Annotated in this window: 64 protein-coding genes (2 of these 64 running past the window's edge); 13 read left to right on the plus strand and 51 right to left on the minus strand. The window is 59.8% G+C overall.

Going from position 1 to position 54,215, the window contains the following annotated elements:
• The 3 genes in view from putA to Q1B27_RS14665 are tightly spaced (at most 44 nt apart) and all read left to right on the plus strand, a layout consistent with a single transcriptional unit that may run on beyond the window.
• Positions 1-503, plus strand: the end of a protein-coding gene (gene putA, locus Q1B27_RS14655) for a bifunctional proline dehydrogenase/L-glutamate gamma-semialdehyde dehydrogenase PutA (RefSeq protein ID WP_299848544.1). It extends 2,929 nt beyond the left edge of the window; 503 of the gene's 3,432 nt are visible here — the last part of the coding sequence; its start codon lies off the left edge, out of view; the stop codon is at positions 501-503.
• 44 nt (positions 504-547) lie between these two features.
• Positions 548-1,291 (plus strand): rhomboid family intramembrane serine protease, encoded by a 744-nt coding sequence (locus Q1B27_RS14660; RefSeq protein ID WP_299848545.1) that lies wholly within the window; start codon positions 548-550, stop codon positions 1,289-1,291.
• Complete coding sequence (locus Q1B27_RS14665) at positions 1,288-1,656, plus strand: GFA family protein (RefSeq protein WP_299848547.1); 369 nt, start codon at positions 1,288-1,290, stop codon at positions 1,654-1,656. Before Q1B27_RS14660 ends, Q1B27_RS14665 begins: the two co-directional genes overlap by 4 nt.
• Before the next feature lie 12 nt (positions 1,657-1,668).
• Here Q1B27_RS14665 and Q1B27_RS14670 read toward each other — a convergent pair whose 3' ends face one another.
• From Q1B27_RS14670 to Q1B27_RS14680, 3 genes are read right to left on the minus strand one after another with little or no spacing between them, the layout of a single operon-like run.
• Complete coding sequence (locus Q1B27_RS14670; RefSeq protein ID WP_299848548.1) at positions 1,669-2,457, minus strand: inositol monophosphatase family protein; 789 nt, start codon at positions 2,455-2,457, stop codon at positions 1,669-1,671.
• Between the two features lie 12 nt (positions 2,458-2,469).
• A complete protein-coding gene (locus Q1B27_RS14675) occupies positions 2,470-2,649 on the minus strand; it encodes a hypothetical protein (RefSeq protein ID WP_299848549.1) in 180 nt (59 codons plus the stop codon).
• A complete protein-coding gene (locus tag Q1B27_RS14680; RefSeq protein ID WP_299848550.1) occupies positions 2,646-3,575 on the minus strand; it encodes a LysR family transcriptional regulator in 930 nt (309 codons plus the stop codon). Before Q1B27_RS14680 ends, Q1B27_RS14675 begins: the two co-directional genes overlap by 4 nt.
• Positions 3,576-3,674: 99 nt before the next feature.
• Here Q1B27_RS14680 and metF point away from each other — a divergent pair, with 99 nt between their 5' ends.
• Both metF and Q1B27_RS14690 read left to right on the plus strand, forming a co-directional pair.
• Positions 3,675-4,541 carry a methylenetetrahydrofolate reductase [NAD(P)H] gene (gene metF, locus Q1B27_RS14685; protein ID WP_299848551.1) on the plus strand — a complete coding sequence of 289 codons (867 nt, stop codon included), beginning with the start codon at positions 3,675-3,677 and terminating at the stop codon, positions 4,539-4,541.
• Between the two features lie 66 nt (positions 4,542-4,607).
• Positions 4,608-5,102: a PaaI family thioesterase gene (locus Q1B27_RS14690; protein ID WP_299848552.1), complete on the plus strand. Its 495-nt coding sequence runs from the start codon at positions 4,608-4,610 to the stop codon at positions 5,100-5,102.
• Positions 5,103-5,175: 73 nt separating this feature from the next.
• Here Q1B27_RS14690 and Q1B27_RS14695 read toward each other — a convergent pair whose 3' ends face one another.
• Both Q1B27_RS14695 and Q1B27_RS14700 read right to left on the minus strand, forming a co-directional pair.
• On the minus strand, positions 5,176-6,237 hold the full coding sequence (locus Q1B27_RS14695; protein WP_299848554.1) for a DUF2235 domain-containing protein: 1,062 nt from the start codon (positions 6,235-6,237) through the stop codon (positions 5,176-5,178).
• Positions 6,238-6,615: 378 nt separating this feature from the next.
• A complete protein-coding gene (locus Q1B27_RS14700; RefSeq protein ID WP_299848555.1) occupies positions 6,616-7,743 on the minus strand; it encodes a type III PLP-dependent enzyme in 1,128 nt (375 codons plus the stop codon).
• A gap of 108 nt (positions 7,744-7,851) precedes the next feature.
• Here Q1B27_RS14700 and Q1B27_RS14705 point away from each other — a divergent pair, with 108 nt between their 5' ends.
• Positions 7,852-8,289 carry an Lrp/AsnC family transcriptional regulator gene (locus tag Q1B27_RS14705; protein WP_299848556.1) on the plus strand — a complete coding sequence of 146 codons (438 nt, stop codon included), beginning with the start codon at positions 7,852-7,854 and terminating at the stop codon, positions 8,287-8,289.
• A 116-nt stretch (positions 8,290-8,405) separates the two neighbouring features.
• Here the strand turns inward: Q1B27_RS14705 and Q1B27_RS14710 are convergent, their stop codons facing one another.
• Complete coding sequence (locus Q1B27_RS14710; protein WP_299848557.1) at positions 8,406-9,299, minus strand: LysR family transcriptional regulator; 894 nt, start codon at positions 9,297-9,299, stop codon at positions 8,406-8,408.
• 110 nt (positions 9,300-9,409) lie between these two features.
• Here Q1B27_RS14710 and Q1B27_RS14715 point away from each other — a divergent pair, with 110 nt between their 5' ends.
• The gene (locus Q1B27_RS14715) at positions 9,410-10,306 is read left to right on the plus strand and encodes a phytanoyl-CoA dioxygenase family protein (protein WP_299848558.1); all 897 of its coding nucleotides are present in this window, start codon (positions 9,410-9,412) and stop codon (positions 10,304-10,306) included.
• A 15-nt stretch (positions 10,307-10,321) separates the two neighbouring features.
• Positions 10,322-10,942, plus strand: coding sequence for an HD domain-containing protein (locus tag Q1B27_RS14720; protein ID WP_299848559.1), 621 nt, complete (start codon positions 10,322-10,324; stop codon positions 10,940-10,942).
• An 86-nt stretch (positions 10,943-11,028) separates the two neighbouring features.
• Here the strand turns inward: Q1B27_RS14720 and Q1B27_RS14725 are convergent, their stop codons facing one another.
• The 33 genes from Q1B27_RS14725 to Q1B27_RS14885 all read right to left on the minus strand — a co-directional run bounded on the left by Q1B27_RS14725 (position 11,029) and on the right by Q1B27_RS14885 (position 38,100).
• Positions 11,029-11,805, minus strand: a complete 777-nt coding sequence (locus Q1B27_RS14725; protein WP_299848561.1) for a methyltransferase domain-containing protein — start codon at positions 11,803-11,805, stop codon at positions 11,029-11,031.
• 144 nt (positions 11,806-11,949) lie between these two features.
• A complete protein-coding gene (locus Q1B27_RS14730; protein ID WP_299848563.1) occupies positions 11,950-12,405 on the minus strand; it encodes a hypothetical protein in 456 nt (151 codons plus the stop codon).
• A 702-nt stretch (positions 12,406-13,107) separates the two neighbouring features.
• The gene (locus Q1B27_RS14735; RefSeq protein WP_299848564.1) at positions 13,108-13,248 is read right to left on the minus strand and encodes a hypothetical protein; all 141 of its coding nucleotides are present in this window, start codon (positions 13,246-13,248) and stop codon (positions 13,108-13,110) included.
• Positions 13,232-14,074 (minus strand): phytanoyl-CoA dioxygenase family protein, encoded by an 843-nt coding sequence (locus tag Q1B27_RS14740; RefSeq protein ID WP_299848565.1) that lies wholly within the window; start codon positions 14,072-14,074, stop codon positions 13,232-13,234. Before Q1B27_RS14740 ends, Q1B27_RS14735 begins: the two co-directional genes overlap by 17 nt.
• A 178-nt stretch (positions 14,075-14,252) precedes the next feature.
• The gene (locus Q1B27_RS14745; protein WP_299848566.1) at positions 14,253-15,923 is read right to left on the minus strand and encodes a ribonuclease J; all 1,671 of its coding nucleotides are present in this window, start codon (positions 15,921-15,923) and stop codon (positions 14,253-14,255) included.
• A gap of 6 nt (positions 15,924-15,929) precedes the next feature.
• The gene (locus Q1B27_RS14750) at positions 15,930-16,700 is read right to left on the minus strand and encodes a type III pantothenate kinase (RefSeq protein ID WP_299848567.1); all 771 of its coding nucleotides are present in this window, start codon (positions 16,698-16,700) and stop codon (positions 15,930-15,932) included.
• 15 nt (positions 16,701-16,715) lie between these two features.
• A complete protein-coding gene (locus tag Q1B27_RS14755; protein ID WP_299848568.1) occupies positions 16,716-17,465 on the minus strand; it encodes a biotin--[acetyl-CoA-carboxylase] ligase in 750 nt (249 codons plus the stop codon).
• Positions 17,466-17,483: 18 nt separating this feature from the next.
• Positions 17,484-18,920, minus strand: coding sequence for an NADH-quinone oxidoreductase subunit NuoN (gene nuoN, locus Q1B27_RS14760; RefSeq protein WP_299848569.1), 1,437 nt, complete (start codon positions 18,918-18,920; stop codon positions 17,484-17,486).
• Between the two features lie 15 nt (positions 18,921-18,935).
• Positions 18,936-20,483: an NADH-quinone oxidoreductase subunit M gene (locus Q1B27_RS14765; protein WP_299848570.1), complete on the minus strand. Its 1,548-nt coding sequence runs from the start codon at positions 20,481-20,483 to the stop codon at positions 18,936-18,938.
• Positions 20,483-22,654 (minus strand): NADH-quinone oxidoreductase subunit L, encoded by a 2,172-nt coding sequence (gene nuoL, locus Q1B27_RS14770; RefSeq protein ID WP_299848571.1) that lies wholly within the window; start codon positions 22,652-22,654, stop codon positions 20,483-20,485. The genes Q1B27_RS14765 and nuoL overlap by 1 nt, the downstream gene beginning before the upstream one ends.
• A 4-nt stretch (positions 22,655-22,658) precedes the next feature.
• The gene (nuoK, locus tag Q1B27_RS14775) at positions 22,659-22,964 is read right to left on the minus strand and encodes an NADH-quinone oxidoreductase subunit NuoK (RefSeq protein WP_299848573.1); all 306 of its coding nucleotides are present in this window, start codon (positions 22,962-22,964) and stop codon (positions 22,659-22,661) included.
• Positions 22,965-23,007: 43 nt separating this feature from the next.
• The gene (locus Q1B27_RS14780) at positions 23,008-23,616 is read right to left on the minus strand and encodes an NADH-quinone oxidoreductase subunit J (protein WP_299848574.1); all 609 of its coding nucleotides are present in this window, start codon (positions 23,614-23,616) and stop codon (positions 23,008-23,010) included.
• Entirely contained in the window at positions 23,613-24,026 is a 414-nt protein-coding gene (locus Q1B27_RS14785; protein WP_299848575.1) for a carboxymuconolactone decarboxylase family protein, read from the minus strand. Before Q1B27_RS14785 ends, Q1B27_RS14780 begins: the two co-directional genes overlap by 4 nt.
• Entirely contained in the window at positions 24,023-24,517 is a 495-nt protein-coding gene (gene nuoI / locus Q1B27_RS14790; protein ID WP_299848645.1) for an NADH-quinone oxidoreductase subunit NuoI, read from the minus strand. Before nuoI ends, Q1B27_RS14785 begins: the two co-directional genes overlap by 4 nt.
• A 4-nt stretch (positions 24,518-24,521) precedes the next feature.
• Positions 24,522-25,289, minus strand: coding sequence for a bifunctional 2-polyprenyl-6-hydroxyphenol methylase/3-demethylubiquinol 3-O-methyltransferase UbiG (locus Q1B27_RS14795; protein ID WP_299848576.1), 768 nt, complete (start codon positions 25,287-25,289; stop codon positions 24,522-24,524).
• A gap of 4 nt (positions 25,290-25,293) precedes the next feature.
• Positions 25,294-26,331 carry an NADH-quinone oxidoreductase subunit NuoH gene (gene nuoH / locus Q1B27_RS14800; protein ID WP_299848577.1) on the minus strand — a complete coding sequence of 346 codons (1,038 nt, stop codon included), beginning with the start codon at positions 26,329-26,331 and terminating at the stop codon, positions 25,294-25,296.
• Positions 26,332-26,338: 7 nt separating this feature from the next.
• Positions 26,339-26,743 (minus strand): hypothetical protein, encoded by a 405-nt coding sequence (locus tag Q1B27_RS14805; RefSeq protein WP_299848578.1) that lies wholly within the window; start codon positions 26,741-26,743, stop codon positions 26,339-26,341.
• Positions 26,743-28,761: an NADH-quinone oxidoreductase subunit NuoG gene (gene nuoG, locus Q1B27_RS14810; RefSeq protein ID WP_299848579.1), complete on the minus strand. Its 2,019-nt coding sequence runs from the start codon at positions 28,759-28,761 to the stop codon at positions 26,743-26,745. The genes Q1B27_RS14805 and nuoG overlap by 1 nt, the downstream gene beginning before the upstream one ends.
• 6 nt (positions 28,762-28,767) lie before the next feature.
• Positions 28,768-29,175 carry a DUF5333 domain-containing protein gene (locus tag Q1B27_RS14815; protein WP_299848580.1) on the minus strand — a complete coding sequence of 136 codons (408 nt, stop codon included), beginning with the start codon at positions 29,173-29,175 and terminating at the stop codon, positions 28,768-28,770.
• 124 nt (positions 29,176-29,299) lie between these two features.
• On the minus strand, positions 29,300-29,632 hold the full coding sequence (locus Q1B27_RS14820; protein WP_299848581.1) for a hypothetical protein: 333 nt from the start codon (positions 29,630-29,632) through the stop codon (positions 29,300-29,302).
• Between the two features lie 48 nt (positions 29,633-29,680).
• Entirely contained in the window at positions 29,681-30,097 is a 417-nt protein-coding gene (locus Q1B27_RS14825; protein WP_299848582.1) for an MAPEG family protein, read from the minus strand.
• A 195-nt stretch (positions 30,098-30,292) separates the two neighbouring features.
• The gene (gene nuoF / locus Q1B27_RS14830) at positions 30,293-31,588 is read right to left on the minus strand and encodes an NADH-quinone oxidoreductase subunit NuoF (protein WP_299848583.1); all 1,296 of its coding nucleotides are present in this window, start codon (positions 31,586-31,588) and stop codon (positions 30,293-30,295) included.
• Between the two features lie 6 nt (positions 31,589-31,594).
• Positions 31,595-31,813, minus strand: a complete 219-nt coding sequence (locus tag Q1B27_RS14835; RefSeq protein ID WP_299848584.1) for a DUF5337 domain-containing protein — start codon at positions 31,811-31,813, stop codon at positions 31,595-31,597.
• Between the two features lie 13 nt (positions 31,814-31,826).
• Positions 31,827-33,005: an NADH-quinone oxidoreductase subunit E gene (locus Q1B27_RS14840; protein ID WP_299848585.1), complete on the minus strand. Its 1,179-nt coding sequence runs from the start codon at positions 33,003-33,005 to the stop codon at positions 31,827-31,829.
• Between the two features lie 2 nt (positions 33,006-33,007).
• On the minus strand, positions 33,008-33,292 hold the full coding sequence (locus Q1B27_RS14845; RefSeq protein ID WP_299848586.1) for a hypothetical protein: 285 nt from the start codon (positions 33,290-33,292) through the stop codon (positions 33,008-33,010).
• Positions 33,293-33,313: 21 nt separating this feature from the next.
• The gene (locus tag Q1B27_RS14850) at positions 33,314-33,679 is read right to left on the minus strand and encodes a hypothetical protein (RefSeq protein WP_299848587.1); all 366 of its coding nucleotides are present in this window, start codon (positions 33,677-33,679) and stop codon (positions 33,314-33,316) included.
• Positions 33,679-34,908: an NADH-quinone oxidoreductase subunit D gene (locus tag Q1B27_RS14855; RefSeq protein ID WP_299848646.1), complete on the minus strand. Its 1,230-nt coding sequence runs from the start codon at positions 34,906-34,908 to the stop codon at positions 33,679-33,681. The genes Q1B27_RS14850 and Q1B27_RS14855 overlap by 1 nt, the downstream gene beginning before the upstream one ends.
• Positions 34,908-35,090 (minus strand): hypothetical protein, encoded by a 183-nt coding sequence (locus Q1B27_RS14860; RefSeq protein WP_299848588.1) that lies wholly within the window; start codon positions 35,088-35,090, stop codon positions 34,908-34,910. The genes Q1B27_RS14855 and Q1B27_RS14860 overlap by 1 nt, the downstream gene beginning before the upstream one ends.
• Positions 35,087-35,695: an NADH-quinone oxidoreductase subunit C gene (locus Q1B27_RS14865; RefSeq protein WP_299848589.1), complete on the minus strand. Its 609-nt coding sequence runs from the start codon at positions 35,693-35,695 to the stop codon at positions 35,087-35,089. Before Q1B27_RS14865 ends, Q1B27_RS14860 begins: the two co-directional genes overlap by 4 nt.
• Positions 35,688-36,014, minus strand: a complete 327-nt coding sequence (locus Q1B27_RS14870) for an antibiotic biosynthesis monooxygenase (protein WP_299848590.1) — start codon at positions 36,012-36,014, stop codon at positions 35,688-35,690. Before Q1B27_RS14870 ends, Q1B27_RS14865 begins: the two co-directional genes overlap by 8 nt.
• Positions 36,011-36,544 carry an NADH-quinone oxidoreductase subunit B family protein gene (locus Q1B27_RS14875; RefSeq protein ID WP_299848591.1) on the minus strand — a complete coding sequence of 178 codons (534 nt, stop codon included), beginning with the start codon at positions 36,542-36,544 and terminating at the stop codon, positions 36,011-36,013. Before Q1B27_RS14875 ends, Q1B27_RS14870 begins: the two co-directional genes overlap by 4 nt.
• A complete protein-coding gene (locus tag Q1B27_RS14880; RefSeq protein WP_299848592.1) occupies positions 36,535-36,900 on the minus strand; it encodes an NADH-quinone oxidoreductase subunit A in 366 nt (121 codons plus the stop codon). The genes Q1B27_RS14875 and Q1B27_RS14880 overlap by 10 nt, the downstream gene beginning before the upstream one ends.
• Before the next feature lie 150 nt (positions 36,901-37,050).
• Positions 37,051-38,100: a cobalamin-independent methionine synthase II family protein gene (locus Q1B27_RS14885; RefSeq protein WP_299848593.1), complete on the minus strand. Its 1,050-nt coding sequence runs from the start codon at positions 38,098-38,100 to the stop codon at positions 37,051-37,053.
• Between the two features lie 70 nt (positions 38,101-38,170).
• Here Q1B27_RS14885 and Q1B27_RS14890 point away from each other — a divergent pair, with 70 nt between their 5' ends.
• Positions 38,171-38,359: a hypothetical protein gene (locus tag Q1B27_RS14890; protein ID WP_299848594.1), complete on the plus strand. Its 189-nt coding sequence runs from the start codon at positions 38,171-38,173 to the stop codon at positions 38,357-38,359.
• 14 nt (positions 38,360-38,373) lie between these two features.
• On the opposite strand, the gene Q1B27_RS14895 is transcribed toward Q1B27_RS14890, so the two are convergent.
• A complete protein-coding gene (locus Q1B27_RS14895; protein ID WP_367181354.1) occupies positions 38,374-39,360 on the minus strand; it encodes an AraC family transcriptional regulator in 987 nt (328 codons plus the stop codon).
• Between the two features lie 103 nt (positions 39,361-39,463).
• On the opposite strand from Q1B27_RS14895, the gene Q1B27_RS14900 reads away from it, so the two are divergent.
• A complete protein-coding gene (locus Q1B27_RS14900; RefSeq protein ID WP_299848596.1) occupies positions 39,464-39,982 on the plus strand; it encodes a DUF4142 domain-containing protein in 519 nt (172 codons plus the stop codon).
• Positions 39,979-40,308, plus strand: coding sequence for a copper-binding protein (locus tag Q1B27_RS14905; protein WP_299848597.1), 330 nt, complete (start codon positions 39,979-39,981; stop codon positions 40,306-40,308). Before Q1B27_RS14900 ends, Q1B27_RS14905 begins: the two co-directional genes overlap by 4 nt.
• 6 nt (positions 40,309-40,314) lie before the next feature.
• Here the strand turns inward: Q1B27_RS14905 and Q1B27_RS14910 are convergent, their stop codons facing one another.
• The 7 genes from Q1B27_RS14910 to Q1B27_RS14940 form a co-directional block, all read right to left on the minus strand.
• Positions 40,315-41,574 carry a hypothetical protein gene (locus Q1B27_RS14910; protein WP_299848598.1) on the minus strand — a complete coding sequence of 420 codons (1,260 nt, stop codon included), beginning with the start codon at positions 41,572-41,574 and terminating at the stop codon, positions 40,315-40,317.
• Positions 41,575-41,663: 89 nt separating this feature from the next.
• On the minus strand, positions 41,664-42,455 hold the full coding sequence (locus Q1B27_RS14915; protein ID WP_299848599.1) for a crotonase/enoyl-CoA hydratase family protein: 792 nt from the start codon (positions 42,453-42,455) through the stop codon (positions 41,664-41,666).
• Between the two features lie 12 nt (positions 42,456-42,467).
• On the minus strand, positions 42,468-43,322 hold the full coding sequence (locus Q1B27_RS14920; protein ID WP_299848600.1) for a hydroxymethylglutaryl-CoA lyase: 855 nt from the start codon (positions 43,320-43,322) through the stop codon (positions 42,468-42,470).
• A gap of 1 nt (position 43,323) precedes the next feature.
• Entirely contained in the window at positions 43,324-43,980 is a 657-nt protein-coding gene (locus tag Q1B27_RS14925) for a glutathione S-transferase family protein (protein WP_299848601.1), read from the minus strand.
• Positions 43,977-44,645 (minus strand): glutathione S-transferase family protein, encoded by a 669-nt coding sequence (locus tag Q1B27_RS14930; protein ID WP_299848602.1) that lies wholly within the window; start codon positions 44,643-44,645, stop codon positions 43,977-43,979. Before Q1B27_RS14930 ends, Q1B27_RS14925 begins: the two co-directional genes overlap by 4 nt.
• Positions 44,645-46,591 (minus strand): acetyl/propionyl/methylcrotonyl-CoA carboxylase subunit alpha, encoded by a 1,947-nt coding sequence (locus Q1B27_RS14935; protein WP_299848603.1) that lies wholly within the window; start codon positions 46,589-46,591, stop codon positions 44,645-44,647. Before Q1B27_RS14935 ends, Q1B27_RS14930 begins: the two co-directional genes overlap by 1 nt.
• 212 nt (positions 46,592-46,803) lie before the next feature.
• Positions 46,804-48,414, minus strand: coding sequence for a carboxyl transferase domain-containing protein (locus Q1B27_RS14940; protein ID WP_299848605.1), 1,611 nt, complete (start codon positions 48,412-48,414; stop codon positions 46,804-46,806).
• Between the two features lie 142 nt (positions 48,415-48,556).
• On the opposite strand from Q1B27_RS14940, the gene Q1B27_RS14945 reads away from it, so the two are divergent.
• Entirely contained in the window at positions 48,557-49,174 is a 618-nt protein-coding gene (locus tag Q1B27_RS14945; protein WP_299848606.1) for an OmpW family outer membrane protein, read from the plus strand.
• Between the two features lie 65 nt (positions 49,175-49,239).
• On the opposite strand, the gene Q1B27_RS14950 is transcribed toward Q1B27_RS14945, so the two are convergent.
• From Q1B27_RS14950 to Q1B27_RS14960, 3 genes are all read right to left on the minus strand, one after another.
• Positions 49,240-50,796 carry an AMP-binding protein gene (locus tag Q1B27_RS14950; protein ID WP_299848607.1) on the minus strand — a complete coding sequence of 519 codons (1,557 nt, stop codon included), beginning with the start codon at positions 50,794-50,796 and terminating at the stop codon, positions 49,240-49,242.
• Positions 50,797-51,141, minus strand: coding sequence for a lysozyme inhibitor LprI family protein (locus Q1B27_RS14955; RefSeq protein WP_299848608.1), 345 nt, complete (start codon positions 51,139-51,141; stop codon positions 50,797-50,799).
• Between the two features lie 149 nt (positions 51,142-51,290).
• Entirely contained in the window at positions 51,291-52,454 is a 1,164-nt protein-coding gene (locus Q1B27_RS14960) for an isovaleryl-CoA dehydrogenase (protein ID WP_299848609.1), read from the minus strand.
• A 240-nt stretch (positions 52,455-52,694) separates the two neighbouring features.
• Here Q1B27_RS14960 and Q1B27_RS14965 point away from each other — a divergent pair, with 240 nt between their 5' ends.
• Positions 52,695-53,165, plus strand: a complete 471-nt coding sequence (locus Q1B27_RS14965) for a CreA family protein (protein WP_299848610.1) — start codon at positions 52,695-52,697, stop codon at positions 53,163-53,165.
• 1 nt (position 53,166) lies between these two features.
• Here the strand turns inward: Q1B27_RS14965 and Q1B27_RS14970 are convergent, their stop codons facing one another.
• Positions 53,167-54,215: the 3' portion of an aminotransferase class I/II-fold pyridoxal phosphate-dependent enzyme gene (locus Q1B27_RS14970; protein WP_299848611.1), read on the minus strand. The gene runs 148 nt beyond the window's last position; the window shows 1,049 of its 1,197 coding nt (coding positions 149-1,197); its start codon lies beyond the right edge, outside the window; it ends in the stop codon at positions 53,167-53,169.

Consider the following 54,215-nt stretch of genomic DNA (forward strand, 5'->3'; position numbering starts at 1 on the left):
GACGTTTCTCGGCATCTGCCGCGCCGCAGGATGGGATCGCCTGGACCACCAAGATGGGATCAGGCGATGCGCAATCCGCCCTTGATGCGGCAAACAAGGCCGACCGCAGCACCCGGCACGCGCTGGTCCTGCCCGGCCCGACCGGCGAATCGAACCGCCTGACGGCCCATCCGCGCGATGCGTTTCTCTGCATGGGTCCGGGGGCCGAGGCCGCGAAAGCACAGGCCAAGGCTGTCACCGATCTGGGCGGCATTGCCGTCAAGGCAACCGGCACGGTGCCTCCGGGCGCGCTCAGCACGCTTGCCGGGCTCTCTGGCGCGCTCTGGTGGGGCGATGACGCGACCGCACGCGCCTATGCCAAATCGCTCTCCGAGCGTAACGGCCCGATCGTGCCGCTGATCACCGGCATGCCGGATACCGGCCATGTGCTGCATGAACGCCATGTCTGCGTCGATACCACCGCATCGGGCGGCAACGCGGCCTTGCTGGGCGGTCAGGGTTAAACCTCCCCTTGACGCCATCTGTCGGGGCCGCCACGGTGGCCCCGATGTTACCCATTCGCGACCATAACCCCTCGGGGCGCACGCCCTACGTGACCTATGCGCTGATCGCGATCAACGTGGCCATTTTCCTCAGCTATTGGCCGCTTTTCGATGACGCCCGCGCCCTCAACCAGTTTTTCTACGACTGGGCCATGATCCCCAAAATGGTCAGCGAACAGGGCGATTATGCCAGTCTCCTCACCTCGATGTTCCTGCATGGCGGCTGGATGCACCTTGGTGGAAACATGCTGTTCTTATGGATCTTCGGCGACAATATCGAGGATGAGATGGGCCATATCCCCTATCTTGTCTTCTACCTTGCGGCGGGTCTCGGCGCGGGACTGGCCCATGTCCTTTCGGCCCCCGACTCACTCGTGCCCACGGTGGGCGCCTCGGGTGCCATTGCCGGCGTCATGGGCAGCTATTTGCTGCTCTACCCGAAGGCGAAGGTCGATATCTTCCTCTTCTTCGTGATCTTCTTCCGTATCCTGCCAATCCCTGCCTGGATCATGCTGGCAATCTGGTTCGCCCTGCAACTCTTCAACGGTGTGGGGGCCGACGCATCCGCCGGTGGCGTCGCCTATTGGGCCCATGCTGGCGGCTTCATCATCGGCATGGCGCTGACCATACCGCTCTTTTTGCGCCTGGGCGGTGCCCGTTTCTGGGCGCAAACCCACGGCCATCCGCCCCACCCCGAGGCCGAATACAAGCTAGGCCGCACCCGCATCCCAGTCGTGAGACGCAAATGACCCAGAAAACCAAAGCCACCTGCCATTGCGGCGCGGTCGAATTGCAACTGACCCTGCCCGACGGGGTCCAGAATCCGCATCGCTGTGATTGCAGCTTTTGCCGCCGCAGGGCCGCGCCTACCATCAGCGTACCACTGGCCAATCTCGAAGTGGTCCGCGGCGCAGACAAGCTATCGCTCTACACCTGGAACACCGGCACGGCACAACATTACTTTTGCAGTGTTTGCGGGATCTACACCCACCACCAGCGCCGCTCCAACCCCAATGAATTCGGGGTGAACCTAGGCGCCATCGACGGCATCAACCCGGCCGATTTCGAACCGATGCCCTGGGATGACGGCGTCAATCACCCGTCCGACGCCTGACAGGCCGCAAGATCAGGTGTTGCGGATGACCTTGGCGAATTTGTCGAAAATTGCCTCGTTGGCACAGATCACCTCGCCATCGGCCAGAATGTCGCCACCCTCGCTCAGCGGCTCGACCAACGCTCCGGCCTCGCGCAGAATGATGATCCCTGCCGCCATGTCCCAGGCGTTCAGACGCCGTTCCCAAAACCCGTCATACCGGCCCGCAGCGACATAAGCCATGTCCAGCGCCGCCGATCCGAAACGGCGCACACCCGAACAGGTGGGCATCAACCGCGCCAGATCCTGCAAGGTCTCCGGCAAATCCGAACGCCCGCCAAAGGGCAAACCGGTGGCAAATAATGCCTCGATCATCTTGTCCCGGCCCGAAACCCGCAACCGGCTTTCATTCATCCACGCGCCCTCGCCCTTCTCGGCAAAAAACGCCTCGTCCTTGCTGGCATCATAGACCACACCGGCCACGATCTGGCCCTTGTGCTCCAACGCAATCGACACCGCCCAATGGGCCAGCCCGTGCAGAAAATTGGTGGTCCCGTCCAGCGGATCGACGATCCAGCGCCGGGTCGGGTCCTTGCCCTCTTCCTCGCCGCCCTCCTCGGCCAGCCAGCCATAGGTCGGGCGCGCATTCATCAGTTCAGATTTGATGATCTGCTCGGCGGCGATATCCGCACGGCTCACGAAATCTCCGGCACCTTTCATGCTGACCTGAAGGTTCTCGACTTCACGAAAGTCCTTGGCCAGTGCCCGCCCCGCCTTGCGCGCGGCTCTCAGCATAACATTCAGATTGGCACTGCCCGCCATCGGTCTCGCTCCTCAAGGTTCAGGCCGCGCGTATACGCCCAGCAGACAGGGTGCACAAGAGGCGATACCCCCCAGGAACACCGCCCCCAACCACACCGGTAAATCCGACACACCAACGGCGCGGTCGACGGTCCCGAGGACGACGCCGAAGGCGGAGGACGAGAGATAAAGCGTGCGCGTCAGCGCACTCAATCTGATACCAGTTGCCGCGGTTCCGTCCGCTGCAACCGGACCGGAATTTCCCGCGCCAGCCGGATCAGATGCGCTACATAGGGCTTATCCGCATCGTCTTCGCGGATCGCCGCATACAGCCGCTTGGTCAGACCGGTCTCCGTCACCTTTCGGGTCACGTAATCATTGCTGGTGCGCACCTCGCGCACAACCCAGTCCGGCAGCACCGCCACACCACGATTCGACGCAACCAGCAGCAGGATCACCGCCGTCAATTCGACCTGCCGGATCGCTTTCGGTTCGACCTTGGCGGGCGTCAGCAACTCGGTAAAGACATCCAGCCGTGACCGGTCCACCGGGTAAGTGATCAACATCTCGTCGCGGAAATCTTCGGCCACCACGAATGCCTTTTCCGCAAGCGGATGCTGGCTCGACGCGACAAAAACCGGCTCATAGTCGAATAACGGCTTGAAGATCACGCCCGGCAGGTCCTCGGGATCGGAGGACACCACCAGATCAACCTCCTCCTTTTGCAAGGCCGGCAGCGCATCAAAGGCCAGTCCGGGCCGGATATCCACATCCACATCCGCCCATGTCTTGCGGAACCTCTCCAGCACCGGGAAAAGCCATTCGAAACAGGCATGGCATTCAATGGCGATATGCATCCGTCCCGCGCTGCCTTCGCGCACGCCCTCGAATTCAGCCTCCAGCGCCTCGATCTCGGGCAGAACCTTCTCGGCCAGACGCAGCAACCGATGCCCCGCCGCCGACAGTTTCAGCGGCTTTGAGCGGCGCACAAACAGCTCCACACCCGCCTGATCCTCCAGCCCCTTGATCTGATGGCTCAGCGCCGATTGGGTGATGTGCAAAATATCCGCCGCCCGCGCCAGCCCGCCCGCCTGATGTATGGCGCGGATGGTTTTCAGATGCCGGAACTCGATATGCATTATATTAGCCAACCTCATTTTGATCGTGAATATTATGAAATTGTCTCACAACAAATACGGTGCAACAAGGGGTCAGTTCCTCCAAACAGGATTTCCGCCATGATCGTGCCCAACATCTCTTTCGAGTTCTTCCCCCCGAAATCGCTGGAAGGGTCCTTCCGCCTGTGGGACACGGTCCAGACGCTCGCGCCGATGGACCCGAGATTTGTCTCGGTCACCTATGGCGCGGGCGGCACCACCCGCGAACTAACCCGCGACGCGGTGGACACGCTGCACAAATCCTCCGGCCTCAACGTGGCGGCACATCTGACCTGTGTCGATTCCAGCCGCGAAGAAACTCTGGCCATCGCCCGCGACTTCGCCGCCGCCGGTGTCAGCGAAATCGTCGCCCTGCGCGGTGACCCTCCGAAAGACAGCGGCGCGTTCCAGCCCCATCCCGACGGCTTTGCCAATAGTTGCGAGCTGATCTCGGCCCTGGCCGAAACCGGGCATTTTTCGGTCCGCGTCGGCGCCTATCCGGAAAAACACCCAGAAGCCGCCGATCAGGCCGCCGATATCGACTGGCTCAAGCGCAAAATCGACGCCGGCGCGTCCGAGGCGATCACCCAGTTCTTCTTCGAGGCCGATACCTTCTTCCGCTTCCGCGATGCCTGCGTCAAAGCCGGGATCGACGCCCCGATCATCCCCGGCATCCTGCCGATCGAGAACTGGCAGAACGCGCGACGCTTCTCGCTGGCCTGCGGCGCCAATGTGCCCGCATGGATGGATGATCTTTTTGATAAGGCCATTCGCGATGACCGCCATGATCTGCTGGCCACGGCGCTCGCAACCGAGCTGTGCAGTAATTTGCTTGAAGGCGGGGTCGAGGATCTGCATTTCTACACGCTCAACCGGCCCGACCTGACCCGCGACATCTGCCATGCGCTCGGTGTCACGCCGCGGGTGGAGCTTCGCGACGTCGCCTGACCTCCAATCCCCGCTTGATCCCTCCTCTTTCCGCTGTCACATCTTGGCGGCAAAAGAGGGGGCATCATGGTACAGAAAGTCGCGCAATCCTTTGAAGACCTCGCCGATTGGGGCGATCTGACCGCGCGCTCGGGGTTTGAATTCATGCAGGACATGATCGCCGGGCGGCTGGCGGGCCCGCCCATTGGCACCACTCTGGGCTTCGGTCCCACTCAGGTCGATGACGGGCTGGTGATTTTCGAAGGCATCCCTGAATTCAGGGCAACCAACCCGATGCGCGGCCTGCATGGCGGCTGGTACGGGGCGATCCTCGACAGTTGCATGGGCTGCGCGGTGATGACCAAAGTGCCAAAGGGCTCGATCTACACAACGCTGGAATACAAGGTGAACATCACAAGGGCGCTCCCGCTTGGCACAAAGGTTAAAGCCATCGGCACCGTCACCCATGCGGGCCGCTCAACCAGTGTCGCCACGGGCGAGGTGCGCGGGCTTGACGACGACCGACTCTATGCCACCGGCTCCACCACCTGCATGATCATGCCGGCACCGGCTGCCCGCTAACAAAGCCCTCCGACAAAGCCCCCTTTTGGGGACTGGGTGGGCGGGCGTCGCCAAAAGGGGGCGTCGTTGCCGGCTAGACAGCCTGCTCTATTGTCACCTCATCCGGCAACGCACCGGCAACGCTCTCATGCAGGCGTTCGCTTGGGTCATCGCCCATGTTTCGCGCAGCGCGCAGCAGGAATATCTTGCCCCATCCATTCCAGGTGCCGACCGATGGCGCCGTCACATCCCTCGGGAAACGGGCCTGCCACCCCTCGGGCAGCACCAGGCCACTGGCCTCAGCCCGTTCCAGCATCCAGACCAGCGGCACATTGGCCAGGGGTCGTGCCGCGTGAAACCCGCTCAACTGCCCGCCAACATCCCCATGCGCGCCCCTGAACCAGACCTGTTCGATCTTGCCATCGAAATCCGGCGGGCTTTCCCACAACACCGGCTCAAATACCGCGCGGGTCTCATCCAGCGCCAGCGCGTGATAGCCGTGCCGGACGGACCGCCCCAACCGGTGCGAATGAAACGAATGCGCCGCCTCGGCCCAGCGCCACAACACCGGCAGGCGCAAACCCAATGCCTTGACCGTATCCCAAACCCCCACCATCTCGATCGGGGTTTCAGGATGGCAAAACTGCTCGGCAAAAGCCGCCGCAGCCGCCCCGCCCGGATTGCATTGATAATGCCGATAGGCCATCAGGATATTCCGCTCGGTGGCATGATCGTCCTGCAACAGCCCCACCGTGTCGATCAACCCCGCAAGCGATCGCACCGCATAGGCGCCCCGCGAATACCCCAGCAGGAAAATCCGGTCCCCCGCCTTGTACCGGCTGGCCAGATAACCATAGGCGCGCCGGATCTGCCGGTTGATCCCGCGCCCCATCATCACATCGGGCGTCGTGCGCCAATCCTGCCACTGCAATCCCGCCTCGTAATAAAGCGACAGATCGGCGCCACCGATCTCGGACAGCAACTTGTAACTCAGCCCGGCATTGCTTTCGCACCCGGGCGACAGTGATGACATCGTCCCATCAAGGATCAGAACATGGGTGACCTGCCCCCGCGCCCTTGCATAGGCCGAATGGCCGCTGCGCACCCCCGGCCTGAGAAAATCAAAAAGAGATCTGGTCCACCCTCGCCAAGACATCCGTCGTCATCTTTCCTGTCATTCGCAGCACATGCCGCCGCTTCAGCGGCTCTGTCCCCTGTCTGGATAACATAGGCACAGCCGATCGCATCGGGCAAAGCCCAAACCGTGTTGCACGCCTGCGGATCAAAACGGCCCCGCCATCGTCCATCTTTTTCGTGAAAAGCCGGTTACCAGCGCATATCAAAATAGCCACCGACCAGCGAACGACCCTACCTATCTGAAATAAATGGATAAATACCACGCTTGGCACATTCAATCCACCACATGCCGGTCAGATTAGCGAAACCATGCCCTGCTGCCCTGCCCCGGAAACACCGGGCAATACTGCCCCTTCTCGTGCCCGGTCAACAGACCGTGAGGATACCACTCAACCCGTCAGAGTGCGGCGACCGTCACCGGCGCCCCCAGACCATACCCGTTGAACTGCGTGGTCAGCGACCGCGAATAGGCTCCCATACCGGCGAAAAGCACATAATCGCCCTCGGCCATCTCCTGCGGCAACAACAACGCATCCGGCAGCCGGTCAATGCTGTCACAGGTCGGGCCAAACACGATGCGCGCCTGCATCGCCCCCCCGCGCCAGACCCCTTCTTCGGTCAGCACGGTCACCCGGTCGGTGCATTCGATATCGCGCATCTCGAAAAGCCCGCCATAGATCCCGTCATTAAGGAAAACCGACCCGTCGCTTCGCAAGGCCTTGACCCGCGTGGCCAGCGTAAAGGCATCCGCCACCATTGCACGCCCGGGCTCACAGACCAGCGCCGGGGCGTCCTCGCCAAAAACCGCGTCCACCTCGGCGCGGATATGGTCGAAAATCGCTTCCAGGTCGGGCGCGGCCCCAATCCGGTGCGCGGCAAACCCACCGCCAACATTCAGCCGCGCTAGCGTCACACCTGCCGTACGCGCCACCTCGCCCACAACCTTGATATAGCTGGCCCAGGCGGTCGGATCGGCACATTGGGTTCCGGGATGAAAGGTCACCGACGGTGTAAAACCACGCGCCACAACGGCGCTTAACAGCTCAATCGCCTGATCCGGGCCAACGCCGAATTTCTCGCCGAAATCATAGGCCGCCCCCGCAACGGGCAAGGCCAAACGCACGGACATCTCCGCGCCAGCGGGCACGCCGGATAGCTTGTCCAGTTCCCGCGCGCAATCCACCGAATAAGAGGTCACGCCAAGCGCTACAGCCACGGCCACCTCCTCGGGGGACCGGACAGGGTTGTGATAATGCAGGACCGCGTCAGGGCAGACGGCGCGCACCGCGTACATCTCGCGCGGGCTGGCCACATCAAAGGCGCGGATACCGGCAGCCACCAGATTGGTCAGCACCTCTTCACCGGCATTGGCCTTCACCGCGTAGGTGACCAATCCATCGAACCCCTGCTGAAACCGACGCGCCGTCGCCTGCAAAACCGCCGGACAGAAATACACCATCGCCGTATCGGGGCGATGCCGCAGGATATGCGCCCGGGGGTCGGGCCAGTTCGGAGTTTCACGCATTGGTCTGCCTCAGATCGTCTTTTTTCCAGAATCCCGCAGTTACCTGTCGATTTCACGCGGCATTTAGCATATTATGTCTCCTTAAATAGTTAATATGACGAATGGTTAATGCAAACTGACGAAACCGACCTAGCCCTGCTTGCCCTGCTGGGCGAAAATGCCCGCGCCCCTGTCGCCACTCTGGCGCGCAGGCTGGGGCTTGCGCGCACCACCGTGCAGGCGCGCCTGGACCGGCTGGAAAGCTCCGGCACCATCCAGGGCTACAGCGTCCGACTTGGACAGGCCGCGCGCGCGCCGCTACACGCCACGGTACTGGTCAGCATCGAACCACGCAGCGCGCCCACCGTGCTCTCGCGCCTCAAATCCCTGCCCGAGGTGCGGCGCGTCCATACCACTTCCGGCCGGTTCGACCTGATCGTCACGCTTGAGGCGACAACAACCGAATCCCTTGATGAAACGCTCGACCGGATCGGCGAGGCCAAGGGGGTACGAAGCTCCGAAAGCCTGATACACCTCTCCACCAAGCTTGATCGCGGCGGGCACTGATCCCGCACGATCCTCACACGCCTCCCCTCAAAGAGACATGTCACATTCGACACGGGATCCCCCGAGGAGGAGGCCGAAGGCGGACGACGAGAGACCTTGCGTGCGCGCCAGCGCACTCAATCAGATGGATTTTCGCGCCGGCACCAGTCCAGCAGCCAATCCCGAAAGGCCCGCGCCGGCGGGCGCAGCCCCGCCCGGTCGGGATAGACCAGGTGATAGGCCTCGCGCCCCTCCGCGGTCACCCCCGGCAAACAAGGCACCAACCCTGCCTCGCGCATGGCCTTGTCGCTGGCCGGCGCGCGCGCCAAGGCCACCCCCACCCCTTCAGCGGCCAGCGCCATCGCCATGATCGTGCTGTCCGCATACAGATACCGCGCCCGGCCCGGCAAAAGACCAATCCTCTCAAAAACATACGGCCACCCCGCCCTGTGCGTTGCAACATCGATCAGGCGATGCTGCAACAGGTCCACCGGCGCCGTGATGACCTTGGCCACCTCGGGACGCGCGACCGGGAACAACCGCTCCCCCATCAGCCGGTCACTTTCCGCGCCATAGGCCTGCGGATTGCCAAAAATAACCTGTAGATCGGTAAATCCGCGGGTGAATTCATAAGGCAGATTGCCGGTGGTCAGGCTCAGTGAAATATCCGGATGCGCGCCGGTAAAACCCTGATAGCCCCGCGCCAGAACCCCCTGCGCGAAAATCAGCACCGACTGCACGAAAAGCTGTTGCGCCCGCGCCGCGCCAAATAGCCCGTCCGTGGCATTCTCCAGCGTCAACAGCGCCTGCTGTACCGAGGGCAGATACGACCGCCCCACCTCGGTCAGCGTCACCGCGTGGGCGTGACGCTCAAACAGGGGCGCGCCAAGACGTTCTTCCAAGGCGCGGATCTGCTGACTGACCGCCGCCGCCGACATGTTCAGTTGAGCCGCCGCGCGGGCAAAGCTCTCGCAGCGCGCCGCCGCCTCGAAAACGCGCAACCAGTTAAGGGAAGGAACCGACACTGCCATGTCACTCAGGCTAAGCTGAACTTAGCCTCAGCGTCCAGCACTATCGTTCTGAGCGTGCAGCCCCCTGCCCTAAGCTGGCCCGGATCAAACGCGATACAGGATTCTCACCCATGCCGACCCCGCTGCCGCTCGATAACGGTCACCTGACCACCGAACAGACCGCGCAATACTGGCGCGACGGATACCTCTTTCCCCTCGATGTTTTCACGCCCGAGGAGGCCGCAGGATATCGCGCCGAGCTGCAAGAGATCGAACAGGACTGGCGCACCGCCGACCTGCCGCAGCCGATCAACACCTACAAACGCGTCAATGCGCATTGCATCCTGCCGCTGGCTGCCCGGCTGGCACAGGACAAGCGCGTGCTCGATGCGGTTCAGGGCATCCTTGGCCCCGACCTGATGATCTGGTCGGCTGAATTTTTCATCAAGGAACCCAATACGACCCAGATCGTCGGCATGCACCAGGATCTGACCTATTGGGGCCTCGGTGAAACCTCGGATCAGGTCACCGCCTGGATCGCGCTTTCCCCCGCCACCATCGCCAGCGGCTGCATGGATTTCGTCGCCGGATCGCACAAGAACCCGATCATGCCCCATACCGACACGTTTTCGGAAACCAACCTGCTCAGCCGCGGCCAGGAGATCGCCGTCGACGTGGCCGATGACGACAAAACCCATATCGAGCTTCAGCCCGGCCAGATGTCGCTGCATCACGGGCTGACCTTTCACGGCTCGGGGCCAAACACCTCCGATGACCGGCGCATCGGCTTCGCCATCCGATACCTCAACCCCAATGCCCGACAAGAGGTGGCCGATCGCGATTATGCGATGATGGCGCGCGGCGTCGATTTCAGTGGCAATTTCATCCACTACATGCCGCCCACGGCCGATTTCAGCCCGGAATCGCTCCGGCTCTACGAAAAAATCCGCGCGGATCAGGCCAAAGCCCTTGCGCAAGGGGCCTCTGACAATGTTTCACTCTATAGCAAGAACGCTGCTGCATCGTAGGAAAGGATGCCCACCATGGAACGTGTGAATTTCACCCAGATGAAAGATGGCACCAAGGAAGAGTATGAATTCCTGACCGCGCATGAAATTGACCACACCAAACACACCGCACAGCGACTGCTGAAGGCGCTTGTCGATCTGGATGAAAGCCTTTCGGGTTACCAGATCACCCGTCTGGGCCATTCGGTGCAATCAGCCACCCGGGCGTGGCGCGACGGGGCGGATACCGACTGGGTCGTCTCGGCGCTTCTGCATGATATCGGCGATATCTACGCGCCCTATAATCACGACGAATACGCCGCCACGATCCTCAAGCCCTTCGTGCGCGAACAATGCGCCTGGTGCGTGCAGACCCATGGCGATTTCCAGATGCTCTACTACGGCCACCACCTGGAAGGCGCCGATCAGAACAAACGTGACCGCCACAAGGGGCACACCTATTTCGACGATTGCGCCGAGTTCTGCGAACGCTGGGATCAGGCCAGCTTTGATCCGTCCTATGATGACCTGCCGCTCGAATTCTTCGCGCCCATGGTCGAGGAGGTCTTTGCACGCCAACCCTATGACGCCGCAGTGATCCGCGCCGGTGAACGCGAACCGCTGACAAACGCCGGGGTCGCCGCGCAGCGCCAGTAACCGGCACAGCGGTTCCCCGGCGCGGGCACCAATGTCCCCGCCGGGCGTCATATCCCGGCGCCGCGGACGACGCTGTCGTTACCGGTTCAAAGTTTCTTCGCGCTCACCACGAAATGGGTAACGGAAAAGAAGAAACTGCCTTCTGCGGCCAGGGATCTTTGTTCCGCCGCCCAGTCGCCAGCCTCTTGCTGAGATATGTATCCGTTGGACACGGCATAGTTCTCCATCAAGATCATCATCATGTTCGCCAGGCCATCAGGCTTCAGCTGATGGTCGCAGATGGTGATGGGATGAACCGCCTCAACACCAAATCCGGCTTTCCTGAGGATTGGTGGCAAAAGCGCCGGAACGCGGCGTTCAACAAAGTGATTGTCCCAGGCCGCCAGCATACGTGCCATCCGCTCGGGCGCATTGCTGAACCAGACCAGACTGTCAAAGTGAATGTCGCCAACCACCAGCTTTCCATCTGGTTTGAGGGCGCGGCGCACTTCATCCACCGCTCCGGGAATATCACTCAGGTATTCAAACACCTGCACGGAAGCCGCCTTGTCGATAGAGGCATCCGCCACCGGCAAATGGCGAGTTGAGCCGTCGATGATATCTACCCAGTCAAAGTCGCGACAGCGCCTTATTGCCGATTGCCTCATGTCACCGCTGGGGTCGACACCGATTACCCGCCCGTCCGGGCCCACTGCCCTTGCCAACTCGGCGGTCAGCAATCCATTTCCGCTGCCAATGTCCAAAATGGTTTCGCCGGGGCCCGGTTTCAGAGCATCAAACGAAGCCTGTCGTCTTCGTGTGACATCCGCACCTTGATAGACAGTATCCAAAAGATGCGTCGTCTGGGCATCAAACTCCAACATGGACGACCTCGTTCAAACATCCTAAGCGTCATCAACCGGTCTTAGCACACCCTCCAAAGCATGTCTGCTTTGGGTTCGGAGCGTTCATTGTGCGCTATGCGGTTAAAGTGGACTTCAATAGTTTCGACGTTCGATGCAGTTACTTTAGCTCATAAGCTTAGATTTTTGGCACTCCATTCCGGGAAACTCGGCATGTCCGAGGGACTGCCAAAACGCAAGATTTTCGCCAACGACATTTTTTATGTTGGTCTGCATGAGCGAAAAGCACTTTTCCAAGAACGCGTCGTCATAAATTCCGTCTTTGCCGTATACATGCGCCACAAATTCGTGCGCTGGTAAGCGTACATCCTTTTCTTCCGATGTCGTCAAAAACTGGAAGGGAGTGTCACCCAACCAGGTTGTGCGGATGAGCTCACGGTCGGTACACCAAATTTCATCGTTCGTCGCAAAATCTATTTTTTGCCCCGAGAACTCCCATGAAACACTGCATTCGATGGACAGTTCCGCATAAACGTCGCGGTCTGAATAAACCCAAAGAGCGGGTAACAATATAATCAGGTAGATGAGGAAAGAATTGACTGACTTCCGGAGGGTGCTCACAGATAAATCCTGACCAACAAAAAAAGACGCCTGATATCTACTTCTGGAAAAACCGTAAGCAGATTGCCTGAAACTTCAAATGCCCGCAATGGGCTCATAGCGGACTTAGTTACCGCTGTATTGTTGCGATTACTTTCAATTTGGAGGGTTACTGATGCGGTCGCTCAGTCCTCTTTGCTTAGGCATCTCGCTGCAATCCAACCAAGGTTTGGTGTTTCGCCACAGTGAACCCCCACAGTGATGGGCTCCATGATTTTAGGGCAGTTTAACAGCTTGAAAGTTACATATCTTGTCGAGAGGTGCTCAAATGTCATCGCGGGACCGTTCACTTCTACTTCCCTGATTCTACTAATTAAATCTTGCTCGGAGATACCTAAAGTTGACCAATGGTGCTTACCAGTGTGATGCACCCATCCGCCAATTTCTAAGGTCGCTTCGGTGATTGAACTTGAGATTGAACCATTCCGAAAGCAGCTTGCCCTTCCTGACAATGGAATTGATACAATCGCACCTATTGCGAGAACCGTGAGGATGAAAACAATGATACTGATACGCTTCATTTGAAATGATGTAGCAATCTCAAGCATGAACTAGAAGGGCTCAAAGCGGTCTTCCGGTGCTTTCAAGCCGGTTGCCAATCAGTTTTTGGTGATTGGATGGATACGGTGTTCTTGTATTTGCCCCTTACCCCAGCCCCGGCCATCAAACCGCAGGCACCGGCGTGCAGCGATTGCCAAAGGCGCGCCATTGGATCTGGTGGTCTTGGACGCTGGCGATGCTGCACCGCTCTTGCCGTTCATTCGACCCGGCACCACCGGAGAGCAGGTTAGTCGATATATTCATCCGCGCGCTGTCCGGCGCGCTCATGGTGGATCGGCAGAGTCCGCCCATATAGCTGCTTGGTACGTTCCGGCGCGCCCACCATGTCCGGTTCCTCCACATAGGAAAAGATCGCCACGTAGCGTGGGCGCTCGCCCGTCAGCGGTGCCACCCGGTGCAGCGAATAGCGCCCGCGAAACAGCTGTAAATCGCCCGGTTCCAAATTTAGCACCGTCACCCGGTCCGACGTTCCGTTCAGCACCCGGGCCACTTCGTCGAAATTCTCATCCCCCTCGCGGATACCGGCGGCGTATTCAAACGCCCCCCCGCCCTCGGCATTCTGGATGGCCAGCGTCACCGTGAAATTGTTGGTATCAAAATGCCAGGGAAAGCCCGGCCCCGTCTCGGCCATGTTCACGATCACATCGGCCAGCGGATCGGCATAGCGATAGAACTTTTCTTCCTCCAGACAATCGCGGATGAAATCATCGAACCCGTCGAAATCATGCACGGCGCGCAACGGGCCATCGCGGGTGAAATTATCCGCCGGGATGAACGCGTTCGACCGGTCATAGAATTGCCGGCGCGGATCGTCTTCGGGCAGGCCCGGGTCGTCCTGGGTGAAATAGGGATTGGTCCGGCTGAAGGATTTGTGCCCCTGATCCGCGACCCCCTCGGCCTCGGCCGTCAGCGCCGCGATGCCCTCTGGCGTCAGGAACCCCTTGACCACCGCGCAACCGTCGCGCGCCAGATCGGCGCGCACCTGTGCCAGCACCGCCGCGCGTTCTGCGCCGTCGCGGTGGATCGGATAGCGTTCAAGATCAATCAGTCGATTTGCGTCTGAAACCATCGGGGGCACCTTCTTCAGATGCCCCCATGAAACGGTCCCGACCGGTCCCTCGTCTGCGTCAATTTCGACATTTTCAACGTCGCAAATCGCCAAAAAACGTACGCCCCGTACGTCACCCTCACCAAACCGGCCGAATTCCGTACGTTTCGCGCGTACAATCCGTACGCTTTGTACGGTTTCAGGCCGACAGGCGGCTGATGATGATGCTGACCTCTGGTTTTTTGCCGATCTCGCCCATCGCACTTTGCCGCGTGACCTTGCGCAAGCCCTCTTCCAGCTTGTCATCGTCGATCAATGTCTTCGATCCGGCGCGACCCAGATATTGGCTCAGGTCTTCTTCCAGCACATCAACCAGCGGCGCGCGGCTATGGCCCGTATCCGGTAAGCCTTTGATTTCGCACCAGGGTTCGCCCAGCGGTTCGTCATCCTCATCCAGGATCACATTGACCATGACATGCCCGTTCAGTGCCATTCTGATCCGGTCACGCACAACCCCGTCCAGCGCGCCGATCTTGACGCTGCCATCCAGATAGGTCCGCCCGGTCTCGATATATTCGGCCACCACGGGCGTGTTCTGGCTCAGGTCCATCATCATGCCATTGACCGCCAGAACACCATATAACCGGTTGTTTTTCGCCAGTTTTACATGTTCGCGCAGATGCCGGTGCTCACCATGCATGGGGATCACCATCTGTGGTTTGATCAGCTTGTGCATGGCATCCAGATCGGGCCGGTTGGCGTGACCCGAGACATGATAAAGCCCGCTGGTATCATCCACCACATCAACGCCCATCTCGCTGAATTGATTGATAATTCTGATGACGCCCCGTTCGTTCCCGGGGATGGTTTTTGACGAGAACAAGAAGGTATCGCCTTCGGTCAGCGTGATCCCCTGATACTTGCCCTGGGCCAGTTGCGCACTCGCCGCGCGGCGTTCGCCTTGGCTGCCGGTCACGATCAGCATCAGGCTGTCACGCGGAATTTGTTTTGCATCTTCGGGACTTACGACCTTGGGAAAATCCGTCAACACACCGGTCTCAACACTCGCCTCAATCATCCGCCGCATCGCCCGGCCCATCAGACAGACCGACCGCCCAGCCCGGACCCCGGCCTCGGCCAGTGTTTTGACCCGCGCCACGTTGCTGGCAAAGGTGGTGCAGACGAACATGCCCTTGGCACCCGCCACCAGCTTTTCGATCTCGGGGCCGACGCTGCTTTCGGAGCGACCCTCCATCATACTGAAAACATTTGTCGAATCGCAAACAAGCGCCTTCACCCCAGGCTTTGCGATCGCCTCCCAGACGGAGGCGTCGAACGGCTCGCCCACCACCGGGTTGGCATCCATCTTGAAGTCGCCCGTATGCACAAGACGGCCATCAGGCGTATCGATCACCAGCCCCGAACTCTCGGGGATCGAGTGCGAAATCGGCACGAAGCCTACCTTGAACGGACCTGCCTCGGTCACCTCGGGCCAGGGTGAGACCGTGCGCACCGCCTTTTCCGGGTGGCCATGCTCGTCCATCTTGCGACGGGCGATATTGGCTGTGAAGGCGCGGGCATAGATCGGCGCGCCAAGCTGGTTGTAGTAATGCGCCACGGCCCCCACGTGATCCTCATGGGCATGGGTGATGAACACCGCTTCCAGCTGATTGCGACGCTCGCTAAGCCATTGAATATCCGGCAGAATAAGATCAACGCCGGGGCTGCCATCCATGTCGGGAAAAGTCACACCCAGATCGACGAGGATCAGACGCTCCTGCCCCGGTTTTCCGTAGCCGTAGACATAGGCATTCATGCCGATCTCACCCGCACCGCCAAGTGGCAGGTAAATCAGTCGTTCACTGCTCATGGGGCCTCAGCCCTCCTTATTGTGGTTATGAATCACGGTCAGGCCGTGCATTGTCAGATCATCTTCGAACACGTCGAACATCGCATGTCCCTGCTGAAACAAGGGGGCCAGACCACCGGTGGAAATCACCCGCATCGGGCGACCAAATTCCGCTTTAATTCTATCGCATATCCCGTTGATAAGACCAACATACCCCCAAAATACACCAGATTGCATGCAGTCTACCGTATTGGTGCCGATCACATGCGGCGGCTTGGTCACATCGACATGCGGCAGGGCGGCGGCGGCAGTGTGCAACGCCTCCAGCGACAGGTTCACACCCGGTGCGATCACCCCGCCCACATAGGCGCCGTCATGATCCACCACGTCAAAGGTGGTCGCGGTGCCGAAATCCACCACGATCAGGTCGCCGCCATGCCGGTCATAGGCACCCGCGGTGTTGACCAGTCGGTCCGGCCCTACTTGCGTGCCTTCATCCACCCGGGGTTCTACCGGCAGGCGACATTCCGGTTTACCGACCACTATTGGCCGGCATCCAAAGAAACGATCGGTAAAAACGCGCAGATTGAAAACCACACGCGGCACAGTGGACGAGATGATGACTTCGGTGATTTCAACATCAATCCCGAAATGCTTCACCAGCGTGGAATACCAGGTAAAATAGGCGTCTGCGGTGCGGGCATGATGGGTTGACGTGCGCAGCGTACACAGGAATTTCTCGCCATCCCAGATCGAGAAGACGGTGTTCGTGTTGCCGCAGTCAATCGCCAGAAGCATATCGCCCCCTCGCCTTCAGAAAAAGATGTCCGCGGCCGGAATGGCCACGCGGGATTTGGCTGTGGATAATACAAGATTGCCTGTCGCGTCCACTGTTTCGAAGGTGCCTGATATTTCGTCACGTGACGTTCTGGCGGTCACGACCTCACCCAGACGCGCCGCCCGATCCAGCCAGGCGGTGCGGATGGGCGCAAACCCGTAAGTGGTAAACTGAGCTTCAAAATGCGCATAAGCAGGTGCCAGCAGGTCCAGAAACTCTTCGGGTGTCACGTCCGCTCCGGTCTCGTGCAACAGCGATACAGGCCGTACAGCGCCCGCCTCGACGTCAGACACTTCCGGGGCGTGTTTGAGGTTGACGCCGATCCCAATGGCAAAATGCGTAAGCTGCCCACCGCTGCCGGCACTTTCCAGCAGAATCCCAGCCAGTTTGCCACCGTTCAGCAATACGTCATTGGGCCATTTCAGCGAAAACGGTTCGGACCGTCCCGTGGCCGCCACCAGCGCGTCATATAGGGCAAGCGACGCTACGAAGGAGCGCAACGCCACCTTGTCCGGCGTCTCGCCCGGGTGCATCACCAAGGTCGCGGCAAAGTTGCCTACAGGGTTGCTCCAGCCGCGTCCGCGCCGACCACGAGCCGAGGTTTGTTCCAGTGCAAGAATCCACTCCGGACCACTTAGCCCCGGCGCGATCCGCACTGCTTCGGCATTGGTACTGTCAATGCTGGCCAGAACCCGTTTGCCGTAGCCTTCGGGCCAGTCGCTCATTGCGGAACCGTCCCTTGTTTAATTGACAAGAGTTGCCGCCGCAGCCTCGGCGATCGATTCAACGCCGAACATGTTGATGATCCCTACTAGCATGACAACGGCCGAGACCATCAACAGGCTCCACAATATCGGAGAGCGGGCCGTTTCCAGCTCTTCCTGTTCCTCGCCGAAATACATAAAGAAGACGATACGCAAATAGTAAAATGCCCCGATGACCGAGGCGATTACACCGGCCACCGCCAGCCACGCCAGACCACCATCATAGGCCGCGCGCAGCACGTAGAACTTGCCAAAGAAGCCCAGAAGCGGCGGTACACCCGCCAGGCTGAACAGCAATACCAGCATTGCCAACGCCCGGCCCGGATGGGCCTTGGAGTACATGTTGAGACTGCCAATATCCGTGACCGGCTGACCATCGCGCTCCATGCTGAGAATGAAGGCGAAGGTGCCGACATTCATAGTGACATAGATCGCCATGTAGATCAGCATCGCTTGCACGCCGAATGCCGTACCAGCGGCCAGCCCCATCAGTGCAAAGCCCATATGGGCGATCGAGGAATAGGCCATCAGGCGTTTGATATCGGTCTGACCGATCGCCGCCACGGCACCGAGGAACATCGACAGCACGCTGAGCACCGCGATCACCTGCTGCCAGTCGCCGACAACGCCGCCATAGGCGTCATGGACAACGCGGGCAAAGAGGCCCATCGCCGCCATCTTGGGCGCGGTGGCAAAGAAAGCAGTGATCGGCGTGGGCGAACCTTCGTAGACATCCGGTGTCCACATGTGGAAGGGCACGGCGCTGACCTTGAACGCCAGGCCAGAGATCACGAAAACAATGCCAAAGAGCAATCCAAGCGGCGCCCGCCCCTCGGCAGCCTCGATGATACCCGAGAAAAGCGTTGTGCCTGCATAGCCATAGGTCAGCGACGCACCGTAGAGCAACAGGCCCGAGCTGAGCGCACCCAGAACGAAATATTTCAGCCCGGCCTCGGTTGATTTGGCACTGTCACGACGCAGCGACGCGACAACATAAAGCGCCAGCGATTGCAGCTCCAGCCCCATATAAAGTGCCATCAGATCGCCCGCGCTGACCATGACCATCATGCCGACAACCGACAGGCAGATCAGCAGTGGATATTCGAAACGCAGAATCTTGCGGCGGGCCATGTATTCCTGGCCCATCACCAGAACAGCTGCGGCGCTGAGCAGGATTGTAACCTTGGCAAAACGGGCAAAACCGTCATCAACGAACATGCCGTCAAAAGCCACGCGGGTGTTATTGCCAGTGGCCCCGATAAAGAGCGCCATGGCGACGAACAGCGCCGCCGTCAACCACACCAGCAGTCCTGCCATCCTGTCCTTGCCGGTGTAGACCGTGAACAAAAGCGCCGCCATCGCATAGACCGACAGAACGATCTCGGGAAGGATAATATTCAGATCAGCCTGGATCATCTCTCGGGCCTCCGGTTAATGCGAAACGGCTGCGGTCTGACTGGCGGCGTGGCCGTCTGCCAGGGCAGTGTCGTAATTGGTAATCAGCGCCTCGACGGAGGGGCCGATGATATCGGTCACCAGGGCCGGGTATACCCCCAGCAGGATGGTCATTACCACCAGTGGTGCAAAGATCGCGCGTTCGCGTTTGCTCATGTCGGTGATCGACTTCAGGCTTTCCTTTATCAGGTCACCCATCACGACCCGGCGATAGAGCCAAAGCGCGTAAGCAGCACTGAGGATCACGCCCGAGGTTGCGACCATCGCCACCCAGGTATTGACCTGGAAGATGCCCATCAGCGTCAGGAATTCCCCGACGAAGCCCGAGGTGCCCGGCAGGCCGACATTGGCCATGGTAAAGAGCATGAAGATCAGCGCATAGGCCGGCATCCGGTTGACCAGCCCCCCATAGGCATCAATTTCGCGCGTGTGCATCCGATCGTAGATCACACCGACGCAAAGGAAGAGCGCGCCGGAGATGAAGCCGTGACTGATCATCTGGAAGATCGCGCCGTCGATGCCTTGCTGGTTCGCGGCGAAGATGCCCATGGTCACGTATCCCATATGGGCCACCGAGGAATAGGCGATCAGCTTTTTCATGTCCTCCTGCGCCAGGGCGACCAGCGAGGTGTAGACGATCGCGATGGCCGACATCCACAGGACCAGCGGTGTCATCACCTCGGACCCGATGGGGAACATTGGCAGGCTGAACCGCAGGAAGCCATAGCCCCCCATTTTCAAGAGGATTGCCGCCAGCACGACCGACCCTGCGGTGGGGGCCTGAACGTGTGCGTCAGGCAGCCAGGTATGGACCGGCCACATCGGCATCTTGACCGCGAAGCTTGCGAAGAAGGCGATGAACATCAGCGTCTGTGCCCCACCAACAATTTGGATGCCCAGCAAGCTGAAGCTTTCCGATCCGAACTGGTGGTTCATCAGCGTCGGGATATCTGTCGTGCCCGCGTCGGCGAACATCGCCACCATCGCCACCAGCATCAGAACCGAGCCGAGGAAGGTATAGAGGAAGAACTTGAAGCTGGCGTAGATGCGTTCCTTGCCACCCCAGATGCCGATGATCAGGAACATTGGGATAAGGCCCGCCTCGAAGAAGAGGTAGAAGAGCACCAGATCCAGTGCCATGAAGACGCCCAGCATCAGCGTTTCCAGCACCAGGAAGGCGATCATGTATTCCTTGACCCGGGTGGTCACGTTCCACGACGCGGCAATGGTCAGTGGCATGATGAATGTTGTCAGCAAGACAAAGAGGACACTGATCCCGTCCACACCCATCTTGTATTTCAAGCCCAGAAGCCAATTGCGCTCTTCCACGAACTGGAAACCTGTATCACTCGGGTCGAACCCGGCCAGGATGAACAATGAAACGACAAAAGTCAGCGAGGTGGCAATCAGCGCTACCCATTTCGCATTGCGCTGTGCCGCCTCATCCTCGCCCCGCAGGAACACTACCAGGATCAGTGCCGCGATGGTGGGGATGAAGGTTGTGATGGAAAGAAGATTATCCATTATTCAGCCCCTCCGGTGAAACTCATCCAAGTGACAAGCACCGCAATCCCGATAACCATCGCAAAGGCATAGGTGAAGATGTAACCCGACTGTGCCCGCCCCGCGAGGCGGGTGAAGAAGGGGATGATGCCCATGGCCACCCCGTTGATCGAGCCGTCGATGACATTGCCATCGCCGCGTTTCCAGAAGAACGAACCAAGCGCCTTGGCCGGGCGAACAAAAATGGCATCGTAAATCTCATCGAAATACCACTTGTTCAGCAGGAAGAGGTAGAGAGGGCGTTGGCTCTCGGCCAGTTTCTTGGGCATCGAAGGGTCCCAGATATAGAACCAGAGTGCTGTCAGGAACCCGATCAACATAGCGATGAACGGGCTGACCTTGACCCATTTGGGCGCATGGTGCGCATCATCCATCACGTGATTGTCCGGCGCCATGAAGATCGCGCCCTTGGGCGCTTCGCCATGATGCGCCATCGAGGCGGTGGCGTGATCGCCCTCCTCCTCTTTCATGGCGGCGTCACCGTGACCGTCATCAGTGGCGGCATGGGTATCCTCGGCCGCGGCATGACCGTCATCCGCGGTTGCGGCTTCGCCGTGCTCCGTGGCCTCGTCATGGCCTGTTGCCGCCTCGGCATGATGGGTGGGGATGCCAAAGAACGCATTCACCTGCTCGTGCTTGCCAAAGAAGCTGCCATACCACACCATCCCGGCAAAGACCGAGCCAAGTGCCAGCACGCCAAGCGGCACCAGCATGGTCATCGGGCTTTCATGGGCGTGATCGTGGGTATGTTTGTCCCCGCGCGGTTTGCCATAGAAAGTCATGAACATCAGACGCCAGCTGTAGAAACTGGTGAAGAGCGCAGCGATGACCAGCATCCAGAAGGCATAGCCCCCCGCCGTTCCCGCATAGGCGCTTTCGATCACCGCGTCCTTACTGAGGAACCCGGCAAAGCCGATTGTCGTCAGCGGAATACCCACACCGGTAATCGCCAGCGTGCCGATCATCATCGCCCAGAACGTATAGGGCAGCTTGCTTTTCAGCCCGCCATAGTTCCGCATGTCCTGCTCATGGTGCATCCCGTGGATGACCGACCCGGCGCCCAAAAACAGCATCGCCTTGAAGAACGCATGGGTGAAGAGGTGGAACATCGCGACCGAATAGACGCCAACACCGGCTGCCACGAACATGTAGCCCAGCTGCGAACAGGTCGAATAGGCGATCACGCGTTTGATGTCGTTCTGCACGAGGCCCACGGTGGCCGCGAAAAACGCGGTCGATGCGCCGAGGAAGGTGATGAACATCTTGGCCTCGGGCGCATATTCCATCAGCGGCGACATGCGGCAGACAAGGAACACGCCCGCCGTCACCATGGTCGCGGCATGGATCAGCGCCGACACCGGTGTCGGGCCTTCCATCGCGTCGGGCAGCCAGGTGTGCAGAATGAGCTGTGCCGATTTGCCCATCGCGCCCACGAACAGCAGGAAGGCGATCAGGTTGGCGGCGTTCCAATCGGTCCAGAGGAATGTCAGCTGCGTCTGCGCCAGCTCGGGTGCGGCGGCAAAGACATCGTCGAACTTGATGCTATCGGTCAGGAAATAGAGCGCCATGATCCCAAGCGCAAAGCCGAAATCACCGATCCGGTTGACCACGAAGGCCTTGATCGCCGCAGCATTGGCGCTTGGTTTGCGGTAATAGAAGCCGATCAGCAGGTACGAGGCCAGGCCCACGCCCTCCCAGCCAAAGAACATCTGCGCCAGGTTATCCGCCGTGACCAGCATCAGCATGGCGAAGGTAAACAGGCTCAGATAGGCAAAGAAACGCGGGCGATAGCTTTCTTTTTCTTCGTCGAACTGGCTGTCATGCGCCATGTAGCCCATAGAATAAAGGTGCACGAGGGCCGAAACCGTCGTGACCACGATTAGCATGATCGCCGTCAGACGATCGAGGCGGATGGCCCAGGCGGTATCCAGCGTGCCCGACTGCACCCAGTCCAGCACGTGAATGTAATGGGTTTCCCCGTCATGGCCAAGAAACACGATCCAACTGAGCAGCGCACAGAGGAACAACAGGCCAGTGGTCAGCCATTGTGCACCCTTGTCGCCGATGATCCGCCAGCCGAAACCGGCGATGATGGCCCCGATCAAAGGCGCGAAGAGGATGATTTTTTCCATGTCTTCAGCCTTTCATCACATTGACATCTTCAACCGCGATCGTGCCGCGATTGCGGAAGAAGCAGACCAGAATGGCCAGCCCGATCGCCGCCTCGGCCGCCGCCACCGTCAGCACGAAAAGGGTAAAGACCTGCCCCACCAGATCGCCCGCATAGGACGAGAAGGCCACAAGGTTGATATTGACCGAAAGCAGCATCAGCTCGATCGACATCAGCAGGATGATGACGTTCTTCCGGTTGAGGAAGAGGCCGAAAATGCCAATGACGAACAAGGCCGCCGCCACTGTCAGATAATGTTCCAAACCTATCATGTCGTCCCTCGGTTCTTATTCTTGGTCGGTTTGCTAGGTGGCGTTACAGCCCCTGCCCCGGTTTTACGTCTTTCAGTTCCATTGCCTTGGCCGGATCGCGATACATCTGCGCCAGCACGTTCTGGCGCTTGATGTCCTGACGATGGCGCAGGGTCAGGACAATTGCCCCGATCATCGCTACCAGCAGGATCAGGCCCGCCAGTTGGAAGAGCAGGAAGTATTTATCATAGAGCAGCAGGCCAAGTGCCGCGGTGTTCTCAACTCCCTCGGCGGGCACGGCGGCACGCGCCGCCTCGGCGCCCTCGGCGGTTTCCCATACGCCGTAGGCCAGGCCGAACTGCATCAGGAGAACCATGCCGATCAGCAACGCCAGGGGCATGTATTTGGCCATCTCGGCCTTCAACTCGGCAAAGTCCACGTCCAGCATCATCACCACAAAGAGGAACAGCACCGCGACCGCGCCCACGTAGACAATGACCAGCAGCATGGCCACGAATTCCGCTCCCAGCAGAACGAACAGTCCCGCCGCACTGATGAAAGACAGGATCAGCCACAGCACCGAATGCACCGGGTTCCGGCTGATCACGGTGAAAAGCCCGCCCACCAGTACGGAAATCGCAAACAGATAAAAGCATAGCGTTGCGATGGTCATGTCTCTTTTCCCTCTTCCTCGTGCTCGTCCAGCACGCCGCGCGCAATCTCCATCGCGCGGGTCATCGACGGCAGGCCGGCGAACATCGACATCATCCCGATGGTCTCGGCAATCTCATCCTTGGTGGCGCCGGCCTCAAGCGCGTGGCGCACGGTCATGCGTATCTGCGTATCGCTCTGCGCACCCAGCATGGTCAGCCCGGCCAGCGTCAGCAGCAGGCGCGTCTTGGCGTCCAGCCCATCCTTGCTCATCCCCTTGCCAAAGGCCATTTCCATGAATTCCTTGGGCATGGTCGGCCACAGGTTTTCGAACCCTTTGGGCGAGAAGGATTCCAGCGCAGGGTTCATGGCTTTGGCCATCTCCTGCGCCTGCGCCATCATGGCGGCGAAAGGGTTGCTGGTGTCACTCATCTGTAAGGTGCGTCCAGTTCAAGGTTGCGGGCGATCTCGGCTTCCCAGCGTTCGCCATTCTCCAAAAGCTTGGCCTTGTCATAGAACAGCTCTTCGCGGGTCTCGGTGGCGAATTCGAAATTCGGGCCTTCGACGATCGCATCCACCGGGCAGGCCTCCTGGCAGAACCCGCAATAGATGCATTTGGTCATGTCGATGTCGTAGCGCGTGGTCCGGCGCGATCCGTCATCGCGCGGCTCGGCGTCGATGGTGATGGCCTGCGCGGGGCAGATCGCCTCGCAAAGCTTGCAGGCAATGCAGCGTTCCTCGCCATTGGGATAGCGGCGCAGCGCGTGCTCACCGCGGAACCGTGGGGAAAGCGGGCCTTTTTCGTGCGGATAGTTCAGCGTGGCCTTGGGGGCGAAGAAGTATTTCAGCCCCAGCTTGAAGCCGACGAAAAAGTCCTTCAGCAGAAAATAGCCCGCCGCGCGTCCATAATCTATATTCGCCATCGCCTCAGCCCCTTGCTTCATCCAGCCGGATTTCTCCGGCATTCCTGTGGCCCTGCCACGTCGCTTCGTAATCGCTCTGCAACGCGTATTGCGGCAGGTGCGATTCCTTGGTCTTTTCGATCTCGTAGTACAGATACGTGCGCCCCGGCCCGATCTTGTTCTTCAGCCGCAGCCTGTGCCCGGTCAGCGCCGGGTCTTCAAACACCACGTGATCATAATCCGAAAGCGGTTCAATCGGCAGCGCGCGGCAGTCGATCACGTTGCAATTGCAGGCCCGCTTCCAGAAGGTCCAGACCAGTTCGGGATTGAACTGGTACATGCCGTGCCCATACCAGCCGTTCAGCCCATTGGCCGAGATGAACCGCCCACCGGGTTTAAGCATGCGGAACACGGTTTCCAGCGCATTGGGCACATTGAACACATGTTCGATCGTGCCGCCGTCGAAGATCAGGTCAAACTTCTTTTCCAGCTTCTTGGGCGGCAACTGGTTCAGGTCGTGGATGATCGACGCTCCCTCGTAATCCGAGAAATCCAGCGTCTCCATCGTGCCAAAGCCCAGCTTGGCCATCAGGGTTTCGGAAAACCCGTCCTCCTGCAGGAAATCGAACCGCTTGCCGTCAATCCCGTTGCTTTGCAATGACCGTTCATATTCCGCCCGGAACTTCGTCTGAATCCCGAACGACTGACGCCCAAGCATCAGGGTCCGGCCTTTCGGCTGGAACCGGGTCGAAAGTTCGACCAGTCGATCAAAAAGGACGCAGTCGATCCCCAAGGGTTCAGCCTCCTACGGCCCAGCGGGCCCATGCACCGCCCAGGACTTCGAATTTTGCCAGGAATGACACGATCACCACCCAACCCAGGCTGAGCGGCAAGAATACTTTCCAGCCGATGCGCATCAGCTGGTCATAGCGGTAGCGCGGCGTGATTGCCTTAACCATCGCGAAGATAAAGAAGAAGAACGCCATCTTGGAGATCATCCAGAACACACCGTCCGGCAGTCCGGGAATGGGCGAGAGCCAGCCACCGAAGAACAAGAGCGACGTCAGAGCGCACATCAGGAAAATGGCGATATACTCACCCGCCATGAACAGCAGGAAGGGTGTCGCCGAATATTCAACCTGATAGCCAGCAACCAGCTCCGATTCCGCCTCCGGAAGGTCAAACGGGGGACGGTTGGTTTCCGCCAGCGCCGAGATGAAGAACAGGAAAACCATCGGGAAATGCGGCAGCCAATACCAGCTGAAGAAGCCGTAATCGCCATCCTGTGCGGCGACGATATCGCCAAAATTCATCGACCCGGTCGAGATGATCACCCCGATGATGATCAGACCGATGCTGACCTCGTAGGAAATCATCTGCGCGGCCGATCTTAACGAGCCCAGGAACGGGTATTTCGAGTTTGAGGCCCAGCCGCCCATGATCACGCCATAAACCTCAAGCGAGGAGACAGCGAACACAAACAGGATAGCCACGTTGATATCGCTGAGAACCCAGCCCTCATTCATCGGAATGACCGCCCAGGCCAGGATCGCCAGAACGAAGCTGGTCAGGGGTGCCAGCATGAAGACGGCCTTGTCGGCGCCGGCCGGGATGACCACCTCTTTGACCACGTATTTCAGGGCGTCGGCCACGGATTGCAGCAAACCGAAGGTGCCCACAACGTTCGGGCCGCGCCGCATCTGAACTGCGGCCCAGATCTTGCGGTCGCCGTAGACCAGAAACAGCAGACTGACCATGACAAAGGCAATGACAGCCAGACATTGCGCTACGATCAGAACCGCGATCCCGAAGGGGGTTGTAAAGAATTCAGCCATCAGGTCCTCACACCATCGGTATTCCGTTTTCCGCGCAATGCGCGGCGACGACTTCTGCGTCGATTGTTTTCAGTCCGCGGGGCAGCGAAGATGAAATCGTATAAACCGCATCACCGCGCCAGATGCCACCCTCTTCGACCACATTAGTGCGCACATGGCGCGCAAATCCGTAGCCCCGGATCAGTGTATATTGCGCGGCGGCACAAGCCGCATATTGATCCACATCCTCGACCGAGCTTTCGCCGCTCATGGCGACATGGAAATTCACCAGATCACCGTCCAGAAGCCGCGTATCAATACCCTCGTAGACGGGCGCGGCACGGCTCACTTCATCATTGGTCTGCGTCTCACAGCCTGACAACCCCGCCGCAAGGGCAAGAACCACCAGGGATATGAGAGCGCGAAACCGCATTACTCAGCCGCCATCGGCTTTTCGCCACGGGCCTTGGCATTGGCGCTCAGCTCGGCCATCAGCTGGCTGGAACGGGCAATCGGGTTGGTCAGGTAGAAATCGGCAATCGCACCGCGGAAATCCGCCTTGCCCAGCTTACCCGTGCTCAGCGGTTGCCAGTCATTCTCGGGCACCTCGTCGATCTGCGCCAGATGCGGCGCGGCCTCGACCATCGCCTGACGCAACTGTGCCAGACTGTCAAAAGGCAACGCCGCCCCCATCTCGCCGCTGAGCGCCCGCAGGATCGCCCAGTTTTCCTTGGCCTCGCCCGGTGCAAACCCGGCGCGTTGCGCCAGTTGCGGGCGACCTTCGGTGTTGACGAAAAGCCCCTGTTCCTCGGTATAGGCAGCACCCGGCAGGATCACATCGGCACGGTGTGCACCCCTGTCGCCGTGGCTACCCTGATAGATCACGAAAGCACCCTCGGCGATTTCGACCTCATCAGCACCCAAATTGTAAACGACGTCGGCGCCATCAATGGCAGAATCCAGCCCACCGTCTGTGGTACACCCCACATCCATCGCGCCGACACGTCCTGCGGCTGTGTGCAGCACCAGCAATTTCGACTCGGTCTCTTCCGCCAGCGTCATCGCCGCAGCCAGCACGGCCTCGCCGTCGGCTTCACGCAGTGCCCCCTGCCCGACAACGACAACACTGGGTGCGTCCAGAACCGCGCCGTGCTCCTTGCCCAGAAGGCCACCAAGCGCCGCCCGATCCGTGCCCACATGGGTGTAGTCAAATGTCAGGTCCACGGCTTCGCCGATCAGACCTACCGTTGCGCCTTTGCTCCACGCCTTGCGAACGCGGGCATTCAGCACCGGTGCTTCAATCCGGGGGTTGGTGCCAATGAGCATGATGAATTTTGCGTCATCAATATCTTCGATCGCCGCCGTGCCGACATAGCCCGAGCGGTTGCCAGCGGGCAGTCTTGCCCCGTCGGTCCGGCATTCGGCATTACCGCCGTGCGCTTCAACCAGTTGCTTGAGCGCATAGGCCGCCTCGACCGAGGCAAGATCGCCAACCAGACCCGCAACTTTCTTGCCCTTCATGGCTGATGCAGCCGCACCCAATGCCTCACCCCAACTTGCGGGGCGCAGCTTGCCGTTTTCACGGATATAGGGCTTGTCCAACCGCTGGCGGCGCAACCCGTCCCAGACGAAACGGGTCTTGTCGCTGATCCATTCTTCGTTCACACCGTCATGGTTGCGCGGCAGGATGCGCATCACTTCGCGGCCCTTGCAATCAACCCGAATATTGCTGCCAAGTGCATCCATCACGTCGATGGTTTCGGTCTTGGTCAGCTCCCAAGGGCGAGCTGTGAAAGCATAAGGTTTTGAGACAAGCGCCCCCACCGGGCAAAGATCAATGATGTTACCTTGCAGGTTACTGTCCAGCGTCTCCCCCAGATAAGCGGTGATCTCGGAATCCTCGCCACGGCCGGTCTGACCCATCTGGTGAATGCCCGCCACTTCGGTGGTGAAGCGCACGCAGCGGGTGCAGGAAATACAGCGCGTCATGTGGGTTTCGACCAGCGGACCCAGATCCAGATCGTCCACGGCGCGCTTGGGCTCGCGGAAACGGCTGAAATCGACGCCGTAAGCCATCGCCTGATCCTGCAGGTCGCATTCGCCGCCCTGATCGCAGATCGGACAATCCAGCGGGTGGTTGATCAGCAGGAATTCCATCACCCCCTCGCGGGCCTTCTTGACCATCGGGCTGTTGGTTTTCACCACCGGCGGCTGGCCTTCGGGGCCCGGGCGCAGGTCACGCACCTGCATGGCACAGGAGGCGGCGGGTTTTGGCGGTCCGCCCACAACTTCCACAAGACACATCCGGCAGTTACCGGCAATCGACAGACGCTCATGATAACAAAAGCGCGGCACTTCGATCCCGGCCTGCTCACAGGCCTGGATCAGGGTCATCGCACCATCTACTTCGACTTCGGTATCGTCGATAATGATCTTGCGTAAGTCAGACATGCATTCTCACCTTGCTCTCAGTACTGCGCCGATCTGGCTGTTCTTCTGGATTTCCGAACGGCCAAGGACGCAAAGGCTCTCACCATCAAGGCTACTGGCCCCGTTGGCTTCAAAATAACGGTCGCGGCGTTTGCGCATCTCGGCCCTGTTGTCCCTGTCTTCCGTATAGGTCTTGATTTCCTGGTCACTGTACCCAAGCGACCGGGCGATTTCCTCAGTGCGTCGTATGAACGCCCGTGCCTTGAAGAAGCGGACCGAAAGGCTTTTGCATTCGCGGTTGATCTTGTCGACCACCGCCGCCACCAGCAGCCGGTTGTTGACTTCTTTCTCGTGATAAAGACCGGATTGCGCCGAGGCGCTGAACGAGGTCAGGATCAGCGTAAGGCTCAGGGCGATTGTGGGGATCATACGCATTGGGTGTCTCCTTTGATGCGATACACGGGCATCGCTTGGGGACGCGACCCGCTCAACGCAAAGGTGGCTTCCCCGCCACCTGATATGCAATAACAGGCAGGGTAACACCTTGATATAAAGCAATTTACTCCCATACGCGGCAACGCCCTTTCAGCACCAGATTGCCTTTCGACAGCATCGGTGATCCATCCTTGGCGTCCGGACCGCTTATCCAATCAATGCCGGAATACCCGAAATTCTCAACGCAGTATTTCACGGCGGCATGACGCCCCGCCTCGCGCGCGCCGTTCAAACCCTGGGCAGTTTTGCGCACGGTCACGACGAACGCCTCCCGATCGCCCTTTACCTTCTTTGCCTTGGCGGGGAAGTATTTACCGTCAAAGAACACGCGTTGTTCCTTGTCCGTGCATGCGCCAAGCATCAGGGCCGAAACCAGCAAGAGCGACAGACCTCTCATGCGCCGCGCTCCGATCCGATCTGTTGATATATCTGCACCATACTCACCCTACAAAACCGCAAAAATAGCCATGAGCGCCAGCAAGATACACATCAGCCAGCCCGCCACGTAGGTGAAAGACCGCACGCTCATGTCCGGCTTGCCGATCCCCTTGATGTGGACAAAGGCCAGCACCAGCCTGCTGACGAAAAAAATCGAGGCGAAAAGGTTCACCCAGAACGGACTGGCTCCTGCCAGAATGGCCGCCGCAACACAGGCCACGAAAAAACCAGTCGTCTCGGACAGGTTCAAATAGGCGCGGTGCCAGCGATAGACCGAACTGGAATAATCCGCCTCGGGCTGACACCCGGGCGCCAGGCCAAGCGCCGATTTGCGCATTGCGGATAGCGGACTGAGGAAAAGGCCAAAAATGGCCGTCCCTGCCATCGCGACAATCGCATGTCCGTATGCTGCGAATTGTTCCATCATGTTATTCTGTTGCCCCACTACGAATTCCCAAGACCACGATGGTCATAAACACTACTGCGGCAAAAATAGCCCACCGTTGAACAGAGCTCGAAAAACTCAGAAGGTGGTAACCGCAACGCCTGCAACCTGCAAAAGCTACATAAGGAACCTTTTCACAGGAGGGGCATTCAAGGCCGATTATGCCGAGCATGCTCATTCCGCCGCCACGGCGCTGACGGCGCCGGTTCGTTTTGCCTTGATGCGATCTTCGATTTCATCGCGGAAATTGCGGATAAGGCCCTGGATCGGCCAGGCCGCTGCGTCACCGAGCGCACAAATGGTATGGCCCTCGACCTGCTTTGTCACGTCCAACAGCATGTCGATCTCTTCCGGTTCGGCATCACCCTGCACCAGACGATCCATCACCCGCATCATCCAACCTGTCCCCTCGCGGCAGGGCGTGCATTGGCCACAGCTTTCGTGCTTGTAGAATTTCGACAAGCGCCAGATCGCCTTGATGATATCGGTGGAATTATCCATCACGATCACCGCCGCCGTTCCCAGCCCCGAGCGTTGTTCGCGAAGGTAGTCGAAATCCATGATCGCCTCGCGCATATGCTCACCACGGATACAGGGCACCGACGATCCGCCCGGGATCACCGCCTTGAGGTTATCCCAACCGCCCCGGATACCGCCGCAATGCTTGTCGATCAGTTCCTCGAAGGTGATCGACATCGCCTCTTCGACGACACAGGGGTTATTCACGTGGCCCGAGATCGCAAACAGCTTGGTGCCGGCATTGTTCGCGCGGCCAAAACTTGCAAACCAGTCCGGCCCGCGCCGCAGGATTGTGGGCACAACCGCAATGGATTCGACATTGTTCACCGTGGTCGGGCAACCATAAAGTCCGGCACCGGCCGGAAACGGTGGCTTCATCCGAGGCATGCCCTTCTTGCCCTCAAGACTTTCCAGCAGCGCGGTTTCCTCGCCACAGATATAGGCCCCCGCGCCATGCGCCAGATAAAGGTCGAAATCATAGCCGGATTTACAGGCATTCTTGCCGATCAGACCGGCCTCATAGGCCTCGTCAATCGCGGCCTGAAGCGCCTCTTTCTCCCGAATATATTCGCCACGGATGTAGATGTAGCAGGCATGCGCATTCATCGCGAAACTGGCGATCAGGCAGCCTTCGACCAGCGTATGCGGATCGTGGCGCATGATCTCGCGGTCCTTGCAGGTGCCGGGTTCGGATTCGTCGGCATTGACCACCAGATAGGACGGGCGACCGTCGCTTTCCTTGGGCATGAACGACCATTTCAATCCGGTCGGAAAGCCCGCGCCGCCACGTCCACGCAGCCCGCTGCCCTTCATCTGATCGACAATCCAGTCGCGCCCGTTTTGCAGGATCTTTGCGGTCCCATCCCAATGGCCCCGCGCCTGCGCGCCCTTCAGCGTGCGATCATGCATCCCGTAGAGATTGGTAAAGATACGGTCCTGGTCGTTCAGCATCCGTGACTACCCCTGATTATCCTGACGCGCGCGCCAGATTTGAAAGATCATCCACAAGGCCCAGATGAACCCTGCCAAGGCGATAAGATCGAGAAGCGCCCGTGTGCGGTTGTCCAGCCCAAGCTGCCCGCCCACGAATGAGGCAACGACCCAGAAAACCGCCGTCCCGGCGATCACCAGAGCGGCCTGCCGCCCCTTTCTGCTTTCGTCCTCTTTGCCACCCATCACTCATCATCCGTCAGTACACGTCGCCATCTTCGACGCGCTTCGAAAACTCGGTCTCGCCACCTTCGGCCAGCACCTTTGCCTGATCGACCCAATTGTCTCGGCTCACCCGGCCCTTGAAACCCACCAGGCTCTGATCGGCCCAGGCCACCTCGGCCTCGGACCAGGATGCAATCTGGTCGAAATGATAAATCCCGTGCGAATTCAATAGCTTCTCAAGCTTGGGTCCAACACCTTTGATCTGTTTCAGATCATCGGCGGCATAACCGCGCGCTCCACTCAGCGCCTCGGGCTTGGTGCCCGCATCGGGCGTCGACGCCGCTTTGGTGGCCTTTTGCGGTTTGGCGGGTTTGGGTTTCGCCGCTGATTTTGGCTTGTCGGCCTTGTCAGCAGCGGGTTTTGCCATCACCGGCGCAGCGGCACTGACATCCTGCGGCTCTGCGCTGAGCTTGACCGACGGTGCGTCGGGCTTGTGATTGGCCCCTTTGTCACGCCACGGGGCAAGGATCGGCACTTCGGTGCCGTCGATCCGCTTGACCGTTTCACCGATATCCGTGGCCAGTTGCACGCTGGCATTGTACTTGGTCTGGCCGCTGTCGAAATCCTTGAGGCTGGTCAACCCGCTTAGCGGTTCAGAGGCATAGCGCCCGTTCTGCGGGCCAGGCGTAGGCACCTTGCCTGATGCCAGTTCGTCAATGATCTCGGCCAGACGTTCCGCCGTCAGATCCTCGTAATAATCCTTGCCGATCTGGGCCATTGGCGCGTTGGCGCAAGCCCCCAGGCATTCAACCTCTTCCCAGCTGAACTTACCATCCGCGCTCAGCGTGTGGGGCTTGTCGGCGATCTTTTCACGGCAGACACCCACCAGATCCTCGGCCCCGCAAATCATGCAGGATGTTGTTCCACAAACCTGAATATTTGCAACAGAACCAACCGGTTGCAGCTGGAACATAAAGTAGAAGCTGGCCACCTCAAGCGCCCGGATATAGGCCAACCCCAGCATATCGGCCACATGCTCGATCGCCGGACGGCTCAGCCAGCCCTCTTGCTCCTGCGCGCGCCAGAGCAGCGGAATGATCGCGCTGGCCTGACGGCCTTCGGGGTATTTGGTGATCTGCGTTTCAGCCCATTCCTTGTTGGCGGGCGTAAAGGCAAAGCTGTCGGGCTGCTCGTGATGAAGACGGCGTAGCATTCTCAGGCACAGGCTCCTGTGGTCAGTTTCACGCCGCCTTCGGGAAGTTTGACGGCACGGTCAGCGGCAAGCTGATATTTGGTGATGGCAAGCGTTTGTTCGCGGGTAAGTCCCGCTTGCAGTTCGACGGGAAGATAATCGGATTCGTGCACCATTTCGCACCCAATGCTGGCTACGGCGGTTTCATAGGCCGCAATTTGTTCCTGGCTCACCCCATCAGGTGGCAGGGCACAGCCTGTCACCAGCAAACCCAGTGCAAATACGCAAATCTTTTGGCCCAGCTTCATTCGCAATATCCTCTTGTCCCTTCAAACATGTTCACGCCCCATCGCCAGCAGCGCCACCAGCACCACGACCGAGGCGGCAAATCCGGCCGCCAGATGCTTGCCAAAGGGGAACCCGCCACGCGCATAGATCCATGCATCGGCAAATCCCATGAAGGCAAAGGTCGTGAACAGCACCGCGATCACGTTCAGATCGCCATATAGCGTGGCCCCGATGGCCAGAATGGTGAAGGCGATATACCGGTCGGTCATCACCTCGGGCAGTTTTTCCAACCGATGCGTTGTCTGGTCAAGACCGGAGATCGGATCACGCAGGAACAACAACGCCAGCGCCCCCGTCACCAGAATTCCCACACCCGAAAGGGCTATGGCGGCCAGTTCCAGCGTCATTACCGGTCAATCTCCCCGAAAACGACATCCATCGTTCCGATGATTGCAGCCACGTCCGCCAATTGGTGGCCCCCGGCCACGTAATCCATCGCTTGCAGGTGCAGATACCCCGGTGCGCGGATCTTGGCGCGGTAGGGTTTGTTGGTGCCATCGGCCACCAGGTAAACGCCGAATTCCCCTTTCGGGGCCTCAACGGCGGCATAGACCTCGCCCTCGGGCACATGGAAACCCTCGGTGTATAGTTTGAAATGGTGGATCAAACTTTCCATGCTGGTCTTCATGTCACCGCGCGTCGGCGGAGTCAGCTTGCCACGCGCCAGAACATCGCCCTGTCCGTCTTCGGCCCGCAGTTTGGCAATCGCCTGATGAATAATGTGCAGCGATTGGCGCATCTCTTCCATCCGGCAAAGGTAGCGGTCATAGCAGTCACCGTTCTTGCCAATCGGGATCTGGAATTCGAACTCGTCATAGCATTCATAGGGTTGCGCCCGGCGCAAATCCCAAGCCATGCCCGAACCGCGCACCATCACGCCCGAGAAACCCCAATCCAGCGCATCCTGTTCGCTGATCACGCCGATATCGGCATTGCGCTGCTTGAAAATACGATTTTCAGAAAGCAGCCCGTCGATATCGTCGATCACGGCGGGAAATTCATTTGCCCAGGTTTCGATATCGTCGATCAGGTCTTCCGGCAGATCCTGATGCACTCCACCGGGACGAAAGTAAGCCGCGTGCAGACGGGCGCCACAGGCGCGTTCGTAGAACACCATCAGTTTTTCGCGTTCCTCGAAGCCCCAGAGCGGCGGGGTCAGCGCGCCTACATCCATCGCCTGCGTGGTGACGTTCAGCAGATGGTTCAGGATGCGACCGATTTCACTGTAGAGCACCCGGATCAGGCTGCCCCGACGTGGCACCACGGTGCCGGTCAACTTTTCGATGGCCAGGCACCAGGCATGTTCCTGGTTCATCGGAGCCACGTAATCCAGCCGGTCGAAATAGGGCAGGTTCTGCAGGTAAGTGCGGCTTTCCATCAGCTTTTCAGTGCCACGGTGCAGCAGGCCGATATGCGGGTCACAACGCTCGACAATCTCACCGTCCAGTTCCAGCACCAGCCGCAACACACCATGCGCCGCCGGGTGCTGAGGCCCGAAATTGATGTTGAAATTGCGGATCTGCTGTTCGCCGGTCTGGGCGTCCTCGTAGCCGCGCCCGTTATTGGAGCCGTCCATCATATCGCACCCCATTTCTTATTTGGCAGAAATCCAGATGTGGGAGTCTCAAAAGCTAAACCATTGATAACTTTCGCGCGCAGAGGACTCTCGGCGGGAGAATTTTTTAAAAACGGCATAGCGCCTGCAAACAACATCGCTGCAGCTGCTAATTCCGCAATCTCAGTCAGAAACGGGATCATTTCGCTTCCTCCTGCTTTTCGTCACCGGGCAGGATGTATTCGGCACCTTCCCACGGGCTCATGAAATCGAACTGGCGGTATTCCTGAACCAGGCTGACCGGTTCATAGACCACGCGCTTTTGTTCTTCGTCATAGCGCACCTCGGTATAGCCCGTGGTCGGGAAATCCTTGCGCAACGGATGCCCGCGGAAACCATAGTCGGTCAGGATACGGCGCAGGTCCGGATGACCGGAAAACAGGATGCCATACATGTCGAACACTTCACGTTCGAACCAGTTGGCAGACGGGTGCACCTCGACGATCGACGGCACCATCTCATCCTCGCGCACGGCGATGCGCAGGCGAATGCGCTGGTTCTGGTACATGGAGAGGAAGTGATAGACCACGTCAAACCGTTTGGCCCGCTCGGGATAGTCCACGGCAGTGATATCCACCAGGGTCGAGAATTTGCAGGTCTGGTCGTTCTTCAGAAACTCCACCAGCCCGACGATATTGGAAAGCGCCACATCGACCGTCAGTTCGTCATGGGCTACGTTCCAGCCCAGCACGCAATCGGTACGCTTCATCTCGATATGGGTGCCAAGTTCGTTCAGCGCATCAGTCATCGCCGTCCTCCCGGAGTATCTGGTCGTAAAACGTGGCTTCTGCATCATGGGTCTTGAAAAAACGCGCCATGAAATCCGGCAGCACGGTCTTCGCCGCATGTTTGCCCGCAAAAGAAACAATGGCTGCCATATCCCGCCATTTCGTCAAGACAATCACGTGGCAGGGGTCTTCATCGCGCCGCGCCAGAAAAGTCACATCGCAAAACCCGTCCACAGCACGCATATTTGGCAAGACGCGTTCGCGAAATGTGTCGACCCAAGCGCTCAGGTCGTCGCGTGACACGGTGGCTTCCCACCTTCTGACCACGGCCTCGCTCATCGTACGATTGTCCCGGTACGTCGGATCTTGCGCTGCAGGGCCATGATGCCATAGACCAGCGCCTCGGCGGTGGGTGGGCAGCCGGGCACATAGATATCGACCGGCACGACCCGGTCACAGCCGCGCACCACGGAATAGCTGTAATGGTAATAGCCGCCGCCATTGGCGCAGCTGCCCATTGAGATCACGTAGCGCGGCTCGGGCATCTGGTCATAGACCTTGCGCAGCGCCGGGGCCATCTTGTTGGTCAGGGTGCCGGCCACGATCATCACGTCCGACTGGCGCGGGCTGGCGCGCGGAGCAAAACCAAAGCGTTCCACGTCATAGCGCGGCATCGCGGTATGCATCATTTCAACCGCACAGCAGGCCAGGCCGAATGTCATCCAGTGCAGTGAGCCGGTCCGCGCCCAGTTGACGATGTCTTCGCTGGTGGTCAGCAAAAAGCCCTTGTCCTGCAGGTCGCGGTTCAGCTCCTGCGTGGCATAGTCGCGGTCACCGCCCGCGGTATTGGCGCCGGTCATCACTCCCATTCCATCGCTCCTTTGCGCCATTCATAGGCAAATCCTGCGGTCAGCACCGCAAGGAACACCATCATCGACCAGAACCCGACCATGCTGACGTCCTTGAACGCCACCGCCCAGGGGAACAGCATCGCAATCTCCAGATCGAAAATGATGAACAGGATCGACACCAGGTAGAACCTCACATCGAATTTCATCCGCGCGTCATCGAAGGCGTTAAAGCCGCATTCGTAGGCGCTTACTTTTTCCGGATCGGGGTTGCGGACAGCCAGCACAACGGCGGCGAGAATCAGAACAATTCCAAGACCGATGGCGATGGCCAGGAAAACGAGAATGGGAAGGTATTCCCTCAGCATCTCTTCCACGTGGTGGCTCCTTTCATGCGCTTGAATTGCCGCGCATTCAGATGGCTCTTTATGACTACATCCGGGTTTACCCCTGCCCTATGGTGGGGTCAACCTGACCATAGCATTTTAACTGCGTCGAAATTCGCGGATTAACCGCCCGGCCGGACCTCAGACAGACTTGGCCGCGTCGCATAAATTCCTGAGTTTTTTCATCGCCAATTCCCGACCCAGAAAACCCAGGCCACAATCGGGCGCCGCGATCAATCGCTCCGCTGGCAGATGCTGCATCACCTCGGTCATGCGCTCACGAATTTCCTCAACTGTCTCAACGCGGCTGGACGCGACAGTGACAAATCCCACGATGAGCTTTGATTTGTTGAAATGCGGAAAGAGATGCGCGGGATTATGACGATGCGCATCCTCGATCGAAATCTCATCGGTCAGGCCATCCACCGCATCAGCGATCTGAACATAGGATTCCTGTTCGGCCTTGGGATAATCGTCCTGATCCAGATAGGACGGATAGCCGCAACACATATGCACCACGCGGTTCACGTCCCCGGGCAACCCGTGAAAACACCGCTCCAGAGTCTCGGTCCCATAGACCAGTGCTGCATCCGGTTTGCGGGCAAAGATAGGCTCGTCCACCTGAATGTTGCGGCATCCGGCCTCGGCCAGGGCGCGAATCTGCCCGTTCAGCGCATCCGCCAGATCCCGCGCCAATTTCGGCGCGTCGTTGTAATAGGCATCCGCCGTGGTGTCCGAGATCGTCATCGGCCCCGGCACTGTGATCTTGACGGGACGGCCCGCCGCCTTTTCCGCCACCTGCCAATCGCGAACAAGGGTCGAGGTATCCGTCGCCCGGATCGGTGCGCGGATCGTGGGCAGTTCGGATTTATAGGCCCCGTTCCGTTGCACGGTCTCGGTCAGGTTCTCGAAATCGAACCCTTCGAAATGGCGGCACTGGTAATGCACGTAATTCTCGCGCCGTTGCTCTCCATCGGTGGGCATGTCGATGCCACAGGCGATCTGATCTTCGATGGCCTCAACCGTCGCTCGGTCCAGCAGCGCTTCGATATCCTTATCGCTGTTTTCGGTCCATTTGCGCAGCACCGCGTCGCTGTAATCATCGGAATCGCAGCGCACCTGGAACCAGTCCGAGATCGGTACGTAATCGGGCTTGGGATAGGCCCCGATACAGGTGGTGGGTAATGGCATGGCGGCATCCTTCTTAGACAGAAAAGTTACTGCCAGATGCTAGAGCGTTTCTGGTTTCAAGGAAAACATTATGAACGGGTCTGGCCTGCAAAAGATATCTGCAACTCTGGTTCCGAGCCGCGCATTGCCGGATCGCGGGCTGGCGATGCGCGGCGTCGCTACGCTCCTTGATTCCGCGCAGGTTGGAATGATCGGGGATGGTTACAAACAACCGGAAACCTCTCATCCGTCCAAAGCTGAAATGCTGCAACCGACGTGACAGGCCGTGCCTGTTCAGGCCGCTGCCATGGCTGCGCGGTATCGGGCGGGCGGCAGGCCCTTTTCTTTCTTGAAAACGCGTGAAAAACCGGATTCCGAATTGTACCCCACCTCGGCGGCCACTTCGGCCACCGACCGGCCCGTCTCACGCAGCGCGCGGCAGGCCAGCTGCATCCGCCAATAGGTCACATATTGTAGCGGCGGCATGCCAACCTTCTCGGAAAACCGAACCGCGAAACCGGTGCGCGACATGCCAGCCTCGCGTGCCAGCATATCCAGCGTCCAGCCATGCGACGGGTCGGCATGGATCATCGTCAGCGCCCGCGCCAGTTGCGGATCGGAAAAACCCGACAGCCCTGCATCCTCGGCCTCGGAACTGGACAGAAAGGCGCGGATCGCCTGGGCAAAAATCGTCTCGGAGAGTTTCAGCGCGATCAGGTCCGCCCCCATCGCCTGCCCGCCGGTTTCCGCACCGATCATCCGCAGCGTCGCCTCCATCCACTGCCCGGCCTGCGCGCCATAATCCGGAATATGCACCAGCGCCGGCAGGCGGTCGAAAATCGGATGCTCCTGCCCCTCGGCGATTGAAAAATGCCCGCAGATCAACTGCGTCTCACGATCCTCAAGATTGTCATCGCCGGGATAAACCAGAACCCCCTCGCCCTTATAGCCTGCGCGTTCCAGCACGGTCTCAAGTGGCAGGGCATCCAGTTCCGTCTCGGGCTGACAATACAAGGCATGCCCCGCCCCGCCGGGGATGATCACCAGATCACCCTGCGCCAGACGCAGCGGATCACCGCCCTTTTCGTGCCGGATCATGCATTCACCCCGATGCACGAAATGAAACCGCGCAACATTCGAATAGCTTGGCACGCGCACCCCCCAGGGCGGCCTGAAAGAGGCGCGGAAATACAACGTTCCCTTCATGGATAAACGCATCAGGATATCGCTTAGCAAGTCTGTCATGAGGCGATAGTTATAGATTAATTCCCACACGTCCATCCGTTTGAACGATCAGACATGAATTCTGTACTCTACAGCATTCAAAGTTCAGGACATGCAGCCTCTATTTGAAGGACCATAACCCCTACAAAATGAGGAAGAGATGAAACACCTGCTTGCCGCCACTCTTTTATTAACCGCCACCACACCCGCCCTGGCCGAAGATCCGGCCAAACTCAGCGATACGGAAATCGCCCATGTGGCCTATGTCGCCGACAATATCGACATCCGCTATGCCCATCTGGCCCTGGCGATCAGCACCACGCCTGAAATCCATGAATTCGCCAAGACAATGATCCGTGACCACGAGGCGGTGAACGCCGCTGCGCTCGAACTTCTGGACAAACTGGGCGCTGAGGCACAGGACAATTTCCTTTCCCAGAAACTGGCCGCCGATTCCGAAGAGATCATTAACCGCCTCTCAGACCTTCGCGGGGCCGAATTTGACCGCGCCTATGCGGAAAACGAACTGGGCTACCACAAGGCCGTCAACAACCTGGTGGAAAACACCTTCATCCCGAATATCGACCACCCCGAGGTGAAGGCGCTGTTCGAACAGGGGCTTGAAATCTTCAAGGTCCATGAAGATCACGCCGAGATGATGGTCAAGGCGGTCCAATGACGCCCAACCGTCGCACGATCCTGATGGGGGCGCTTGGCAGCGCCCTCTTCCCGGCCACCGGGGCGCGCGCAGAGGGGCGCGATCATAAAGTGAGCATCCGCAATTTCACGTTCGAACCAGAGACACAGACCGTGGCGGTCGGCGATCGCATCTTGTTCATCAACGAAGACCTCGCCCCACACACTGCCACCGCTGACGATGGCAGTTGGGATACGGGCGCGCTGGAACAGGGGCAAAGCAAGCAACTCATCGTTGCCGACGACTGGACGCCCACCTATTTCTGCGCCTTCCACCCGGCGATGACCGGGCGGCTCAACATCGGATGAAAAGGCTTAGAAGGTCAGTTCAGCACCTACGATGAATGTATGGGATTCGACGCTGCGGTCGCCCACGCGCGTCGGCAGGATCAACGGCACGAAGCCAGCGTTATACATGTATTCCGCGCCCAGTTTCACATGCGGGGTCGGCTCGAACTCTAGCCCAAGGATGACCTGCTCCATCCGCTCCCACTCGGTGCCGTTGGCACCTTGCACACCACGACTGGCGGTCAGCGAATAGACTGCGGGCTTGCCCAGGATCTTGGACCGGTAGCGCCCTTGCAGCGTTGTGGCCGACACTTTGTGGCCGGTCGCGGGCCAACTATCGGCGGTCTGGGTAAATTCTGCCATCACATCGTAATTCGAACCGCTATAGGTCGCATTCACATTATAGGCGTTGTTCCACGACCGGTTGATGCCCACGCCGGGTGGGTGATGCGCGATGGTGCTGTCATAGATCGTGCCGCGAAGATATCCGCCGCCCACCGTCACACTGCGCGCATTGGCCAGATCGAACCGGTGCGTACCATTAAGCGCGAAATTCGACAGATCACCGTCATTGTCGGGGCTGCTGATCACCCGCAACCCGCGATGTTCGGGAATGATCGACAGCGCAAGATGGGTGCGGTCGGTCACATATCCCAGCTCGATCAGCGGATCATCGGTCTGCGACCAGAAATAGTGGCTGCTATGGCTGTGAGTGAAGGGGGCATAGGAGGCGAAATTCCCGAAATTCACGGTCTTGCGCCCGACCCCCACATAGAACGGCGCGCGATCAAGATCGCCAACGGCCACCCAGTATTTGCGCAATTGCAGGTCTTCCTGGCCGGGATATTCGACCTCGGTATATTCGCCCTGCACAAAGGCCGTGACCCAGGGCAAGGTAATCGTGGCGTTCAGCGACGCCTCGTTCAGCACACCGTAGGAATCAGACTTGCCCGAAGTATGGGTCGGCGGCAGCCGCGACAGGATCGGGAACTTGCCCGCCGTGTTAGTTTTCTCCGAGATATAGGTCATCACCAACCGACCGCCGAAATAGAAACTCAACGGAGCAAGCACGCCGGACTGGCGGGCGCGCAGGGCCACTGCAATCTTGTCCGTAACGTGATCCTGCCGGTCGAACATCTGTTCCGAATACCGAAGGTCGGTCTTGATCACGTCGTCAAAGGAATAGGCGGCCACACGGTCCGATCTTGAAGTCACGTCAGCCGACGCTGCGTAAGGGATTGAAAAAGCGATAAAAGAAGCAGTCAGATATTTAAGCACTCGTACCATGATCACAAATCCGTGAATAATTCTCTCAATTCCGTGATCAGTAGGTGTCGCCATATCTCCCTGTCAACAACATTAAAGTTAAGTCATTCCTAATTTGTGTCGGTGTTCCATTTCGGTTTCCGCTTGTCGAAGAACGCGCCGATGCCTTCGGGGGCCTCATCACCGGCCCAGCACGCACTGAGTTCGGCGATTGAATGGGCGATGGCCTCCTCGTCAATGCGCGGCCCGAAAGCGCGCAACAACGCCTTGGACCGGCTCACCGCGCCCGGCGCACAGGCCAGGTAAGGCACCACTTCGGCCTCGATCGCCGTGTCCAGATCATCGACCGGCACGGCGCGCGCCATGAGGTTCAGATCAACCGCCTCCGCCGCGCCGAAAAGACGCCCTGACATGAAGACGCGCCGCGCCTTGGCCTCTCCCATCCGGGCGCAGACATAAGGCCCGATCGTGGCCGGGATCAGGCCCAGCCTGGTCTCGGTCAGTCCCATTTTGACATGATCCGCACCGATCACCACGTCGCAGACACTGGCGATGCCAACACCGCCACCAAAGGCGTTGCCATGCACCCGGCCGATCAGAGGTTTAGGTAACGTATTCAACGCATTAAGCATCATGGCCAGTTTGGTCGCCTCGGTCGCGCGCAGCTCGGGCGTGGCGTCGAACTGTTCCCGCATCCAACCCAGATCGCCCCCCGCGCAAAAGGATTTTCCATGTCCCGCCAACACCACTACGCGCACCGATGCGTCCGCTGCCAGATCGCGAGCCGCCTGAGACAACTCCGCAATCATCTGCGCCGACAACGCATTGTGTTTCTCAGGCCGGTTCAGCCACAGCGTCGCCACCCCGCGCGGATCTTTTTCAAGTGCTATCGTCTCAAACATCTCGTGTTCCTCTTAGTCCTGCCGCATGGCCCGCGCCATCACGGCAGCGTCATCCAGCACTTGCGGGTCCAGCCCCGTGTCATAGCCCAGTTGGGTCAGGCGCGCATGCACAGCCTCGGTCGCGACATTCCCCGCCGCACCCGGCGCATAGGGGCATCCGCCTAGACCCCCGACTGCGGCATCAAAGACACGCACACCGCGTGACAATGAGACCTCGATATTATCCAGCGCGCGCCCTGACGTGTCATGATAATGCCCGGCAAGCTGCGCCACCGGCACCTCATTGGCCACCGCGTCAAGCATCGCGCCGATCCGGTCGGGCGTGCCCTGCCCGATCGTGTCGCCCAGCGAAATCTCGTAACAGCCCATGTCGAAAAGCTGCCACGCCACGCGTGCCACCTGCCCGGGATCGGTCGGGCCGTCATAGGGGCAGTCGCTCACGCAGGAGACATAGCCGCGCACCGGCAACCCAGCCGCTTGTGCCGCCTCGGCAACCGGGGCAAAGCGCTCCAGGCTTTCGGCGATCGTGGCATTGATATTGGCCTTGGAAAACCCTTCCGAGGCCGAGCCAAAGATTGCCACCTCATCCGCCCGCGCCGCGATGGCACCGTCAAAACCGCGCATGTTGGGCGTCAGCGCCGCATAGCGGATGCCGCCTGCCCGTTTGATCCCCGCCAGCACGTCAGCGGAATCCGCCATCTGCGGCACCCATTTCGGACTCACGAAACTGGCGACCTCGATCCGGCGAAACCCGGCACGACTCAGACAATCGACCAGCGCGATCTTCTCCGCCGTGGGGATCTGACGCTTTTCGTTCTGCAATCCGTCGCGCGGTCCCACTTCGAATATCTCGACGAAATCAGCCATGTCACGCCTCCGGTACGGGATAGAAATCCCGGCTGTAAATGTCCTGCTTGCCGTCCTTCGCCCGCGCGCTCTGGTAGGCGGGCCGCGCCGCCAGCCGGTCGCAATAGGCCACCAGCGCCTCGAACGGATCAAGTTTGACGTAATAAGGTGCTGCAAAAAGATTGAAACCCAGCATTACATCCGCCGCCGAAAAACCCGAGTCCAGCAGGTACTCCCGCTCCCCCAGCCTTGTCTCCAACCCTGCCAGCGCAGCTCCGAGGCGCGAGGTGATCAACTTGATCACCACGGGCGAGGCCTGCCTCGGATCACGCAGAAAGATATGCTGCATGTTGAGGTTCTCGATCAGGCTTGCCATGGTTTCGGCATAGCCCATCAGTTCCAGATACCGCGCCCGCGCCACATCGCCTGGCACTGGCGCCAGCTCGGCCTCGGGATACATTTCACACAGGTGCTGAAGGATCGCGCCGCTTTCGCACAGCACCTCTTTACCGGTCTCCAGCGCCGGCACCCGGCCCGCGGGCGAGATCGCCAGGAATGCCGGATCACGCAGGCTGCCATCGCGGATCGAATAGGGCACGATCTCGCACTCCAGCCCCAGTTCCTCCAGCAACCACAGCACCCGGAAAGAGCGTGAAAACGGTACGTGATGCAGCTTCATTCTGCGTCCCCTTCCCTGTTGGCAACGACAGGCCGCGTCCCGATCACCGAGGCGCGCTGCCCCATCCAGTACATCCAGGCGCTCAGCCCGTCGCGCATCAGCAGCATCTCGCGGCCCTCCGCCACCATGGCGAAATAATCCAGCATCGGGAACAGATGGCACGATGCCAGACAGACCTGCCCCGGATTAAGCACCAGCCCCTCGGTCGCGAGTTCTTCGAGCGCGTCCAGCACCCGGGGGGCGGCGTCCAGCCCGGCCTGCAATTCAACTGCATCCGTCTCTTCGCCAATCAGCGGCAGATAAGCGCCGTGGGAAAACGCCTGTCGCACCAGCGGCCAATAGGCATAGCTGTCGACCAGGGCGATCACCTGCCGCATCCGCACGGCACGGCGCAGGTCAGCGGGCACCAGGCTTGGCCCCTCCAGACCTTCGGCATAATCCAGGATCGCCGGGGTCTCGTAGATGCGGAACCCCTCATCCTCCAGCACCGGCACCCGCCCAAAGGGATGCACCTGCATCACTCTCAGCGCATCCGCCGTGTTAAACGGGTTACACTCAACATACTGATAGAACGCGCCTTTCTCGGCCAGCGCGATCCGGACACTGCGCGTGTAAACACTGTCGCAATAGCCCGTCAGGGTCAGAGTGCCACCGGCCCCGGACATCACGCCGCCTCGGCCTCGTCCTCCAGCCGCACCAGCGCCGCGCCCGCCGTCACCTGATCGCCTTCGGTCACCAGCACCTCGGCCACGATACCGTCGCGTGCCGCCAGCAGGCTGTGTTCCATCTTCATCGCTTCCAGCACTGCCAGCCTGTCGCCCTGTGCCACCTTTTGCCCGGGCTTGGCATGCACCGATTTCACCAATCCCGGCATCGGCGCTTCGATCACCGCGGCATCGCCCGCCGCCGTGCTGTCGCGGTCCAGCGGATCAATGATGTCAAAGCTCATCCCGTACTGCGCGAAAACCGTGACCTGCCCGCCCGCGACCACGACGTCGGGCGCGACCTTGCCATTCAGCTGCCAACGCCCGCCAACCCGGCGCGCCTCGACAACCGCGTCCTCCATGACAATGTCATGGGCATCTTCCGACAGCGTCCTGATCCGCATCTCGTAAGTGTCGTCGCCGCGGCGCAACCCCTGCAACCGCCCCACCGGCACCCAAAGGGCAAAGCCGACCTCTGCCCCCGCCAGGTCCAGCGCGCCGGAGGCCGCAAGCCCCGCCAGCGCCACCTCGCGTGGTCCGGGGTCCGGCTCGACAACAAGATCCTCGATGTCGCGCGCAATCAGCCCGGTATCGACATCCCCCGCCGCAAACCCCTTATGCGCGGCGAGCGCGCCCAGAAAGCTCAGGTTGGTGACGGTCCCGGCCACCTCACAGGTGGCCAGCGCGGTCGACAGACGCCGCAACGCCACCGCCCGGGTCGCGCCATGGGTGGTCAGCTTGGCAATCATCGGGTCGTAAAACGGGCTGATCTCGTCGCCGGTTCGCACCCCGGTATCCGCTCGCGCGTCGGGTGGAAATTTCAAATGCGCCAGCGTACCCGTGGCCGGAAGGAAACCCTTCGGCACGTCCTCGGCATATAGCCGCGCCTCAAAGGAATGCCCGTTGATCGACAGATCCTCCTGCCGCGCGGGCAAGGCCTCACCGCTGGCCACTCGCAACTGCCATTCCACCAGATCGACGCCGGTAATCGCCTCGGTCACCGGGTGTTCGACCTGCAGGCGCGTGTTCATCTCCATGAACCAGAACCCATCGGTGCGCAGCCCGTCCGATCCGTCGACGATAAATTCCACCGTACCCGCCCCGGCATAGCCAATCGCCTCGGCAGCGCGGACACCTGCCTGCCCCATCGCCGTGCGCATCTCTTCGGTCATGCCGGGCGCCGGGGCCTCTTCGATCACCTTCTGATGCCGCCGCTGTAACGAACAGTCGCGCTCGAAAAGATGCACCGCACGGGTGCCATCGCCAAACACCTGCACCTCGATATGGCGCGGCTTTTCGACGAATTTCTCGATCAGCACCGCGTCATTACCAAAGGCCTTGGCCGCCTCGCTGCGCGCACTTTCAAGGGCGTCGTCAAACTGCCCGGCGGCGTCCACCAGCCGCATGCCTTTGCCGCCGCCGCCCGCAACCGCCTTGATCAGCACCGGATAGCCGATCTTCTCTGCCTCCGCCGCCAGATGGGCCGCGTCCTGATTATCCCCATGATAGCCGGGCACCACGGGCACGCCTGCCTGATCCATCAGCGTCTTGGCGGCATCCTTCAGCCCCATGGCCCGTATGGCGCTGGCCGATGGGCCGATGAAAACCAGCCCGGCCTTTTCGACCGCTTCCACGAAATCGGGGTTCTCGCTCAGGAAACCGTAACCGGGATGGATCGCCTGCGCACCGGTCTCCAACGCCGCCTCGATGATCACATCCCCCTTCAGGTAACTTTCCGCGGGCACCGAGCCGCCGATATGCACCGCCTCGTCGGCCAGTTCGACATGGCGCGCCGCGCGGTCGGCATCCGAATAGACCGCCACACAGCGGACACCCATCTTCCGGGCAGTTTCGATCACCCGACAGGCAATCTCACCTCGGTTCGCAATCAGGATCGTGTCAAACATCTTGGCCTCTCTCCATCCCCCAGCACGCAGCGGATCGCCGATGCGTCAACTTTTCAGAAATCTCCAAACACACCACCGGCAACGCACGCCACCCTGCCCGTACGGGGCGGCGGGTGGGTGGGTGGGGCCGCCCTGTACGGGCAGAAGGCAAGACCGCCACCGCACCGACGTCATACCGACAAGATACCGACGTTATACCGACGTGCATTTTCTTACATCCGGAACACGCCAAAGCGTGTCTCCTCTATGGGTGCACAGAGTGCCGCGCTCAGCGACAGGGCCAATACATCCCGTGATTTGCGTGGATCCACGATCCCGTCATCCCACAGCCGCGCACTGGCATAAAGCGGGTGCGACTGGCGCTCGAACATCTCGATCGTCGGGCGCTTGAACTCGGCCTCCTCTTCGGCGGACCAGCTGCCGCCCTTGCGCTCGATGGCATCACGTTTGACCGTGGCCAGCACGCCCGCCGCCTGCTCACCGCCCATGACCGAGATGCGCGAATTGGGCCATGTCCACATGAACCGCGGCTGATAGGCCCGGCCCGACATGCCGTAGTTCCCGGCCCCGAACGATCCGCCCACAACCATGGTGATCTTGGGCACATTGGTCGTGGCCACTGCCGTCACCATCTTGGCCCCATGCCGGGCAATGCCTTCGTTTTCATATTTCCGCCCGACCATGAAGCCCGTGATATTCTGCAGGAAAACCAACGGTGTACCGCGCTGACTGCACAGTTCGACAAAATGCGCGCCTTTCTGCGCCGCCTCGGAAAAGAGCACGCCATTATTGGCGATGATCCCGACCGGGCAGCCTTTCAGATGGGCAAATCCGCACACCAGCGTCTCGCCAAACCGCGCCTTGAACTCGTCAAAGCGTGACCCATCGACCAAACGCGCGATTACCTCGCGGATATCGTAAGGCGTGCGCAGATCCGCCGGCACGACCCCAAGGATTTCCTCGGGATCATAGGCCGGCTCCTCGGGTATCTCCATCCGTAAGGTGGGGTTCACCCCACCACCCCGGTTGAGGTGCCCAACGGCCCGCCGTGCCAGAGCCAGCGCATGGGCATCATCCTCGGCCAGATAGTCCGCCACGCCCGAAAGCCGGGTATGCACGTCACCCCCGCCCAAATCCTCGGCGGTCACTTCCTCCCCGGTCGCGGCCTTCACCAGCGGCGGCCCCGCCAGAAAGATAGTGCCTTGATCCTTAACGATAATCGTCACGTCCGACATGGCGGGCACATAGGCTCCGCCCGCCGTACAGGACCCCATGACAACGGCAATCTGCGGGATGCCCTTGGCGCTCATCCGCGCCTGATTATAGAAAATCCGGCCAAAGTGATCGCGGTCTGGAAAGACCTCATCCTGATTGGGCAGGTTCGCCCCGCCGCTATCGACCAGATAGATGCAGGGTAAATGGCATTCTTCGGCAATCTCCTGCGCGCGCAGGTGTTTCTTGACCGTCATCGGGTAATAGGTGCCGCCTTTGACGGTCGCATCGTTGCAGACAATCATGCACTCGGTGCCCTGCACCCGGCCGATCCCAGCCACCACACCGGCACAGGGGGCAGCACCATCATACATGCCATGCGCCGCTGTCGCTCCCACCTCCAGAAAGGCCGAGCCCGGGTCAAGCAGCCCTGCCACCCGGTTGCGCGGCAGCATCTTGCCCCGGCTCAGATGCCTCTCGCGCGCCGCTTCGCCGCCGCCGATGGCCGCCGATGCCGCGGCGTCTTCGACCACGGACAGCGCCTCAAGATGGCCTCGTCGGTTACTCTGAAATCCCTCTGACGAGGGGATCGCCTGTGACTTAAGTTTCATGGGTCCTCACACGCTGTGTCTGGCCGGAAGTAGGCGTTGCAAAACTGCACCACTCACGCCGTTGTGAACGATGTTGACGTACATCAAAGAATCTCGCTGCGGCGCGGCATAAATCGGTTTCATTCGATGAAGGAATGGAACGATGACAAAAAGACTCACCACACTTACACTCGCCGCGCTGATGGGAACCGCTGCCCTCCCCGCCTTCGCGCAATCCAAAGGCGACATCACCCTGGGCTTCGGTATCCACTCGGTCACCCCAGATGGCAGCAACAGCCGCACCACCGCCGGTCTGATCGACGTTGACGCCAATATTCGCCCGACATTGACTGCGGAATACTTCATCGCAGACAGGCTCGGCGTCGAATTGCTGGTCGCCTGGCCGTTCGAACATGACATCAACCTTGTGGGCACCGGCGAGGTCGCCAAGACCAAGCACCTGCCGCCCACATTGTCGCTGCAATATCACTTCACCAACCAGTCCAACTTCACACCCTTCGTCGGTGCCGGTCTGAACTACACCTACTTCTTTGACGATCGTGGTGTCGGACCGCTGGCTGGGACCGCTGTCGATCTGGATGATTCCTGGGGGTACGCGCTTCACGCGGGCGTCGACTATGCCTTTAACGAACACGGATCCCTGCGCGCCGACATCCGCTACATCGACATCGAAACCGACGTCAAAATCGGTGGTGCCCCAGTCGGCAAGGTCAAGATCGACCCGTGGGTATTCGGCGTCGCCTACGTGCATAAATTCTAATGCAGTGACAGCAGGATCAGGGCTTTGCGTGGCCCGGTCGGCGATACTCGAGGGGGCGTGGAGCATCATTTCTGCGCCCCCGTTTCCGCCGCCGCCCGCGCCTTTAACTCGCGGCGGATGACCTTGCCGGTCACGGTCATCGGCAATTCCTCAAGAAACCCGATTTCCCTTGGATATGAATACCTTGCCAGACGTGTCTTGACGAATTCCTTCAGCTCGTCGGCCAGGGTGTCCGACGGTCCGGCCCCCGGCTTTACCACCACATAGGCTTTCACGATCTCGGTGCGCAAGGCGTCGGGTTTACCGACCACGCCCACTGTCGCCACCGCGGGGTGCTGCAACAAACAATCCTCAACCTCCGCCGGGCCGATCCGGTACCCGGATGAGGTAATCACGTCATCCTCACGGCCGATAAAGCGCAGGAAATCCCCCTCCCAGATGCCGCGATCACCGGTCAGCATCCAGTCGCCCCTGAATTTATCGGCGGTCTGTTCCGGACGGTGCCAGTATTCCAGCATCATCGAGGCCGAGCCGCGCTTGACCGCCACATCGCCCTCGGCATCCGTCGTCTGCGCATCCTTGTCCAGTACAGCCACTTCGTGCCCCGGCACCACCCGGCCAATGCAGCCGGGCCGGGGGTCGAAAAGTTGCTGACAGGAACAGGCGACCAGATTGCATTCGGTCTGGCCGTAAAACTCGTTGATCGTCAGCCCGAACGCCTGCCGCCCCCAATCCAGCATCTCCGCGCCCAATGGCTCGCCGCCGCTGGCCACCGTGCGCAATCCGTTAATCTGCGCATCTGCCGCCTTGAGCATCCTAAGCGCCGTGGGCGGGAAGAAGATATTTCTGACCTGCGCCTCCCGTATGATCCGCTGACAGTCATCAACGTCAAACTTCGCCATCCGCGCCGCCACCACCGGCACACCCAGCGCCAGTCCCGGCATCAGAACGTTAAAAAGCCCGCCGATCCAGGCCCAATCCGCGGGGGTCCAGAGGCAATCACCCGCCTGCCCCAGGAAATCATGGGGCAACTCCACCCCCGGCAGGTGGCCGGTCAGCACCCGGTGCCCATGCAACGCACCCTTGGCGCTGCCGGTGGTGCCGCTGGTATAGATTAGAACGGCGGGCGTGTCCGGCCCGGTCTCGGCTGTCTCAAACGGCGCGTCGCTCAGGTTCAGATCCTCGGGGCAAATCGGTGTCTGACCGTCGAGCATCCCGGCCCCTTCCGGATCGGTAATGATCAGATCGGCCCCGGCATCGTTCACCCGGCTCAGCAATGCCTCGCGCATGAAGAGCTTGAACAAGGGGATTGAAATCGCGCCGATTTTCCAGATCGCGATATGCGCCGCCGCCGTCCACACACCTTGCGAGCGCAACACGCCAACACGGTCGCCCGGTTTCACGCCCCTCGCCACCAGTTCATGCGCCAGTCCGTCGGTCAGGCGCCGCAACTCGCTATAGTTGAAATCGCGCCGCCCATCGGTGAGATCAATGATTGCCACGCGGTCCGGTTTCCGGGCCGCCCAATCATCGCAGACCTGCGCCGCCATGTTCAGCCGCGCCGGCAGGTTCCAGTCGAAACCGGCGCATAGTGCGTCATATGAGGCCGCGCGCTCCAGCATCTAATCGCCAAGCCCCGCATTTTCGAGGTAAAGTGCCTGCTCGCCGGTCTCAACCATCATGCACGCGGTGATCGCAGGGCCACCGCCAGTGCCGCCGCCCCATTGCGAATACTCATAGCCGCATTTGCCATCACGAAACGGAATCCACGCCCGCTGCATATCACGCAAGGCATCGGATTGGCTTGGTACGTTGGCACCCAGATCGGCCATTTCAGCGTCAATCGCCTTGGCCCGCCCCATCTGACGCTTGTAGGCGGTATTCAGGCGGCCATCCCAATACTGCCACTCACGATCCAGACAACCACCCATTCCAACCGTCGTGTCGCCACCGGGGCTATCTGCCATGCAGGCCCGCGCGGACAACCCGATGCAAACACGCTGATCAGACTCGCTTGCGGCACTTGTTAAACACGCTTCAACTGCCCTTGGTGAAAACACCAGATCCTGCGCGGAGACACTACCCGCTGTCATAACCGTGGCCGCCAGAATCATCCTCATGCCATCGCACTCATCAATTCTCGACCCACCAACATGCGGCGGATTTCTGATGTACCCGCACCGATTTCCATCAGCTTGGCGTCCCGGAAGATGCGCGCGACGGGCGCGTCGTTCAGGAAGCCCGCCCCGCCCATCGCCTGCACCGCCTGATGCGCCTGCATCATGCCCTGCTCAGAAGCATAAAGGCAGCAGGCGGCGGCGTCCTGACGGGTAACGTCACCCCGGTCGCAAGCCTTGGCCACCTCGTAAACATAGGCCCGGGCCGAATTCATCGCCGTATACATGTCGGCTATCTTGCCCTGCATTAGTTGGAAATTTCCGATCGGTTGGCCGAACTGCTTGCGTTCGACCATGTAGGGCATGACCTCGTCCAGGCAGGCCGCCATGATCCCCAGGCCGATCCCCGCCAGAACCACACGCTCGTAATCCAGACCGGACATCAGCACGCGCACGCCCTTGCCTTCCTCGCCCAGCACGTTTTCAAACGGCACTTCGACATCGTCAAAAATCAACTCAGCCGTATTGCTGCCGCGCATACCCAACTTGTCGAAATGCGGGCTGGTTGAAAAACCGGTCATGGATTTTTCGATGATGAAGGCTGTGATGCCCTTCGATCCGGCGTCAGGGTCGGTCTTGGCGTATACGACCAGCGTGGTGGCGTCCGGTCCGTTGGTGATCCAGTATTTGTTGCCGTTCAGCCGATAATGATCATTGCGCTTTTCGGCCTTCAGTTTCATGCTGACAACATCGCTGCCCGCGCCCGCCTCGGACATGGCCAGCGCGCCCACATGCTCGCCCGAGATTAGGCCGGGCAGATATTTGTGCCGCTGCTCATCTGTGCCGTTCAGCTTGATCTGGTTGACGCACAGGTTCGAATGCGCGCCGTAGCTCAGTGAAACACTCGCCGACGCGCGCGCCACCTCTTCCACAGCGACAACATGCGCCAGATACGACATGCCCGCGCCGCCAAACTCCTCGGGCACGGTGATACCCAAAAGGCCCAGCTCTCCCATCTCGGTCCAAAGTTCATTCGGGAACGCGTTCGAGGCGTCGACCTCCACCGCCATCGGCTTGACCCGCTCCTGCGCCCAGCGATGCACCATCTCGCGCAGCGCATTCACATCTTCACCCAGATCAAATTGCATCACCGCATTGAACATCTCTGTTGCGCCTTTCGCATTTATTGAACACTTGTTCATTTATAGGATGCAAGGTGAGTCGCGTCAATCCCATGCAAGGTTTAAGATGGAACCCAACCCGTCGCGGCGGGTTGACCCTGCTCACCAAGAGAAAGAAGGTACCGCCATGGTCGACGACCAGATCAAGATTTTCCGACAGACAGAGATGTCTGCCCCGCATTGCCAACCGCCATCCAATTTTTCGTCTCGCTTGCTTTTCTGATGGCGAGATCAGGCAAACTGTTGATCTGCGCGGCGCTGGCGGCATGCTCTCCGCTGCTCGCCAAGGCGGAAGAGATCGGCAAGATCGGCGTCGACTGGGTTGGCAATGACATCGTGATCGAGGCGGTGAAAGACCCAAAGGTCGATGGCGTGACCTGTCACATCGCCTATTTCGAGCGTGGGCTGATCGACCGTATATCAAAGGGCAATTGGTTCGAAGACCCGTCCAATAGCGCGATTGAATGCCAACAGACCGGGCCGATCACGCTGGGCGATATCGACCGGGGTAAAGGCGGCGAAGATGTGTTCCGCACCAGCCGTTCGATCATCCTGAAATCAATCCGGATCAAGCGGATCTATGACGAACCAAACCAGACATTGATATATCTCGCGCACTCGCGCGAGCTGACCGAAGGCTCGGCCAAGGTGTCGATCTCGACAGTCCCGATCAGGGCTGCTTTCGCGGAATGAACTATGCCTGCGCCTGAAAGACCGCGCCGACTTCGGCGCGGATGATCCGGGCAATCAGCGCGCAATCCTCCAGGCTGAAGGTCAGCGGCAGGCGCATGTCGATGATTCCCTTGAGGATACGATCGCTCTTTGGCATCCGTTCCGAGGGGGCATAGCGCCAGCTGTCATAGCGGCTGGTGAACCCCGAAGGCTCTGCCCCGCCGAACCATTTCAGTTCCACTCCGCGGGCCTTGCAGCGGTGTAAAACCTCGTCAATGGCCTCGTTTTCCCAGTCAAGCAATAGGAACTGGATCGACGATCCGACATAGGTTTCCGCCTCGGGCCGGTCAATCACCGTCAAACCGGGCGTGCCGCGCAAACCCTTTTCTACAAGGTCATATCGTGCATTCCAGGCATTGCATTGATCGTTCAGCGCCCGCAACTGCGGCCTCAGGATCGCGGCGCGCAGATGGTCCATCCGGCCTGAAACATTGGGGGTTTCATACTTGACCCGCTCGAACACCTCGGGCGGCGGCACCGTGCCGTTGCGGCCATAAAGCATGTATGACCCCGACAGGATAATGGCCCGCGCCATCACCTCGTCATCATCTGTTACAAAGAACCCGCCCTCGCCCGAATTCATGTGCTTGTAGGTCTGGGTCGAATAGCAGCCGATCAATCCGTCGCGTCCCGACGCCCGCCCCTTCCAGGCTGCTCCCATCGTGTGGGCGCAATCCTCAATCACGATGAGGCCCGAATCGTTGCAGATCGCCATCAGCCGGTCCATGTCCGCCAGATGCCCGCGCATGTGGCTCAGCATCAGCACATTGGCCTGCTCTGCCTTGACGGTCAGATCCTCCAGATCAATTGTCAGGTCCTCGGTCACCCCAACAAATACAGGAACCGCGCCCATGCTGGCGATAGATCCGGGCACCGGCGCCAGCGTGAAGGCATTGGTCAAAACCTTGTCGCCTGGTTTGACCCCAACCGCCCGCAATGCGGTCGCCAGAGCGTACCCGCCCGAGGCTACGGCCAAGGCATATTTGGCTCCGACATAGCTGGCAAATTCCT

Origin of the sequence: uncultured Roseovarius sp. (assembly GCF_947489715.1) — a bacterium.
In the GTDB taxonomy this organism is placed as follows: domain Bacteria; phylum Pseudomonadota; class Alphaproteobacteria; order Rhodobacterales; family Rhodobacteraceae; genus Roseovarius.

What these genes read in the sequence shown, in the direction of transcription:
- Q1B27_RS14660 (WP_299848545.1), top strand. Translation starts at nt 548, where the DNA reads ATGTTACCCATTCGCGACCATAACCCCTCGGGGCGCACGCCCTACGTG.
- Q1B27_RS14665 (WP_299848547.1), top strand. Translation starts at nt 1,288, where the DNA reads ATGACCCAGAAAACCAAAGCCACCTGCCATTGCGGCGCGGTCGAATTG.
- Q1B27_RS14670 (WP_299848548.1), bottom strand. Translation starts at nt 2,457, where the DNA reads ATGGCGGGCAGTGCCAATCTGAATGTTATGCTGAGAGCCGCGCGCAAG.
- Q1B27_RS14680 (WP_299848550.1), bottom strand. Translation starts at nt 3,575, where the DNA reads ATGCATATCGAGTTCCGGCATCTGAAAACCATCCGCGCCATACATCAG.
- metF (WP_299848551.1), top strand. Translation starts at nt 3,675, where the DNA reads ATGATCGTGCCCAACATCTCTTTCGAGTTCTTCCCCCCGAAATCGCTG.
- Q1B27_RS14690 (WP_299848552.1), top strand. Translation starts at nt 4,608, where the DNA reads ATGGTACAGAAAGTCGCGCAATCCTTTGAAGACCTCGCCGATTGGGGC.
- Q1B27_RS14695 (WP_299848554.1), bottom strand. Translation starts at nt 6,237, where the DNA reads ATGTCTTGGCGAGGGTGGACCAGATCTCTTTTTGATTTTCTCAGGCCG.
- Q1B27_RS14700 (WP_299848555.1), bottom strand. Translation starts at nt 7,743, where the DNA reads ATGCGTGAAACTCCGAACTGGCCCGACCCCCGGGCGCATATCCTGCGG.
- Q1B27_RS14705 (WP_299848556.1), top strand. Translation starts at nt 7,852, where the DNA reads ATGCAAACTGACGAAACCGACCTAGCCCTGCTTGCCCTGCTGGGCGAA.
- Q1B27_RS14710 (WP_299848557.1), bottom strand. Translation starts at nt 9,299, where the DNA reads ATGGCAGTGTCGGTTCCTTCCCTTAACTGGTTGCGCGTTTTCGAGGCG.
- Q1B27_RS14715 (WP_299848558.1), top strand. Translation starts at nt 9,410, where the DNA reads ATGCCGACCCCGCTGCCGCTCGATAACGGTCACCTGACCACCGAACAG.
- Q1B27_RS14720 (WP_299848559.1), top strand. Translation starts at nt 10,322, where the DNA reads ATGGAACGTGTGAATTTCACCCAGATGAAAGATGGCACCAAGGAAGAG.
- Q1B27_RS14725 (WP_299848561.1), bottom strand. Translation starts at nt 11,805, where the DNA reads ATGTTGGAGTTTGATGCCCAGACGACGCATCTTTTGGATACTGTCTAT.
- Q1B27_RS14735 (WP_299848564.1), bottom strand. Translation starts at nt 13,248, where the DNA reads ATGAATATATCGACTAACCTGCTCTCCGGTGGTGCCGGGTCGAATGAA.
- Q1B27_RS14740 (WP_299848565.1), bottom strand. Translation starts at nt 14,074, where the DNA reads ATGGTTTCAGACGCAAATCGACTGATTGATCTTGAACGCTATCCGATC.
- Q1B27_RS14745 (WP_299848566.1), bottom strand. Translation starts at nt 15,923, where the DNA reads ATGAGCAGTGAACGACTGATTTACCTGCCACTTGGCGGTGCGGGTGAG.
- Q1B27_RS14750 (WP_299848567.1), bottom strand. Translation starts at nt 16,700, where the DNA reads ATGCTTCTGGCGATTGACTGCGGCAACACGAACACCGTCTTCTCGATC.
- Q1B27_RS14755 (WP_299848568.1), bottom strand. Translation starts at nt 17,465, where the DNA reads ATGAGCGACTGGCCCGAAGGCTACGGCAAACGGGTTCTGGCCAGCATT.
- nuoN (WP_299848569.1), bottom strand. Translation starts at nt 18,920, where the DNA reads ATGATCCAGGCTGATCTGAATATTATCCTTCCCGAGATCGTTCTGTCG.
- Q1B27_RS14765 (WP_299848570.1), bottom strand. Translation starts at nt 20,483, where the DNA reads ATGGATAATCTTCTTTCCATCACAACCTTCATCCCCACCATCGCGGCA.
- nuoL (WP_299848571.1), bottom strand. Translation starts at nt 22,654, where the DNA reads ATGGAAAAAATCATCCTCTTCGCGCCTTTGATCGGGGCCATCATCGCC.
- nuoK (WP_299848573.1), bottom strand. Translation starts at nt 22,964, where the DNA reads ATGATAGGTTTGGAACATTATCTGACAGTGGCGGCGGCCTTGTTCGTC.
- Q1B27_RS14780 (WP_299848574.1), bottom strand. Translation starts at nt 23,616, where the DNA reads ATGACCATCGCAACGCTATGCTTTTATCTGTTTGCGATTTCCGTACTG.
- Q1B27_RS14785 (WP_299848575.1), bottom strand. Translation starts at nt 24,026, where the DNA reads ATGAGTGACACCAGCAACCCTTTCGCCGCCATGATGGCGCAGGCGCAG.
- nuoI (WP_299848645.1), bottom strand. Translation starts at nt 24,517, where the DNA reads ATGGCGAATATAGATTATGGACGCGCGGCGGGCTATTTTCTGCTGAAG.
- nuoH (WP_299848577.1), bottom strand. Translation starts at nt 26,331, where the DNA reads ATGGCTGAATTCTTTACAACCCCCTTCGGGATCGCGGTTCTGATCGTA.
- Q1B27_RS14805 (WP_299848578.1), bottom strand. Translation starts at nt 26,743, where the DNA reads ATGCGGTTTCGCGCTCTCATATCCCTGGTGGTTCTTGCCCTTGCGGCG.
- nuoG (WP_299848579.1), bottom strand. Translation starts at nt 28,761, where the DNA reads ATGTCTGACTTACGCAAGATCATTATCGACGATACCGAAGTCGAAGTA.
- Q1B27_RS14815 (WP_299848580.1), bottom strand. Translation starts at nt 29,175, where the DNA reads ATGCGTATGATCCCCACAATCGCCCTGAGCCTTACGCTGATCCTGACC.
- Q1B27_RS14820 (WP_299848581.1), bottom strand. Translation starts at nt 29,632, where the DNA reads ATGAGAGGTCTGTCGCTCTTGCTGGTTTCGGCCCTGATGCTTGGCGCA.
- Q1B27_RS14825 (WP_299848582.1), bottom strand. Translation starts at nt 30,097, where the DNA reads ATGGAACAATTCGCAGCATACGGACATGCGATTGTCGCGATGGCAGGG.
- nuoF (WP_299848583.1), bottom strand. Translation starts at nt 31,588, where the DNA reads ATGCTGAACGACCAGGACCGTATCTTTACCAATCTCTACGGGATGCAT.
- Q1B27_RS14835 (WP_299848584.1), bottom strand. Translation starts at nt 31,813, where the DNA reads ATGGGTGGCAAAGAGGACGAAAGCAGAAAGGGGCGGCAGGCCGCTCTG.
- Q1B27_RS14840 (WP_299848585.1), bottom strand. Translation starts at nt 33,005, where the DNA reads ATGCTACGCCGTCTTCATCACGAGCAGCCCGACAGCTTTGCCTTTACG.
- Q1B27_RS14845 (WP_299848586.1), bottom strand. Translation starts at nt 33,292, where the DNA reads ATGAAGCTGGGCCAAAAGATTTGCGTATTTGCACTGGGTTTGCTGGTG.
- Q1B27_RS14850 (WP_299848587.1), bottom strand. Translation starts at nt 33,679, where the DNA reads ATGACGCTGGAACTGGCCGCCATAGCCCTTTCGGGTGTGGGAATTCTG.
- Q1B27_RS14855 (WP_299848646.1), bottom strand. Translation starts at nt 34,908, where the DNA reads ATGGACGGCTCCAATAACGGGCGCGGCTACGAGGACGCCCAGACCGGC.
- Q1B27_RS14860 (WP_299848588.1), bottom strand. Translation starts at nt 35,090, where the DNA reads ATGATCCCGTTTCTGACTGAGATTGCGGAATTAGCAGCTGCAGCGATG.
- Q1B27_RS14865 (WP_299848589.1), bottom strand. Translation starts at nt 35,695, where the DNA reads ATGACTGATGCGCTGAACGAACTTGGCACCCATATCGAGATGAAGCGT.
- Q1B27_RS14870 (WP_299848590.1), bottom strand. Translation starts at nt 36,014, where the DNA reads ATGAGCGAGGCCGTGGTCAGAAGGTGGGAAGCCACCGTGTCACGCGAC.
- Q1B27_RS14875 (WP_299848591.1), bottom strand. Translation starts at nt 36,544, where the DNA reads ATGGGAGTGATGACCGGCGCCAATACCGCGGGCGGTGACCGCGACTAT.
- Q1B27_RS14885 (WP_299848593.1), bottom strand. Translation starts at nt 38,100, where the DNA reads ATGCCATTACCCACCACCTGTATCGGGGCCTATCCCAAGCCCGATTAC.
- Q1B27_RS14890 (WP_299848594.1), top strand. Translation starts at nt 38,171, where the DNA reads ATGAACGGGTCTGGCCTGCAAAAGATATCTGCAACTCTGGTTCCGAGC.
- Q1B27_RS14895 (WP_367181354.1), bottom strand. Translation starts at nt 39,360, where the DNA reads ATGGACGTGTGGGAATTAATCTATAACTATCGCCTCATGACAGACTTG.
- Q1B27_RS14900 (WP_299848596.1), top strand. Translation starts at nt 39,464, where the DNA reads ATGAAACACCTGCTTGCCGCCACTCTTTTATTAACCGCCACCACACCC.
- Q1B27_RS14905 (WP_299848597.1), top strand. Translation starts at nt 39,979, where the DNA reads ATGACGCCCAACCGTCGCACGATCCTGATGGGGGCGCTTGGCAGCGCC.
- Q1B27_RS14910 (WP_299848598.1), bottom strand. Translation starts at nt 41,574, where the DNA reads ATGGTACGAGTGCTTAAATATCTGACTGCTTCTTTTATCGCTTTTTCA.
- Q1B27_RS14915 (WP_299848599.1), bottom strand. Translation starts at nt 42,455, where the DNA reads ATGTTTGAGACGATAGCACTTGAAAAAGATCCGCGCGGGGTGGCGACG.
- Q1B27_RS14920 (WP_299848600.1), bottom strand. Translation starts at nt 43,322, where the DNA reads ATGGCTGATTTCGTCGAGATATTCGAAGTGGGACCGCGCGACGGATTG.
- Q1B27_RS14925 (WP_299848601.1), bottom strand. Translation starts at nt 43,980, where the DNA reads ATGAAGCTGCATCACGTACCGTTTTCACGCTCTTTCCGGGTGCTGTGG.
- Q1B27_RS14930 (WP_299848602.1), bottom strand. Translation starts at nt 44,645, where the DNA reads ATGTCCGGGGCCGGTGGCACTCTGACCCTGACGGGCTATTGCGACAGT.
- Q1B27_RS14935 (WP_299848603.1), bottom strand. Translation starts at nt 46,591, where the DNA reads ATGTTTGACACGATCCTGATTGCGAACCGAGGTGAGATTGCCTGTCGG.
- Q1B27_RS14940 (WP_299848605.1), bottom strand. Translation starts at nt 48,414, where the DNA reads ATGAAACTTAAGTCACAGGCGATCCCCTCGTCAGAGGGATTTCAGAGT.
- Q1B27_RS14945 (WP_299848606.1), top strand. Translation starts at nt 48,557, where the DNA reads ATGACAAAAAGACTCACCACACTTACACTCGCCGCGCTGATGGGAACC.
- Q1B27_RS14950 (WP_299848607.1), bottom strand. Translation starts at nt 50,796, where the DNA reads ATGCTGGAGCGCGCGGCCTCATATGACGCACTATGCGCCGGTTTCGAC.
- Q1B27_RS14955 (WP_299848608.1), bottom strand. Translation starts at nt 51,141, where the DNA reads ATGGCAGATAGCCCCGGTGGCGACACGACGGTTGGAATGGGTGGTTGT.
- Q1B27_RS14960 (WP_299848609.1), bottom strand. Translation starts at nt 52,454, where the DNA reads ATGTTCAATGCGGTGATGCAATTTGATCTGGGTGAAGATGTGAATGCG.
- Q1B27_RS14965 (WP_299848610.1), top strand. Translation starts at nt 52,695, where the DNA reads ATGGCGAGATCAGGCAAACTGTTGATCTGCGCGGCGCTGGCGGCATGC.